We start from the raw sequence: 56,858 nt of genomic DNA, 5'->3' as shown, positions 1-56,858 counted from the left end.
ACCTGACCAACGCCCACGAGCTGCGTAAAAAGCTGTTTGAAGAGAAACGTCGCCACATTAACACCACCTCTGATTCTGAAATCCTGCTCAATATCTTTGCCAGCGAGCTGGATAACTTCCGCCACTACCCGCTGGAAGCCGATAACATCTTTGCCGCCGTTGCCGCGACGAACCGCCAAATCCGCGGCGCGTACGCCTGCGTGGCGATGATTATCGGTCACGGCATGGTGGCCTTCCGCGATCCAAACGGGATCCGCCCGCTGGTGCTCGGCAAGCGCGACCTTGGCGATGGCCGCTCTGAATACATGGTGGCCTCCGAAAGCGTGGCGCTGGACACCCTGGGCTTCGAATTCCTGCGTGACGTTGCGCCGGGCGAAGCGGTTTACATCACCGAGAAGGGCCAGCTGTTTACCCGCCAGTGCGCCGACAACCCGGTGAGCAACCCGTGCCTGTTCGAATACGTCTACTTCGCTCGTCCGGACTCGTTCATCGACAAGATTTCCGTTTATAGCGCGCGCGTCAACATGGGCACGAAGCTGGGCGAGAAGATTGCCCGCGAGTGGGACGATCTCGACATTGACGTGGTGATACCGATTCCGGAAACCTCCTGCGACATCGCGCTGGAGATCGCCCGCATTCTGGACAAGCCGTACCGTCAGGGCTTCGTGAAAAACCGCTACGTTGGCCGTACTTTCATCATGCCCGGCCAGCAGCTGCGCCGTAAGTCCGTACGTCGCAAGCTCAACGCTAACCGTGCCGAGTTCCGCGACAAGAACGTGCTGCTGGTGGATGACTCCATCGTGCGCGGTACGACGTCCGAGCAGATCATCGAGATGGCGCGCGAAGCTGGCGCGAAGAAAGTGTACCTCGCCTCTGCGGCACCGGAAATCCGCTTCCCGAACGTGTACGGTATTGATATGCCAACCGCCAACGAGCTGATTGCTCACGGTCGCGAAGTGGACGAAATCCGTCAGATCATCGGGGCCGACGGCCTGATTTTCCAGGATCTGAACGATCTGATCGACGCGGTGCGCGCCGAGAACCCGGACATCCAGCAGTTCGAATGCTCGGTGTTCAATGGCATCTACGTGACGAAAGACGTTGACCAGCAGTATCTCGACTACCTTGATTCGCTGCGTAACGACGATGCGAAAGCCGTCCAGCTGCAAAACGATCTCGAAAGCTTAGAGATGCACAACGAAGGTTGATGCCTGTGCAGGTGAGGGCGCTCGCCCTCACTTGCAACTCCCCGTAAAATCCTGCACAGTCTGCCCTGAAATCAGCAAGGGCAAAAATCATGAAACGACTCATTGTAGGGATCAGCGGCGCCAGCGGCGCGATTTACGGCGTCCGGCTGTTACAGGTGCTGCGTGACGTTGCAGGCGTAGAAACCCATCTGGTGATGAGCCAGGCGGCGCGCCAGACCCTCTCTCTTGAAACCGATCTCTCTCTGCGCGACGTTCAGGCCCTGGCTGACGTTGTGCACGATGCCCGCGATATCGCCGCCAGCATCTCTTCAGGCTCGTTTAAAACGGCCGGCATGGTTATTTTGCCCTGTTCCATTAAAACCCTTTCCGGCATTGTAAACAGCTATACCGACACGCTGGTGACGCGTGCGGCAGACGTGGTGCTGAAAGAGCGTCGCCCTCTGGTGCTGTGCGTGCGCGAAACCCCGCTGCACCTGGGACATCTGCGCCTGATGACGCAGGCAGCCGAACTGGGCGCCGTGATTATGCCCCCGGTTCCTGCGTTCTATCATCGCCCGCAGACGCTGGACGATGTCATCAATCAGACCGTTAACCGCGTACTGGATCAGTTCGATATTGACCTGCCTGAAGATCTCTTTGTCCGCTGGCAGGGAACGTGAAGCCGTGCACAACCAGGGTGCATGAAAAGCCAATTTGCCCTGTTTCAGGGCAAAACTGCAACCGCGATCATATCCTCGACATTTAATTCGCTTTTTCCCTTTTTCTCTTTCCGGTTCGTTCGGCAGACCTGCTATCTTTCACCATTAAGGCAGTATCGCAACGTTTTATTAACATATTTAACGTCGTAGTCTGAACCCGACGACAATGTGGCATAAGACCTGCAAGAGCAGCCTGCAACACAACACACAACATAAACCATAATAAAATCACGGTTCTTGAGGGTAAATGTATGAAGAAGACGGTTCTGGCTCTGTCTTTGCTCGTGGGCTTGAGTGCAGCAGCAGGCAGCTATGCAGCGCTTCCACAGACGGTTCGTATCGGTACAGATGCAACCTACGCGCCATTCTCATCCAAGGATGCGAAGGGCGATTTCGTGGGGTTTGATATCGATCTGGGAAATGAGATGTGCAAACGCATGGAAGTGAAATGCACATGGGTGGGCAGTGACTTTGACGCGCTGATCCCGTCGCTGAAAGCCAAGAAAATTGATGCCATTATCTCTTCTCTCTCCATCACGGAAAAACGTCAGCAGGAGATCGCCTTCTCTGAGAAGCTCTACGCTGCCGATTCACGTCTGATTGCCGCGAAAGGCTCCCCAATCCAGCCGACCATCGACTCGCTGAAAGGTAAGCATGTTGGCGTGCTTCAGGGCTCAACCCAGGAAGGCTACGCGAACGCCAACTGGCGCGAGAAGGGCGTCGATGTGGTCGCCTACCAGAACCAGGATCTGATCTACTCTGACCTGGCGGCGGGCCGTCTGGATGCCGCGTTCCAGGATGAAGTTGCCGCGAGCGAAGGCTTCCTGAAGCAGCCTGCGGGTAAAGAGTACGCCTTTGCTGGCCCGTCAGTTAAAGATAAAAAATACTTTGGCGACGGCACCGGTATTGGCCTGCGTAAGGATGATACCGAGCTGAAAGCCGCCTTCGACAAAGCGTTTAACGAGCTGCGTAAAGACGGTACCTACGACAAACTGGCGAAGAAATACTTCGATTTCAACGTCTACGGTGATTAATGCCTGAACGGGATGCACTGATGTGGTGCATCCCACGGGGCAATGTTCCAGTATGGTGCATCTATTGCACCGTATTGGAACGCTGTGTGCATAGTTAAGCATTTAAAATGCAAAAATTCCCGTTCAGAGGCATTAATCTTTGCCTGAATGAGGGGATTAATGGCACATTAACGGCACCCCGTGGTCGTAAAATCTCGTATTAAGACAGTTTGTTGAGGACAGATATGAAAAAACTGGTGTTGTCACTTTCTCTGGTACTGGCCTTTTCCAGCGCCACCGCGGCATTCGCAGCAATTCCGCAGAAAATTCGTATTGGAACTGATCCAACCTACGCACCTTTCGAATCGAAGAATGCGAAGGGGGAACTGGTCGGTTTTGACATCGATCTGGCTAACGAGCTGTGCAAACGCATTAAAGCGCAATGTACCTACGTTGAAAACCCGCTGGATGCGCTGATCCCGTCCCTGAAAGCCAAAAAAATCGACGTGATCATGTCCTCCCTTTCCATCACTGAAAAACGTCAGCAGGAGATTGCCTTCACGGACAAACTCTACGCGGCAGATTCACGTCTGGTAGTGGCGAAATCCTCAGATATTCAGCCAACCCTTGAGTCTCTGAAAGGCAAGCGCGTGGGCGTGTTGCAGGGGACCACGCAGGAAACCTACGGCAACGAGCACTGGGCGCCTAAGGGCATTGAAATTGTCTCTTACCAGGGGCAGGAAAATATCTACGCAGACCTGACCGCAGGCCGCATTGATGCCGCATTCCAGGATGAAGTGGCGGCAAGCGAAGGCTTCCTGAAGCAGCCTGTGGGTAAAGATTACAAGTTCGGCGGTCCGTCCATTAAGGATGAAAAACTCTTTGGCGTAGGCACCGGTATGGGCCTGCGTAAAGAAGACAACGAACTGCGTGAGGCTCTGAACAAAGCGTTCGCCGAGATGCGCGCGGACGGCACCTACGACAAGCTGGCGAAAAAGTACTTCGATTTTAACGTCTACGGCGGCTAATCGCCCCGTCTGATAACGTGCGGCCCCTCCCGTTGCGGGAGGGGAAAAGACACGGTTCCACCACTCACGAGACGACAGGGCACGCGGTATGCTGTACGGATTTTCTGGCGTTATTTTACAGGGCGCGCTTGTCACCCTTGAGCTGGCCATCAGCTCCGTGGTGCTGGCGGTGCTGATAGGCCTGGCAGGCGCGGGGGCAAAGTTATCCGCCAACAGACCGCTGGCGCTGATATTTGAAGGCTATACCACGCTGATTCGCGGCGTGCCAGACCTTGTGCTGATGCTGCTGATCTTTTATGGCCTGCAAATCGCACTTAACGGCGTGACGGACGCCATCGGCATGGATCAGATCGATATCGATCCGATGGTGGCCGGTATCATTACCCTTGGTTTTATCTACGGCGCCTACTTCACCGAGACCTTTCGCGGCGCGTACATGGCCGTGCCGAAGGGACATATTGAAGCGGCGACTGCCTACGGTTTTACCTCCTCACAAACGTTTCGCCGGATCATGTTCCCGGCCATGATGCGTTACGCGCTGCCGGGTATCGGCAACAACTGGCAGGTTATTCTCAAGGCGACGGCGCTGGTCTCCCTGCTGGGTCTGGAAGACGTGGTGAAGGCCACGCAGCTGGCGGGTAAGAGCACCTGGGAACCGTTCTACTTTGCGGTGGTCTGCGGCGTGATTTATCTGGTCTTTACGACCGTCTCCAATGGTGTGCTGCTTCTGCTCGAACGTCGCTACTCCGTGGGTGTGAAGAGGGCTGACCTGTGATTGAGATTATTCAGGAGTACTGGAAATCCCTGCTGTGGACGGACGGCTACCGCTTCACGGGCGTGGCGATCACGCTGTGGCTGCTGATTTCCTCGGTAGTAATGGGCGGCATTCTGGCGGTGTTTTTGGCCATTGGCCGCGTGTCGAACAATAAATTTATCCAGTTCCCGATCTGGCTGTTTACCTACGTGTTTCGCGGTACGCCGCTGTACGTACAGCTGCTGGTGTTCTATTCGGGGATGTACACGCTTGAGATCGTGAAAGGCACCGAGATGCTGAACGCGTTCTTCCGCAGCGGCCTGAACTGTACGGTGCTGGCGCTGACGCTTAACACCTGCGCCTATACCACCGAGATCTTCGCCGGTGCCATTCGTTCCGTGCCGCACGGAGAGATCGAGGCGGCGCGCGCGTACGGCTTCTCCTCCGTGAAGCTTTACCGCTGTATTATTCTGCCTTCAGCGCTGCGTATTGCGCTGCCGGCGTACAGCAACGAAGTGATTTTAATGCTGCATTCAACGGCACTGGCCTTTACCGCCACGGTACCGGATCTGTTAAAGATTGCGCGCGATATTAACTCTGCGACGTATCAGCCGTTTACGGCGTTTGGCATTGCGGCAGTACTCTATTTGATCATTTCTTACGTCCTGATCAGCCTGTTCCGTAAGGCTGAAAAACGCTGGTTGCAGCATATAAAACCGTCGACGCACTGAGAATTTATGATGGCTGAGAACAAATTAAACGTAATTGATTTGCACAAGCGCTACGGCGAACATGAAGTGCTGAAAGGGGTGTCGCTGGAGGCTAACGCGGGCGACGTGATCAGTATTATCGGTTCATCAGGTTCGGGTAAAAGTACCTTCCTGCGCTGCATCAACTTCCTCGAAAAGCCGAGCGAAGGTTCGATTGTGGTGAGCGGACAGAACATTAATATGGTCCGTGATAAAGACGGCCAGCTTAAAGTGGCGGATAAAAACCAGCTGCGCCTGCTGCGTACGCGCCTGACGATGGTGTTCCAGCACTTCAACCTCTGGAGCCACATGACGGTGCTGGAGAACGTGATGGAAGCGCCGGTTCAGGTGCTCGGCTTAAGCAAGCAGGAGGCCCGCGAGCGTGCGGTGAAATACCTTGCGAAAGTGGGTATCGACGAGCGTCAGCAGATCAAGTACCCGGTGCACCTGTCAGGTGGTCAGCAGCAGCGCGTCTCCATTGCCCGCGCGCTGGCGATGGAGCCGGAAGTTCTGCTGTTTGACGAACCGACCTCCGCGCTGGACCCGGAACTTGTTGGCGAGGTGCTGCGCATCATGCAGAAGCTGGCTGAAGAGGGCAAAACGATGGTGGTGGTGACGCATGAGATGGGCTTCGCCCGTAACGTTTCTAACCACGTTATCTTCCTGCATCAGGGCAAGATCGAGGAGCAGGGGCATCCTGATGAGGTGCTGGCGAACCCGCAAAGCCCGCGCTTGCAGCAGTTCCTGAAGGGATCTCTGAAATAAAGAGGGCATCATACGGCGGTGCAGCTTAATTGCCCGGTGGCGCTTCGCTTACCGGGCCTACAAAAACCGTAGGCCGCCACGCATTCAGAGCGCACCACGCTCCAGCCGGTACACCCAGTCGTCATACCGCACCCCGTTAATCTCGTATGCCTTCTCCAGCACCTGCGTACGCACAAAACCGGCTTTCTCCAGCACGCGTACCGAACCGCCGTTATCCGCCAGTACATACGCATTAATCGCCTTCACGCCGATCTGGTTAAAGGCGTAGTCACACACCGCGCGCAGTGCCTCGCTGGCAATACCTTTTCCCTGCGCGGCAGGCACCACGGTATAGCCAATATCCGCCTCTTCACGGTTCGCCGCGCTGATTTGCAGCCCGATATCCCCGAGCGGCGTATCGTCATTATGCAGACGGATCACGAAGACATGCTCCGCCATCAGGCGTGCGGCAAATACGCGGCGCGTCTCTTTTTCCGGCGTGATAGCAGCCATGTAGCGCATGATGGTGGGATCTTCACGCAGTGAGCGGAAGAACGCCCAGTCAGAGGGTTTGAAAGGAGAGAGGTGAAGCCGGGTTGTGGTGAGGGTTGCCATAGTTACGCCATATCATCCAGACATGGCGTATGACTGTAACATATTCACTGCACTACATCCCCCAGCGCCTCTTCTAAATCATACCAGCGGAACGTAAATCCGGCCGCTTCCAGCCGTTTTGGCAGCGCGCGCTGGCCGCCCAGCACCAGCACCGACGATTCACCCATCAGCAGCCGAATCGCCGTTGCAGGCACGCGCAGCACCGCCGGGCGATGCAGGGCATGGCCCAGGGCATGAGCAAACTGCTCATTACGTACCGGATACGGAGACACCATGTTAAACGGCCCGCGCAGGTCGTTATCCAGCAGCCAGAGAATGCCGTTGACCATATCGTCGATATGGATCCACGCCAGATACTGCCGTCCGTTACCGATAGGACCGCCAAGCCCCATTTTAAACGGCGGCAGCATTTTACCGAGGATACCGCCCTTCGGGGCAAGCACCACGCCGGTGCGCAGCAGACAGACGCGTGTCTTATCGCTCTGCGCCGCGCAGGCGATACGCTCCCACTGGGCACAGAGTTTATGGGTAAACTCGTTGTGCGGTGGCTCCTCTTCGGTCACCACCACTTCACCGAGATCGCCATAGTAGCCTGTAGCAGAACCGGAAATCAGCACCGAAGGCGGCGTCTCGCTGTTGCGAATCAGCTCAACCAGCTTTTCGGTCATGTTCCAGCGGCTGCTGCATAAACGCTGCTTTTGCTCTTCGGTCCAGCGTTTATCGGCAATAGGTTCACCCGCGAGGTTAATGACGGCGTCAAAGCCGTTCAGATCCTGCCGTTCCGCCAGGCCTTTCCAGATCTCAACGCCGGCACCCAGCACCTGACGGGCTTTCTCCGGGCTGCGCGTGACCACGGTGATGTCGTGATGCAACGCCTGCAAGCGTGGAATGAGATGGCGACCAATCAGGCCCGTACCGCCGGTGAGCAGAATCTTCATACTACCTCCAGGTTTACGCCTGGCGCTGCCAGCTTAACGTCATCGAGACGGAGTCGGCGTAGCGCAGGGCGTGAAGTTTATCGATCTCTACTTCAGCATAAGTGACCCAGTGGTGTTCGCGTGCGATATCGAGCACATCCTGAGTTAATTTTTCCAGTAGCGCAAAACGGTTGTTCTCAACGTACTGGATGATGCTTTTGGTGATCGTGCGATAGTTCAGCGCGTCGTTGATATCCTCGCTGGCGCGCGCCTTGTCTGCCGGGTAATGGATCACCACATTCACCACGATATCCTGGCGGTTAGCGATCTCCTCCTCTTTAATACCGATGAACGTGCGTAAGCGTAAGTTTTTTATACGAATAATAGCGTCATGCTGGGACATTGCAGGTCTTCTCCGTGTCAGTATTTCTGCCTCATCATACATGAGGAGAACACCTGTACCCAACGGGGCGCAGGCTCAAATCTGATGGATTTTTTGCATCGCGCGTTCGGTGGCCGGTCGGGTCCTGATGCGCTCAAACCAGTTGTTCACCGCCGGATAAGAGGCCAGGTCGATCCGGTGGCGTTCATGGGTGTTGATCCACGGCCAGCAGGCGATATCGGCGATGCTGTAATGCTCACCACCGAGCCACGGTGATTTTTCCAGCCGACGATTCAGAACACCGTACAGGCGCTGGGTTTCGACCTGGTATCGCTCAATGGCGTAAGGGATAGTCTGCGGCGCATACGCGGTAAAGTGGTGGTTCTGCCCCAGCATGGGCCCCAGGCCGCTTGACTGCCAGAACAGCCACTGAAGGGTCTGGTGACGCTCGCGCAGTTCACCGCTCAGGAGCTTGCCGGTTTTCTCCGCCAGATAGAGCAAAATCTCTCCGGACTCAAACAGGCTTAACGGTTTGCCGCCGTCAGAGGGCAGGTTATCAATAATGGCCGGAATTTTATTGTTGGGCGATATGGCCAAAAAAACGGGGCGGAACTGGTCCCCTTTACTGATATCCACGCGAACGATCCGGTACTCCACTTCGGCTTCTTCGAGAAAGAGGGTGATCTTATGGCCATTCGGGGTGGGGGCATAATAGAGATCGATCATTCTCAACTCCTGTCAGTGTGAAGAGTGTTGCCATGAAAAAACAGTATAGGTGCTGGCAGAAAATCGTGAGTTTTCATCAGGTGACAGCGAGGCAAAGAGATTATATGTTGAGTGAAAACCAATCAGTTAATGAGGATGTCATGAGCCAGCCTGTAATAACGTTGTGGTCCGATGCGAACTTCTTTTCTCCTTATGTTATGAGCGTTTACGTGGCGCTGGCTGAAAAGGGGCTCGCCGTGAATCTGAAAACTATTGACCTGGACAGCGGCGAACATCTGAAGCCCCAGTGGCAGGGCTACGCGCTTACCCGACGGGTTCCCGTGCTGGAGATTGACGGCTTTGAGCTGAGCGAATCCTCGGCGATTGACGAGTATCTGGAAGATCGCTTTGCTCCGCCAGAGTGGGAACGCATCTATCCTCACGATCTGCAAAAGCGCGCCCGCGCCCGTCAGATCCAGGCGTGGCTGCGCAGCGATCTGGTGCCGATTCGCGTCGAGCGCTCCACGGACGTGGTCTTCGCCGGCGTCAAAAAGCCGTCGCTTAGCACGGAGGGGGAAGCCAGCGCGCAAAAGCTGATTGAGACGGCCTCCTCGCTGCTGGCTCACGGCAGTCCGAACCTGTTTGGCGAGTGGTGTATTGCCGACGCCGATCTGGCGCTGATGCTCAATCGCCTGATCCTCAACGGAGATGCCGTCCCGCAGCTGCTGGTGGATTATGCCGGGTTCCAGTGGCAACGCGCGTCGGTGCAGCGCTATGTGGCACTCTCCGCTAAGCGCGCGGGCTGATCGGACGAGGCGCTTGAGGTATGATAGGGGCAGTCTGATTGTCGGAGGAGTAACTGATGAAACTGATGTTTGCGTCGGATATCCATGGATCGCTGCCCGCGACCGAACGCGTGCTTTCGCTGTTTGCCCAAAGCGGGGCGCAATGGCTGGTCATCCTGGGTGATGTATTAAACCATGGCCCGCGCAATGCGCTGCCGGAAGGCTATGCCCCGGCGCAGGTGGCGGAAAAATTGAATCAGCACGCTTCGCGCATCATTGCCGTGCGCGGCAACTGTGACAGTGAAGTTGACCAGATGCTGCTGCACTTTCCCATCACCGCTCCCTGGCAACAGGTGCTGATGGAAAACAGCCGTTTGTTCCTGACCCATGGGCACCTGTTCGGCCCGGATAACCTGCCGTCACTCGCTGCTGGCGATGTCCTGGTTTCTGGCCATACTCATATTCCGGTGGCGGAAAAACGTGAAGGCATTTATTACTTCAACCCCGGGTCCGTCAGCATTCCAAAAGGCGGTTACCCGGCAAGCTATGGCATGTACGAAGACGGTACATTAAGCGTTATAGCACTTAATGATCAGCAAGTTATTGCACAGATAGCGATTAATCCGTAAGTTACACCTCAACTGCAAACGCGCCGAAAGAGCGCTTAGACGAGAAGGTTTCCCGATGGTGGAGCAGAATCATTTGGCAAGTACTGAATGGGTTGACATTGTCAGCGAAGAGAATGAAGTGATCGCGCAGGCCAGCCGCGAACAAATGCGTGCGGAGCGTCTGCGTCACCGCGCGACGTACATCGTTGTTCATGACGGCATGGGCAAGATTCTGGTCCAGCGTCGCACCGACACCAAAGATTTTCTTCCTGGTATGCTGGATGCCACAGCGGGTGGCGTCGTGCAGGCCGATGAAGTGCTGCTGGATTCCGCGCGTCGTGAAGCGGAAGAAGAGTTAGGTATCGCTGGCGTGCCGTTTGCCGAGCACGGCCAGTTTTATTTTGAAGATGAGCATTGCCGCGTCTGGGGCGGGCTGTTTAGCTGCGTTTCCCATGGGCCTTTCGCCTTGCAGGAAGAGGAAGTGAGCGAAGTCAGCTGGATGACGCCGGAAGAGATCACCGCGCGTTGCGACGAGTTCACGCCGGATTCCTTAAAAGCACTGGCGCTGTGGATGACCCGCAACGCCAAAAACGAATCCGCTAAACCGGAAAATAGAGCGGAGAAAGAGGAAGAGGCTGAGTAAGCCTTAACAGCTTTCCCGCAGGCAAAGGCTGGACGCGATGGGCTTATGGTCGCGCCAGCCCCCGTCGTTCAGTCGTTCCAGTAACGCTTTCCCGGCTTCAATACCAATCTTGCGATGCGGCACCGCCATCGTCGTCAGCGGCGGCTGACAGACGCGGCTGACGTCGCTGTCGCCAAAGCCCACCACCGCTAAATCGTCCGGCACTTTGATGCGCCGACGCTGGCACTCATACAGCGCGCCGCAGGCGAGCTCATCGGACACGCACACCAGCGCGTCCAGCTCCGGCCACGCCAGCAGGAACTCGGGCAGCTGCGCCGCGCCGGTAGAGAAGTTCGGCGGCATGGCGGCATTAATCACCCTGTTCGGCGACATATGGTGGCGCAGCATCGCCTTGTACCAGCCCTGCAAATGCTGCTGAAAAATCCACTGCTCCTGGTTAGCACACAGCAGGCCGATATTCTGGTAGCCGCGCTGGATCACCATTTCTGTGAGTTCATACATGGCGGCGACATTATCAATCCCGATATTCATATCAATCGGATCGGCACGCATCGCACCCATTTCCATCACCGGGATAGAGGCGTTTTTAAGCCAGTGCCGCACGGTATCGGAGTGTTCAACGCTGAGCAATATCGCCGCGGCGATATTCGATGCCAGCAGCGTTTCGAGCAGCTTCTCTTCCTGTTCAAGCCGATGCTGAGATTCCGCCAGCATGATCTGGTAGCCCGCAGGCTGAAGCACCTGCTGTAGCCCGGCGAACATCTCGGAACATCCAGCTTCGGAAAGATTGGGAACAACCATCGCAATCGTCCATGACGACGCTGATGCCAGGGCGCTGGCGGCAAGATTGGGCATGTAACCCAGCTCCTGCACCGCAGCTTCAATTTTTTCACGCAGTTTATCGGAAACCTGTTCGGGCGTGCGGAGAGCACGGGAAACGGTCATCGTGCCTACGCCGGCAAGCTGCGCGACATCCGCGAGCGTTACTTTTCCGGTACTGCGGCGTTTTCGGGTTAAAGACATACATCTTCCTGCTGACAGGACGTGAGTCAGTTTCATCCTTATTTTACGTGACAGGCAGTATACGCCTTAAATCCCTTTTTTTGCTGTGATTTCACACCATGATAGCAATTTGATAGCGCTATCACAGTTCTGCATGTTAGTCATTGGTAGCGCTATCTTTGTGATCACGATCGCAGTCATTGATTGACGGGTTGAATAGAGTTTGCCCATGTCTGGGCTTTAGCGGGAGTGAAAAGTGCTCAAAAAGTGGATATATGATACAACCATAACGCTACAGGATAGCGTTGAAAACTGGCCGCAGGCGCTGGAGCTGTGCGCGAAACCGCTGCTGGATTTGCAGGTGGTTGCGCCGGAATACGTCACGGCGATCATCGAGCAGCACCACGCGCTAGGACCCTACTATGTACTGGCTCCCGGCCTGGCAATGCCGCATGCAAGGCCGGAAGAGGGGGCGAAAGGTCTCGGTCTGTCATTATTGAAACTGAAACAGGGCGTCTCTTTTGGTGCCGGTGAGTTTGACCCCGTCGATGTGATTGTAATGCTGGCGGCGCCGGACAAACATAGCCATATCGAAATGATTTCGGCGTTAGCGGAATTATTTTCCAGCGACGAAGATATGGCTGAATTACACCGGGCGAACACGCTGGAGGAGATAAAAACCATCATCGACCGCTTCTGATTTAATTCTTTAATCCGTTTCATCTCAACATTACGCTTCAGCGTGATGGGGCGTACTCTACTCAAAAAAGGGGATAACAATGAAAATTATGGCTATTTGCGGCTCCGGCCTGGGCAGCAGTTTTATGGTCGAAATGAATATTAAAAAGGTGCTCAAAAAACTGGAGATTGAGGCCGAGGTGGAACACTCCGACCTCTCCTCGGCCACGCCGGGCGCGGCGGACCTGTTTGTGATGGCGAAAGACATTGCGGCCAGCGCCAGCGTGCCGGAAAGCCAGCTGGTGGTCATCAACAATATTATCGATATCAACGAACTCGAAGCGCAGCTGCGCGCCTGGTTCGAAAGACAATAATCCTGATTAGGCGAGGTGGATATGTTTATCCTTGAAACGCTGAATTTCGTTGTTGATATTTTAAAAGTCCCTTCAGTCCTGGTAGGGTTAATTGCCTTAATTGGTCTTGTCGCGCAGAAAAAAGCCTTTTCTGATGTGGTAAAAGGCACGATTAAAACCATTCTTGGCTTTATTGTTCTGGGCGGTGGCGCCACCGTGCTGGTAGGCTCTTTAAATCCGTTAGGCGGTATGTTTGAGCACGCTTTTAATATTCAGGGCATTATTCCCAACAATGAAGCGATTGTATCCATTGCCCTGGAAAAATACGGTGCCTCGACTGCGCTAATTATGGCCTTCGGGATGGTGGCGAATATTATCGTCGCGCGCTTTACCCGCCTGAAGTATATCTTCCTGACGGGGCACCACACCTTCTACATGGCGTGTATGATCGGCGTGATCCTGACGGTCGCAGGCTTCGAGGGAGTAGGGCTGGTCTTTACCGGTTCGCTGATCCTCGGCCTGATTATGGCCTTCTTCCCGGCGATTGCGCAGCGCTATATGAAGCGTATCACCGGCAACGATGAGATCGCCTTCGGTCATTTCGGTACGCTGGGCTACGTGCTGTCCGGCTGGATTGGCAGCAGGGTCGGTAAAGGCTCGCGCTCCACAGAAGAGATGAACCTGCCGAAGAACCTCAGCTTCCTGCGTGACAGCTCGATCTCAATTTCGCTGACCATGATGATTATCTACCTGATCATGGCGGTGAGCGCCGGGCGCGAGTACGTGGAGTCCACCTTCAGCGGCGGGCAAAACTACCTGGTGTACGCCATTATCATGGCGATCACCTTCGCAGCAGGCGTCTTCATCATCCTGCAAGGCGTGCGCCTGATTCTGGCGGAAATCGTCCCGGCCTTTACCGGCTTCTCTGAAAAACTGGTGCCGAACGCGCGGCCTGCGCTGGACTGCCCGGTGGTCTACCCCTATGCGCCAAACGCGGTGCTGATTGGCTTCCTGTTCAGCTTCCTCGGCGGGATTGTGGGCTTGCTGATCTGCGGTCAGTTTAGCTGGGTGCTGATCCTCCCGGGCGTGGTGCCGCATTTCTTCACCGGTGCGACGGCGGGCGTGTTTGGGAACGCCACCGGCGGACGTCGCGGGGCGATGATTGGCGCATTTGCCAACGGCCTGCTGATCACCTTCCTGCCAGTCCTCCTGCTGCCTGTTCTGGGCGCGATTGGCTTTGCGAATACCACCTTCTCGGACGCTGATTTTGGTGCGGTCGGGATTGTGCTCGGCAATCTTGCGCGCTTCCTGTCGCCGCTTGCCATCACCGGACTGGTTGTTGTGTTGTTCGCGCTGCTGGTGGCTTACAACATCTTCGCTAAAAACAAACCTGCGGGCGGTAACGCGCAGGAAAACCCCGGAGCCAAATCATGAATGAGAATGAGATAACCGAACTGGCGCGTCAGATCCGTCTTGAGACCCTGAAATCCCTGACGCAGCTGGGCTTTGGCCACTACGGCGGCAGCATGTCAGTCGTTGAAACGCTGGCGGTGCTGTACGGCGCGGTGATGAAAATAGACCCGGCCGACCCGGACTGGCCAGAGCGCGATTACTTTGTGCTGTCGAAAGGCCATGCGGGCCCGGCGCTCTACAGTACGCTGGCGATTAAGGGCTACTTCCCGGTTGAAGAGCTGAGCACGCTGAACCAGAACGGAACGCGTCTGCCCAGCCACCCGGATCGCCTGAAAACCCGCGGCGTGGATGCCACCACCGGTTCGCTGGGGCAGGGGATCTCGATTGCGGGCGGCATGGCGCTGTCGCACAAGCTGGCAGGAAGGCCTAACCGCGTGTTCTGCATCGTCGGTGACGGGGAGCTAAACGAAGGCCAGTGCTGGGAAGCCTTCCAGTTTATCGCTCACCATCGACTGAACAACCTGACCGTGTTCGTGGACTGGAACAAACAGCAGCTCGACGGTGAACTGGACGAAATTATCTGTGCCTTCGACCTTGAGGGCAAATTCCGCGCCTTTGGCTTTGACGTGGTGACGGTCAAAGGGGACGACATTCCGGCACTGCTGAAGGTGACTTCACCGATCCCTGAGGCCGATGCGCGTCCGCGGGTGGTGATCCTCGACAGCATCAAAGGGCAGGGGGTGCCGTACCTGGAACAGCTCAGTAATTCGCATCACCTGCGATTAACCGAGGAGAGCAAAGCGGCGCTCAACGAGACGATTCGCCAACTGGAGGCTTCACATGATTAAGGTTGCACCGGCAGGACAGAAAGATTCGGTTGAGATGCGTAAGGTCTACGCGGGCTTTGTGGCCAGGCAGATTGAGGCCGGGAGCGAGATCGTTGCGCTCGAGGCGGACCTGATGAGTTCGATGGCGATGGACGGCGTAGCGCGGGATTATCCACAGCACGTCATCAACTGCGGCATTATGGAGGCCAACGTGATCGGAACGGCCGCCGGGCTGTCGCTCACCGGCCGTAAGCCCTTCGTCCATACCTTTACCGCCTTCGCCAGCCGTCGCTGCTTCGACCAGCTGTTTATGTCCCTGGACTACCAGCGCAATAACGTGAAGGTGATTGCCTCGGATGCGGGCGTGACGGCCTGCCACAACGGCGGGACGCATATGTCGTTCGAGGATATGGGCATCGTGCGCGGTCTGGCGCACTCTGTGGTGCTGGAAGTCACCGATGCGGTGATGTTCGACGACGTGCTGCGTCAGCTTATCGACCTGGAAGGCTTCTACTGGGTGCGTACCATCCGCAAGCAGGCGCCGAGCGTCTATGCGCCGGGCTCAACCTTCACCATCGGCAAGGGCAACGTGTTGCGCGAGGGAAGCGATATCACGCTAATTGCTAACGGCATTATGGTGGCGGAAGCGCTGGAGGCGGCGCGCCAGCTTGAACAGGAGGGGGTAAGCGCAGCGGTCATCGACATGTTTACCCTGAAGCCCATCGATCGGATGCTGGTGAAAAACTACGCCGAGAAAACCGGGCGTATTGTGACCTGCGAAAACCACAGCATTCACAACGGGCTGGGATCGGCGGTGGCGGAAGTGCTGGTGGAAACCTGTCCGGTGCCTATGCGTCGGGTAGGTGTGAAGGAACGTTATGGCCAGGTGGGCACGCAGGACTTCCTGCAAAAAGAGTATGGCCTGACGGCGCATGACATTGTGTCGGCGGCGCGGGAGCTGCTGTAATAAAAAAAGGCGACCGGTTAAGTGGTCGCCTTTCTTGCCGGATGGCGCTTCGCTTATCCGGCCTACAAAACCATAGGCCCGGTAAGCGCTAGCGCCACCGGGCTTTTTAACATTACTGCTGCTGCGAAGACTGGATCGCCGTCAGCGCGATGGTGTAGACGATATCGTCAACCAGCGCACCACGGGACAGGTCGTTCACAGGTTTGCGCATGCCTTGCAGCATTGGCCCGATGGAGATCAGGTCTGCTGAACGCTGTACCGCTTTATAGGTGGTGTTACCGGTGTTCAGATCCGGGAAGATGAACACGGTAGCGCGACCTGCAACCGGCGAGTTTGGCGCTTTAGATTTCGCCACGTCAGCCATGACGGCAGCATCGTACTGGAGCGGGCCGTCGATCATCAGATCGGGACGTTTTTCCTGCGCAATGCGGGTTGCTTCACGGACTTTCTCTACGTCGCTGCCTGCACCAGAGGTACCGGTGGAGTAGGAGAGCATCGCTACGCGCGGTTCAATACCGAAGGCAGTCGCGGAGTCAGCAGACTGGATAGCGATTTCTGCCAGCTGCTCTGCGGTTGGATCCGGGTTGATCGCGCAGTCGCCGTAAACGTAAACCTGTTCAGGCAGCAGCATGAAGAACACGGAGGAAACCAGAGAGCTGCCCGGTGCGGTTTTGATCAGCTGCAACGGTGGGCGGATGGTGTTCGCGGTGGTGTGAACCGCACCGGAAACCAGACCGTCAACTTCGTCCTGCTCCAGCATCAGCGTGCCCAGCACCACGTTGTCTTCCAGCTGCTCGCGCGCAACGGCTTCGGTCATGCCTTTGTTCTTACGCAGCTCAACCAGACGGGCAACATAGCTTTCGCGCACCACTTCTGGGTCAACGATTTCGATGCCAGCGCCCAGCTCAACGCCCTGAGACGCCGCAACGCGGTTGATCTCGTCCGGGTTACCCAGCAGCACACAGGTCGCGATACCGCGCTCAGCACAGATGGCCGCCGCTTTAACGGTACGTGGTTCGTCGCCTTCTGGCAGAACCACGCGTTTGCCCGCTTTACGCGCCAGCTCGGTCAGCTGGTAGCGGAAGGCTGGAGGAGACAGACGGCGGCTGCGCTCGGAGGTCGCGGTCAGGGATTCAATCCAGTCTGCGTCGATGTAGCCCGCAACGTATTCCTGAACCTTCTCGATACGCTCGTGGTCATCAACCGGCACTTCCAGGTTGAAGCTTTGCAGGCTCAGGGAGGTCTGCCAGGTGTTGGTGTTCACCATGAAGACCGGCAGGCCGGTCGCGAACGCACGTTCGCACAGCTTGCTGATACGCGCGTCCATTTCGTAGCCACCGGTCAGCAGAATTGCACCGATTTCCACGCCGTTCATCGCCGCCAGGCAGGCAGCAACCAGCACGTCCGGACGGTCTGCGGAGGTCACCAGCAGGGAACCTGCGCGGAAGTGCTCCAGCATGTGCGGAATGCTGCGCGCGCAGAAGGTCACGGACTTCACGCGGCGGGTGTTGATATCTCCTTCGTTGATCACGGTAGCGTTCAGGTGACGCGCCATATCGATTGCGCGGGTGGCAATCAGATCGAAGCTCCATGGCACCGCGCCCAGAACAGGCAGTGGGCTGGAATCTTGCAGCTTAGCCGGGTCAACCTTGATAACTTTCGCTTTGGATGAGTCGTCGAAGATTTCGGACAGGTCAGGACGCGTACGGCCCTGTTCATCAACCGGTGCGTTCAGTTTGTTAACGATCACGCCGGTGATGCTAGTATTTTTCGCACCGCCGAAGCTGCTGCGCGTCAGCTCGATACGCTCTTTCAGCTGCTCTGGGGTATCAGTACCCTGGGACATCACGAAAACGATCTCTGCGTTCAGGGTTTTCGCGATTTCAAAGTTCAGGGACTGGGCAAACTGGTGTTTACGGGTCGGGACCAGGCCTTCAACCAGCACCACTTCCGCGTCCTGCGCGTTAGCGTGGTAGTTGGCGATGATCTCTTCCATCAGCACGTCTTTCTGGTTGCTGGAGAGCAGAGACTCAACGTGGCTCATCTTCAGCGGTTCAGCCGCAGGAAGATTGGAATTCTTACGCACGATGGTGGTGGTCTGGTCTGGCGCATCGCCACCGGCACGAGGCTGGGCGATAGGCTTAAAGACGCTCAAACGAACGCCTTTGCGTTCCATAGCGCGGATCACGCCGAGGCTGACGCTGGTCAGGCCGACGCTGGTTCCGGTAGGGATCAGCATAATAGTACGGGACACGGTTTATCCTCTTTCGTTACCGCCGCGTTGGGCGGGCTACAAAACAGCACCGCCAGCATTGCTGGCGGTGTGGAATCAGGCAGTCAGGCGGCACGCGTCTTGCGCGATGACCAGCTCTTCGTTAGTTGGGATAACGATAGCCGGGCGGGTGCCTTCTTTGTTGATGAAGCCAGACTTGCCGAAACGGGCAGCCAGGTTACGCTCGTGATCGACTTCGAAGCCCAGTACGCCCAGTTTGCCCAGGGACAGCTCACGTACCATTGCCGCGTTCTCACCGATGCCGCCGGTGAAGATAACCGCATCCAGACGACCGTCCATCAGTGCGGTGTAAGAACCGATGTACTTCGCCAGACGGTGGCAGTAAACGTCCATTGCACGCTTAGCGTCTTCTTTGCTGTCGTAGTTGTCTTCAACGTAACGGCAGTCGCTGGTGACTTCGGTCAGACCCAGCAGGCCAGACTCTTTGGTCAGCATTTTGTTGATGTCGTCAACGCTCATGCCCAGGGTGTCGTGCAGGTGGAAGATGATCGCCGGGTCGATATCACCGGAACGGGTACCCATCACCAGACCTTCCAGCGGGGTCAGACCCATAGAGGTGTCAACACACTTGCCGTTGCGGATAGCAGAAACAGAACCACCGTTGCCAAGGTGGCAGGTGATGATGTTGACTTCTTCAACCGGCTTGTTCAGTACTTTTGCGGCTTCCTGAGTCACATAGAAGTGGCTGGTGCCGTGTGCGCCGTAGCGACGTACGCCGTGCTCTTTGTACAGGCTGTACGGCAGGGCATAGAGGTAAGACTCTTCCGGCATGGTCTGATGGAACGCGGTGTCAAACACGGCCACGTTTTTGTCTTTCAGATTCGGGAAGGATTTCAGTGCTTCAGCGATACCGATCAGGTGAGCCGGGTTATGCAGCGGTGCGAAAGACGCAGAGTCTTTGATGCCCTGGATCACAGAGTCGTCAATCACCACGGAACTGGTGTATTTTTCGCCGCCGTGGACGATACGGTGACCAATCGCAGTCAGCTGAGCAGACAGTTCTGGTTTTTGTGCCAGAATAGTGTTAACGATAAAGTTCAGCGCTTCACTGTGAGCGGCGCCTGCACCTAAAGCCGCTTCTTGTTTGCTGCCGTCCATCTTCCACTTGATACGTGCTTCAGGCAGATGGAAACATTCGGCCAAACCAGAGAGGTACTCGTCACCGTTGAGCGCATCGATGATGGCGAATTTCAGTGAAGAGCTACCGCAGTTCAGAACCAGTACTAACTTACTCGACATGGAAGTACCTATAATTGATACGTGGCTAAAAAAACGTCAATGAGCCTAAAAGCGTAACGCAAGCTGACCCAGACGTTTATGATTAACATCATGCCAAACGAACATTCTGGCAGGATGGAAGAAATACCTATGATTTTAAGCCATTTTGAACATTTTTCAGACAATGGCATAATATGCGATAATTTGACGAGTTAACGCTTCTCGTCTACGGCCCTATCAGGCTGGCACAGGATACCCGATACGGGGTAGCGATGACAAAATATTTTGAACGTTGTCATAGCCTGTTGTGGTTTTGCACGAAAATTTTAATTTTTATATGTGAAGTTGAGGTACAGCCATGTCGACACCCGAAATCCCGTCCGTAAATTTTTTTAGTCTGTTTCGTCGGGGACAGCATTACGCTAAGACGTGGCCGATGGAAAAGCGCCTGGCACCGATGTTTATTGAGAACCGTACCATCCGCGCCACGCGCTATGCGATCCGCTTTATGCCTCCTGTTGCCGTCTTTACCCTGTGCTGGCAGATAGCATTAGGTGGACAGCTTGGGCCTGCCGTCGCGACAGCGCTCTTTGCGTTAAGCCTGCCGATGCAGGGGCTGTGGTGGTTAGGTAAACGTTCCGTCACGCCACTTCCGCCTTCTATTTTACACTGGTTTTATGAAGTGCGTGGAAAACTGGAGGAGGCCGGTCAGGCGCTCGCCCCGGTTGAAGGCAAGCCGGACTATCAGGCGCTGGCGGACACGTTAAAGCGCGCGTTTAAACAGCTTGATAAAACATTCCTCGATGACTTGTGATTGATCATCGAAACGACGACCAAAAGAAGGCACAGTAACAGTCAGTTACCGTGTCTTTTTTTTACAGTGCAATGCGCTACAGGAGTCGAAAGATGGAAATGACCCATGCTCAACGTCTGATTTTGTCTAACCAGTACAAGATGATGACTATGCTTGATCCCGATAACGCTGCGCGCTACAGCCGCCTGCAAACCATTGTCGAACGTGGCTTTGGCTTGCAAATGCGCGAACTGGATCGCGAATTTGGCGAGCTGAAAGAAGAAACCTGCCGTATCGTTATCGACATCATGGAGATGTACCACGCGCTGCATGTGTCCTGGACCAACCTGAAAGATCGGCAGTCCATTGACGAGCGCCGCGTGACGTTCCTGGGCTTTGATGCCGCGACGGAAGCGCGCTATCTGAGCTATGTGCGCTTTATGGTGAATACTGAAGGGCGCTACACCCATTTTGATGCGGGTACGCACGGCTTCAACGCCCAAACCCCCATGTGGGATAAATATCAGCGTATGCTGAGCGCGTGGCACGCCTGTCCGCGTCAGTACCATTTAAGCAGCAACGAAATTCAACAAATCATTAATGCCTGACGGAGGTGCGTGTGCAGTGTAAAGGTTTTCTGTTTGATCTGGACGGTACGCTGGTGGATTCGCTGCCGGTGGTGGAACGCTCGTGGTGCCACTGGGCCGACCGGCACGGCATCGACCATCAGGACGTACTGAATTTTATCCATGGCAAACAGGCCATTACGTCATTGCGGCACTTCCTGGCGGGAGGTTCTGAGGAAGAAATCCAGGCGGAGTTCAGCTATCTGGAGCAGATAGAAGCCACCGACACCGACGGCATTACCGCGCTGCCCGGTGCGCGCGAACTGCTTGAGCACCTGAATGAAGCGCAGATCCCGTGGGCTATCGTCACCTCCGGCTCGATTCCCGTCGCGCATGCCCGTCATAAGGCGGCCGGTTTACCGACGCCGGACGTGTTCATTACCGCTGAGCGCGTGAAGCGCGGCAAGCCTGAACCGGATGCGTTTCTGCTCGGCGCTGAACTGCTGGGCCTTGCCCCTGCGGAGTGCGTGGTGGTGGAAGACGCGGCGGCAGGCGTTCTGGCCGGTCTGAACGCCGGGAGCCACGTCATTGCCGTTAACGTACCGGCGGGTTCCCCCCGGCTGGAGGAGGCGGATTTTGTGATTAACACCCTGACCGCCATCGACGTCTCGAAGACCTCTGACGGGATCGTAACCGTCTCGCTAAAAATGTAATCCCATGATTTAGCCCCGCATTACCGGGGCTTTTTTTATGGCAGAATGGCTTCTCCTCCACTGACAAGGACATGTTGTGAACGGTGAACTGATTTGGGTCCTGAGCCTGCTGTTAATCGCCATCATTCTGTTTGCCACGGGCAAGGTGCGCATGGATGCCGTCGCCCTGTTTGTGATTGTTGCGTTTGTTCTGAGCGGTACGCTTTCCCTGCCGGAAGCCTTTTCCGGGTTTAGCGACCCCAACGTCATTTTGATTGCCGCCCTGTTTATTATCGGCGACGGGCTGGTCCGCACCGGCGTGGCGACGATGATGGGAGCGTGGCTGGTTAAGGTGGCGGGCAGCAGCGAAACCAAAATGCTGATTTACCTGATGCTGACGGTTGCCGGGCTGGGCGCGTTTATGAGCTCAACGGGGGTCGTGGCCATCTTTATTCCGGTGGTGCTGAGCGTCTGCATGAGAATGCAGATCTCTCCGTCGAGGCTGATGATGCCGTTAAGCTTCGCCGGGCTCATCAGCGGCATGATGACGCTGGTCGCGACGCCCCCGAACCTCGTTGTGAACAGCGAGCTGATCCGTGAGGGGCTTGAAGGATTTAGCTTTTTCAGCGTCACGCCGATCGGCCTGGTGGTGCTGGTAATGGGCATTATCTATATGCTACTGACCCGTTTCGCGCTGAAAGGGGAGAAGCAGGACAAAGCCAAAGAGGGCTGGAAGCGGCGCTCTTTCCGCGATCTGATTAAAGAGTACCGTCTGACCGGGCGCGCCCGGCGTCTGGCCATCCGCCCGGGATCGCCGATGGTGGGGCAGCGGCTGGATGATCTTAAGCTACGCGAACGCTACGGCGCGAACGTCATCGGGGTTGAGCGCTGGCGTCGTTTTCGTCGGGTGATCGTTAACGTGAACGGGGTATCAGAGTTCCGCGCGCGTGACGTCCTGCTGATCGATATGTCCACGGCGGACGTGGATCTGCGAGAGTTCTGTAGCGAGCAGCTGCTGGAGCCGATGGTGCTGCGCGGCGAGTATTTCTCCGACCAGGCGCTGGATGTGGGGATGGCCGAGGTCTCCCTGATCCCCGAATCAGAATTATTGGGCAAAACCGTGCGCGAAATCGGCTTTCGTACCCGCTACGGGCTGAACGTGGTGGGCCTGAAGCGCGATGGCGTGGCCCTTGAAGGGGCGGTCGTGGACGAGCCGCTCCTGCTGGGGGATATTTTCCTCGTGGTCGGCAACTGGAAGCTGATTAGCCAGCTTGGGCAGAAAGGCCGCGACTTTGTGGTGCTGAATATGCCGATTGAAGAGAGCGATGCATCCCCGGCGCACAGCCAGGCGCCGCACGCGATTTTTTGTCTGGTGCTGATGGTCGCGCTAATGCTGACCGACGAGATCCCTAACCCGGTGGCGGCAATAATCGCCTGTCTGCTGATGGGCAAATTCCGCTGTATCGACGCCGAAAGCGCTTACAAGGCGATTCACTGGCCGAGCATTATTCTTATTGTCGGAATGATGCCGTTTGCCCTGGCGCTTCAGAAAACCGGCGGGGTAGACCTGATCGTTAAAGGCTTGATGGATGCGGGCGGGGGGTATGGCCCGTACCTGATGATGATTTGTCTGTTCGTCATGTGCGCCACCATTGGTTTGTTCATCTCCAATACCGCCACGGCGGTGCTGATGGCGCCCATTGCGCTGGCGATGGCGAAATCCATGGGCGTTTCGCCGTATCCGTTTGCGATGATGGTGGCGATGGCGGCGTCCGCAGCGTTTATGACGCCGGTCTCTTCTCCGGTCAATACCCTGGTGCTGGGGCCGGGGAACTATAAGTTCAGCGACTTCGTGAAGATTGGCGTGCCGTTCACCGTTCTGGTGATGTTGGTATGCGTGGTGCTGATTCCGGTGTTATTCCCGTTCTGAGAACATCGCCGGGTGGCGGCTACGCCTTACCCGGCCGTAGGTCCTGCAAGCGCAGCACCGCTGGGCGAAAAACTACAGCGGCGAATCCTGACTGATCTCATCCAGCGACAGATGGAAGCTTGGCACAAACACGCGCATAAAGTAGTCCATCTCCTCACTGCGGCGGGATGCCAGCGTTTTCTCCAGGCGCGATTTCGCCAGCAGGAATTCGTTATTCCCGGCGGACAGCTCTTCCAGACATTTCAGGTAGGCGCACAGCGCATCGGCCTGCTTGACCAGGGATTTTTCCTCATCCGTGTACTGATGCTCGTCGATCAGCGGCTCGAAGATATCGCGCAGCTCTTCGGGCACCATGTCGATCAGCTTCTGCTGGGCAATCTTCTCGATGGCCTTATATTCCTGCGCAATCTGCGAATTGAAGTATTTTACCGGCGTGGGCAGATCCCCGGTCAGCACTTCCGAGGCGTCATGGTACATCGCCAGCAGGGCGATACGCTCGGCATTCACCTGTCCGTTGAATTTGCGGTTTTTAATCGCGGCCAGCGCGTGCGCGACCATGGCAACCTGCAAACTGTGCTCTGACACGTTTTCAGTGCGTACGTTGCGCATAAGCGGCCAGCGGTTGATGAGTTTCAGGCGGGAGAGGTGGGCAAAAAAATGACTCTGACTCATAGGTTACCTTATGTCTTCACTGCGACAGACTTCATTGTGCGGGGAGGGGAGGGAAGATGCAAATTTGCGGATGGTGCAGGCCGGGCAGGCGCAGCGCCACCCGGCAGAAAGGCCAGTTACTGATGATACCCGGAGAGGAAGCGCCCGAAGCGGCTGATGGCCATCTCAAGATCGTCTTCGCGCGGCAGGGTCACGATACGCACATGATCCGGCCACGGCCAGTTAAACGCCGTACCCTGAACCAGCAGCACTTTTTCCTGCAACAGGAAGTCGAGCACCATTTTCTGGTCGTCGTGAATATTAAAGCGCTTCGCGTCGATTTTCGGGAACATATACAGCGCGCCGTTAGGCTTTACGCAGGAAACACCCGGGATGTCGTTAATCAATTCCCATGCGCGGTTGCGCTGTTCATACAGACGGCCGCCCGGGACGATGAACTCGCTGATGCTTTGATAGCCACCGAGCGCCGTCTGGATCGCATGCTGTGCCGGTACGTTGGCGCACAGACGCATGGATGCCAGCATCTCCAGCCCTTCAATGTAGCCTTTCGCATGTTTTTTCGGACCGTTCAGCACCATCCAGCCCTGACGGAAACCGGCCACGCGGTAGGTTTTAGACAGGCCGTTAAAGGTGACGGTCAGCAGGTCGGGCGCCAGCGCGGCGATAGAGTGGTGCTGCGCCGCGTCGTACAGGATCTTGTCGTAAATCTCGTCGGCAAAGATGATCAGGTTATGCTGGCGGGCGATCTCGACGATCTCCATCAGCAACGCTTTTGAATAGACCGCGCCCGTCGGGTTATTCGGGTTGATGATCACAATACCCCGGGTGCGTGGCGTGATTTTGGCGCGAATATCATCCAGATCCGGGAACCAGTCCGACGACTCATCGCACAGGTAGTGCACCGCTTTACCGCTGGACAGAGAGACCGCAGCCGTCCACAGCGGATAATCTGGCGCGGGAACCAGCATCTCATCACCGCTGTTCAGCAGCGCCTGCATCGCCTGAACGATCAGTTCCGAGACGCCGTTGCCAATGTAAATATCTTCAACGGTGACGTCGCGCATTCCGCGAGCCTGATAGTGCTGCATAATGGCTTTGCGGGCGGAGTAAAGGCCTTTTGAATCGCAATAACCTTGTGCCGTTGGCAGGTTACGGATCACATCCACCAGGATCTCATCCGGCGCTTCAAAACCAAATGGCGCGGGGTTGCCGATGTTGAGTTTCAGAACCTTATTGCCTTCCTCTTCAAGGCGTTTTGCCTCTTTGAGTACCGGGCCACGGATGTCGTAACAGACGTTGTCGAGCTTGCTGGATTTTTCGATAGGGGACATGAACCTTTAACCTTTTCGCTATTATTGCAACTTCCTGCCGTGGAAGCAGCACGGAACAATGTACTCCCACCGCGCCTCGTTTTGAAGGGCGTACAGAAGAAGATTTTGTCCAGTCGGGCAGCGCCGCTGTGATCGCTTAATCTAATGACGGAGTGATTTTGTGCCTGAAATCACCGTGATTACGCTTATTGTTGGGTTTTTTATGCTGAAAATATCATATAAGTATTAATATTATTCTGGGTTAAATAAAAAGACGATCCGGGCTGAGGCAGTAGTCCCTCTGAGTGACCATTCGTAAAACCTGAATGCTCAGATACAGATTGCCATATTAGCAAAGCCAGGTTAAAAGTTACTCATGTGAAATTAATGTTAAGGGTTATTAATGATTGGCCTGAATCTAAATTAAACTTTATTTATTATTAACGACGAAAATGCAACTTTCGTTAATTTTAATAAAAAGAGTGTAGTTGCTTATCATTGGCGTTAAATCCGTATTAGTGCAATAAGACTTATAAATATAGTGGATTTGGGTTAAGATGTGTTTCGGGAATGCAGCAGAGCGATAGGCCTGTTACGTATATCGGATTCTGCTTTCCTGTATTAATCGATTGTTATTGTTAAAGTTATCTCTGGCCGATTGGGTAAGTCACATCTTGCGACGTTGACAACGCTGCGATATAGATGGCAGAAAACATGTCTTACTCTTTATGGAATTTACATCTACCTGCACACAACGAAATAACCTGAACGCAAGAGAATAAAAATAACGTCATGAAACGTGATTTCTGACTGTTGATATACCACAGTACAATAACTATCTGTCAGGCAGTCTGCCGGGCCGGGATGCGAGGGAAACACTTCAGAAGGAATTGCTTAACCGTTACACACAGCTTCAACCCGGGCAGCTCCGCACGAGCAACCTGAAAGTGAAAAGATATGATAAATGCAAATCGTCCGATAATGAATCTCGACCTCGATCTGCTGAGAACGTTTGTTGCGGTCGCCGATCTCAACACTTTTGCAGCAGCTGCTGCCGCAGTATGCCGTACCCAGTCCGCCGTAAGTCAGCAAATGCAGCGACTGGAACAACTGGTTGGTAAAGAGCTTTTTGCGCGCCATGGACGTAATAAGCTTTTAACAGAACATGGTATTCAGCTTCTGGGTTATGCCAGGAAGATACTGCGCTTTAATGATGAAGCCTGTATGTCATTAATGTTTAGCAACCTTCAGGGAGTGTTAACATTAGGGGCGTCAGATGAATCAGCAGATACCATTTTACCTTTCCTTCTCAATCGAATTAGCTCGGTTTATCCGAAGCTTGCCCTGGACGTTAGCGTTAAACGCAATGCCTTCATGGTTGAGATGCTGAAAGAGAACGAGGTTGACCTGGTGGTCACCACGCATCGACCCGGCCAGTTTGACTGCCTGACGCTGCGTACTTCTCCTACGCACTGGTACTGTGCCGCGGAGTACGTATTGCAACAAGGTGAGCCAATACCCCTGGTTCTGCTGGACGATCCCAGTCCGTTCCGCGATATGGTGCTGGCTGCGCTCAACGAGGCCAGTATCCCCTGGCGTCTGGCGTACGTGGCGTCCACGTTGCCCGCAGTGCGAGCGGCGGTGAAGGCCGGGCTTGGCGTAACGGCCCGTCCGGTTGAGATGATGAGCCCCGACCTGCGCGTGCTGGGCAAATCAGAGGGGCTTCCCTCGCTGCCGGATACGGAGTACATGCTGTGCCATAACGCCGGCAGCAACAACGAGCTGGCAAAGGTGGTATTCGAAGCAATGCAAAACTACCACAATCCATGGCAGTACGCGCATGCTACTCCTGAAGGAGGGGATGACTCGCTGATCGTGGAAGGGGATTTTGAGTGATCGTTTCCTCAAAATTCTCGTAACAAAATGTAAGTGTAAAAAAGAGCCACTCGCATGATTTTTTCATGCGAGTGGTTTTTTTTGCTATTCATAACCGCAGGAGGCGTGTGGATAAGTGAAATAGCGCTTAATTATCAATAAGACAAATGCTTTTGATTAATATGTGAACAATAGCTGTTCTATCTTCCCTCATACCCTGCCGATGTTAAAAAAACAGGAAATATGTTGCTGTTTTTTTGATTGAATTAACAAAAGCGTGTCTCAGATCAAGAAAATACTCCTATTTAGGGGGAGGAATCGTTGGCAAATCCTGTCAAAATAGGAGGGTTATTTTTTTTACTTCCAAAACGGACACGATTCAACAAGATGCATTTGACGTAAAGTCACCTGGCCACCAGGGTTAAAGGGCACCAAATGTTAATGAGAATCGCTCGATGTAATTTAATGTGAAGAAACCTTTGTTAAAGTTGACAAAAGGTTATAGATAGGAGTAAAAAACCCCATCATTTTGCTGTCTATGTCTCATTTCTGACAGTTAGTGTAAGGTTATTTTGTTCCTCCCCATGAATCGATGTGATGCCCATCTGCCAGCAAGAGCAGTGTCGTCGGTATCACTTTTGATGAGTAAGCAATGAGTATGTCAACATCCACAGAAGTCATCGCTCATCACTGGGCATTCGCAATCTTTCTTATTGTAGCCATTGGCCTGTGCTGCCTGATGTTAGTCGGCGGCTGGTTCCTGGGCGGTCGCGCCCGCGCAAGGCACAAAAACACACCTTTCGAATCAGGTATTGATTCCGTAGGTACCGCTCGCTTACGCCTGTCTGCCAAGTTCTACCTGGTAGCCATGTTCTTCGTCATTTTTGACGTGGAAGCGCTTTACCTTTTCGCGTGGTCTACTTCCATTCGCGAAAGTGGTTGGGTGGGCTTTGTCGAGGCCGCAATTTTCATTTTAGTGTTACTGGCCGGTCTGGTTTATCTGGTGCGTATTGGCGCGCTGGACTGGACACCTGTGCGTTCACGCCGTGAACACATCAACCCGGAAAACAGTATCTCTAATCGTCAGCAGTAACAGCGAGGCAATAAGATGGATTATACGCTCACCCGCATAGATCCTAACGGTGAGAATGACCGTTACCCCCTGCAAAAACAGGAGATCGTAACTGACCCCCTGGAGCAAGAAGTCAACAAAAGCGTGTACATGGGCAAGCTCGAGCATGCTATGCACGATATGGTCAACTGGGGTCGTAAGAACTCCATCTGGCCCTACAACTTTGGCCTTTCTTGCTGCTACGTTGAAATGGTGACGTCATTCACTGCGGTGCATGACGTTGCGCGTTTTGGGGCCGAGGTACTGCGTGCTTCTCCACGTCAGGCTGACCTGATGGTGGTGGCCGGGACCTGCTTTACCAAAATGGCACCGGTTATTCAGCGTCTTTATGACCAGATGCTGGAGCCAAAATGGGTTATCTCCATGGGTGCATGTGCAAACTCCGGCGGTATGTACGACATTTATTCCGTTGTGCAGGGCGTTGATAAGTTCATTCCGGTGGACGTTTACATCCCGGGCTGCCCGCCGCGTCCAGAGGCCTACATGCAGGCGCTGATGCTGCTCCAGGAGTCAATCGGTAAAGAACGCCGCCCACTTTCATGGGTTGTTGGCGATCAGGGTGTCTATCGCGCGAACATGCAGTCCGAGCGCGAGCGTAAACGTGGTGAACGTATTGCCGTCACCAACCTGCGTACGCCTGACGAAATTTAATTTGCGCCTGTGGGCCTGGAGAACACCTTCGCATATCACTACTCAAATAGCGCGAAGCCAGGCTTAACAGTCACCACGGACCATTTGCAATGGTGAACAATATGACCGACTTAACCGCGCAAGAAGCTGCCTGGCAGACCCGGGATCATCTCGATGACCCCGTCATTGGCGAACTGCGCAACCGTTTTGGGCCGGATGCCTTTACTGTTCAGGCCACCCGCACCGGGGTACCCGTTGTTTGGGTGAAGCGTGAGCAATTACTGGAAGTTGTCGATTTCCTCAAGAAATTGCCAAAACCTTACGTCATGCTGTTTGACTTACACGGCATGGACGAACGTCTGAGAACGCACCGCCAGGGCCTCCCTGCTGCGGATTTTTCCGTTTTCTACCACCTGATATCAATAGACCGCAACACGGATATCATGCTCAAGGTGGCATTGTCTGAAAACGACATGCATCTGCCGACGATCACCAAACTTTTCCCTAACGCTAACTGGTACGAGCGTGAAACCTGGGAAATGTTCGGCATGACCTTCGACGGCCACCCGCACCTGACGCGCATCATGATGCCGCAGACCTGGACCGGCCACCCGCTGCGTAAAGACTATCCGGCACGTGCCACCGAATTCGACCCGTTTGAGCTGACCAAAGCCAAGCAGGATCTGGAGATGGAAGCGCTGACCTTCAAGCCGGAAGACTGGGGCATGAAGCGCGGTACCGAAAACGAGGACTTCATGTTCCTCAACCTCGGTCCGAACCACCCGTCTGCGCACGGTGCGTTCCGTATTATTCTTCAGCTTGACGGCGAAGAGATTGTCGACTGCGTCCCTGACATCGGCTACCACCACCGTGGTGCTGAGAAGATGGGCGAGCGTCAGTCCTGGCACAGCTACATTCCGTATACCGACCGTATCGAATACCTCGGCGGCTGCGTAAACGAAATGCCATACGTGCTGGCCGTTGAGAAACTGGCAGGCATTACCGTACCGGATCGCGTTAACGTGATTCGCGTGATGCTGTCTGAACTGTTCCGTATTAACAGCCACCTGCTGTACATCTCCACGTTCATTCAGGACGTCGGCGCGATGACGCCGGTCTTCTTCGCCTTTACCGATCGTCAGAAAATCTACGATCTGGTTGAAGCGATTACCGGCTTCCGTATGCACCCGGCCTGGTTCCGTATCGGCGGTGTGGCGCACGATCTGCCGCGCGGCTGGGACCGCCTGCTGCGTGAATTCCTCGACTGGATGCCGAAACGTCTGGCGTCTTACGAGAAAGCCGCGCTGCGTAACTCCATCCTGAAGGGCCGTTCCCAGGGCGTTGCGGCCTACGGCGCGAAAGAAGCGCTGGAGTGGGGGACCACAGGTGCAGGCCTGCGCGCGACCGGTATTGACTTCGACGTGCGTAAAGCCCGTCCTTACTCTGGCTACGAGAACTTCGACTTTGAAGTCCCGGTGGGCGGCGGCGTTTCCGACTGCTACACCCGCGTGATGCTGAAAGTGGAAGAGCTGCGCCAGAGCCTGCGCATTCTTGAGCAGTGCCTCAACAACATGCCGGAAGGCCCGTTCAAGGCGGATCACCCGCTGACGACGCCGCCACCGAAAGAGCGCACGCTGCAACATATCGAAACCCTGATCACCCACTTCCTGCAAGTTTCCTGGGGCCCGGTCATGCCGGCACAAGAATCCTTCCAGATGATTGAAGCGACCAAGGGTATCAACAGCTACTACCTCACCAGTGACGGCAGCACCATGAGCTACCGTACCCGCGTGCGTACGCCAAGCTTCGCGCACTTGCAGCAGATCCCGGCCGCCATTCGCGGCAGTCTGGTCTCCGACCTGATTGTGTATCTGGGTAGTATCGATTTTGTTATGTCAGATGTGGACCGCTAATTATGCACGAGAATCAACAACCACAAACCGAGGCTTTTGAGCTGAGTGAAGCAGAGCGTGCCGCCATTGAGCACGAGATGCACCACTACGAAGACCCGCGTGCGGCGTCCATTGAAGCGCTGAAAATCGTACAGAAACAGCGTGGTTGGGTGCCGGATGGGGCGATCTACGAGATCGCAAAAGTGCTGGGCATTCCGGCAAGTGACGTAGAGGGCGTAGCCACGTTCTACAGCCAGATCTTCCGTCAGCCGGTAGGCCGCCATGTGATCCGCTACTGTGACAGCGTCGTCTGCCACATTACCGGCTATCAGGGCATTCAGGCTGCGATTGAGAAAAAGCTCAATATCAAGCCGGGCCAGACCACGTTCGATGGACGCTTTACTCTGCTGCCAACCTGCTGCCTGGGTAACTGCGACAAGGGGCCGACCATGATGATTGATGAGGACACTCACAGCCATCTGACGCCGGAAGCGATTCCTGACCTGCTGGAGCAGTACAAATGAAAACTGTAATTCGTACTGCTGAGACGCATCCGCTGACCTGGCGTCTGCGCGATGATAAACAGCCGGTATGGCTCGATGAATATCAGAGCAAAAACGGCTACGCCGGCGCGCGTAAGGCCCTTGGCGGCATGGCGCCGGATGAGATCGTAAACGCAGTAAAAGACGCTGGCCTGAAAGGGCGCGGCGGTGCGGGCTTCTCCACCGGTCTGAAGTGGAGCCTGATGCCAAAAGATGAATCCATGAACATCCGTTATCTGCTGTGTAACGCCGATGAAATGGAGCCGGGCACCTATAAAGACCGTCTGCTGATGGAGCAACTGCCGCACCTGCTGGTGGAAGGCATGTTGATTTCCGCGTTCGCGCTGAAAGCGTACCGTGGCTACATCTTCCTGCGCGGTGAGTATATCGAAGCGGCTGAAAACCTGCGTCGCGCCATTGCCGAAGCCACCGAAGCCGGCCTTCTGGGTAAAAACATCCTGGGCACCGGGTTTGACTTCGAACTGTTCGTGCACACCGGTGCCGGGCGTTATATCTGCGGGGAAGAAACCGCGCTGATTAACTCCCTGGAAGGTCGCCGTGCGAACCCGCGTTCCAAGCCACCGTTCCCGGCAAGCTCCGGCGTATGGGGTAAACCGACCTGCGTCAACAACGTCGAAACCCTGTGTAACGTCCCGGCTATCCTCGCGAACGGCGTGGAGTGGTATCAGGGCATCTCCTCAAGCAAAGATGCGGGTACCAAGCTGATGGGCTTCTCCGGGCGCGTGAAGAACCCTGGCGTCTGGGAACTGCCGTTTGGCACCACCGCACGCGAAATTCTTGAAGACTACGCAGGCGGCATGCGCGATGGCCTGAAATTCAAAGCCTGGCAGCCGGGCGGGGCGGGGACGGACTTCCTGACCGAAGCCCACCTTGATCTGCCAATGGAGTTCGAAAGCATTGGCAAAGCGGGCAGCCGTCTGGGTACGGCGCTGGCGATGGCCGTCGACCACGAGATCGGCATGGTATCGCTGGTGCGTAACCTTGAAGAGTTCTTCGCCCGTGAGTCCTGCGGCTGGTGTACACCGTGCCGTGACGGTCTGCCGTGGAGCGTGAAGATCCTGCGTGCTATCGAGCGTGGCGAAGGTCAGCCGGGCGATATCGAGACACTTGAGCAACTGTGTCGATTCCTGGGGCCAGGTAAAACCTTCTGCGCCCACGCACCGGGTGCCGTCGAGCCACTGCAAAGCGCGATTAAATATTTCCGCGACGAATTCGAAGCAGGCATCAAGCAGCCGTTCAGCAATACCCATTCGATCAATGGTATTCAGCCGAACCTGCTGAAAGCGCGCTGGTAACGACAAGAATTTTGATTAACGCTCGGTTTCGACTGAGCCAACTGGAAGCATGCTAATGGCTACGATTCATGTAGACGGCAAAGAATACGAAGTCAACGGGGCGGACAACCTGCTGGAAGCTTGTCTGTCGCTTGGCCTCGATATTCCGTACTTTTGCTGGCATCCGGCGCTGGGCAGCGTCGGTGCTTGCCGCCAGTGTGCGGTGAAGCAATATCAAAACGCGGAAGACACGCGTGGTCGCCTGGTGATGTCCTGTATGACGCCAGCCGCCGAAGGCACCTTTATTTCGATTGATGACGAAGAAGCCAAACAGTTCCGTGAAAGCGTGGTGGAGTGGCTGATGACCAACCACCCGCACGACTGTCCGGTTTGTGAAGAGGGCGGTAACTGCCACCTTCAGGATATGACCGTCATGACCGGTCACAGCTTCCGTCGCTATCGCTTTACCAAGCGTACCCACCGTAACCAGGATTTGGGGCCGTTCATCTCGCACGAAATGAACCGCTGCATCGCCTGCTACCGCTGCGTGCGTTACTACAAAGACTACGCAGACGGTCAGGATCTGGGCGTGTATGGCGCGCACGACAACGTCTACTTCGGTCGTCCGGAAGACGGTACGCTCGAGAGCGAATTCTCCGGTAACCTGGTAGAAATCTGTCCGACCGGCGTATTCACGGATAAAACCCACTCCGAGCGCTACAACCGTAAATGGGACATGCAGTTTGCGCCAAGCATCTGCCAGCAGTGTTCCCTCGGCTGTAACACCAGCCCGGGCGAGCGTTACGGCGAACTGCGTCGTATCGAAAACCGTTACAACGGTACCGTTAACCACTACTTCCTCTGCGACCGCGGTCGTTTCGGCTATGGCTACGTGAACCTGAAAGACCGTCCGCGTCAGCCGGTTCAGCGCCGTGGCGACGACGTCATCACCCTCAACGCCGAGCAGGCGATGCAGGGCGCGGCAGATATTCTGCGCCAGTCGAAGAAAGTGATCGGCATCGGCTCCCCGCGCGCCAGCATCGAAAGCAACTTTGCGCTGCGCGAGCTGGTGGGTGCGGAAAACTTCTATACCGGGATCGCTCAGGGCGAGCAGGAACGTCTCCAGCTGGTGCTGAAGGTGCTGCGTGAAGGCGGCGTTCATACGCCTGCGCTTCGCGAAATCGAATCCTATGATGCGGTTCTGGTGCTGGGTGAAGACCTGACGCAGACCGGCGCCCGCGCGGCTCTGGCGGTTCGTCAGGCGGTGAAGGGTAAAGCACGTGAAATGGCAGCGGCGCAGAAAGTGGCTGACTGGCAGATTGCGGCGATCCTCAACATCGGCCAGCGCGCGAAACATCCTCTGTTTGTAACTAACGTTGACAACACCCGTCTGGACGATATCGCCGCGTGGACCTACTGCGCGCCGGTTGAAGACCAGGCGCGACTGGGCTTTGCCATTGCCCACGCGCTGGACAGCAACTCTCCGGCCGTTGAACTGGATCGCGACCTGCAAAACAAGGTCGACGTGATTGTTCAGGCCCTCGCAGGTGCGAAAAAACCGCTGATCATCTCCGGTACCAACGCCGGAAGCGCTGAAATCATTCAGGCCGCCGCGAACGTTGCCAAAGCCCTGAAAGGCCGCGGCGCTGACGTCGGTGTGACCATGATTGCCCGTGCGGTAAACAGCATCGGTCTGGGCATGATTGGCGGCGGCTCGCTGGAAGAAGCGTTAAGCGAACTGGAATCCGGTGCCGCTGACGCCGTTGTGGTGCTGGAAAATGACCTGCATCGCCACGCGTCTGCCGCACGCGTTGACGCAGCGCTCTCCAAAGCGCCGCTGGTGATGGTCATTGACCATCAGCGCACCGCGATCATGGACAAAGCGCACCTGGTACTCTCTGCGGCAAGCTTTGCAGAAAGTGACGGTACGGTTATCAATAACGAAGGCCGCGCACAGCGTTTCTTCCAGGTTTATGACCCGGCGTACTACGACAGCAACACCGTAATGCTGGAAAGCTGGCGCTGGCTGCACTCCCTGCACAGCACCGTGCAGAGCCGTGAAATGGACTGGACGCAGCTCGACCACGTTATCGACGCGGTTGTTGAGAAACTGCCTCAGCTGGCGGGTATTAAAGACGCCGCGCCTGACGCAAGCTTCCGCATTCGCGGTCAGAAACTGGCGCGTGAACCGCACCGCTACAGCGGTCGTACCGCGATGCGTGCCAACATCAGCGTGCACGAACCGCGCCAGCCGCAGGATAAAGACACCATGTTTGCCTTCTCGATGGAAGGGAACAACCAGCCGTCTGCGCCGCGTTCGCAAATCCCGTTTGCATGGGCACCGGGCTGGAACTCGCCGCAGGCATGGAACAAGTTCCAGGCTGAAGTGGGCGGTCACCTGCGCCACGGCGATCCGGGCGTACGTCTGATTGAAGCCTCCGAAACCGGTCTGGACTTCTTCACTACCGTTCCGGCGAGCTTCCAGGCTCAGGAAGGTCAGTGGCGTATTGCGCCGTACTACCACCTGTTCGGTAGCGATGAAATGTCTCAGCGTTCTCCGGTATTCCAGCAGCGTATGCCGCAGCCGTACATCAAGCTCAACCCAGCGGATGCCGCGAAGCTTGGCGTGAACGCGGGTGCGAACATTGCCTTTAGCTACGACGGCCAGACCATCAGCCTGCCGCTGATTATTTCTGAACGTCTGTCAGCAGGGCAGGTGGGTCTGCCGATGGGGATGCCTGGCATCGCGCCGGTTCTGGCGGGTGCGCATCTTGATAACCTTCAGGAGGCAAAAGCATGAGTTGGTTAACGCCGGATCTTATCGATATCCTGCTGAGCATTCTGAAAGCGGTTGTGATTCTGCTGGTGGTCGTCACCTGCGGCGCGTTCATGAGCTTTGGTGAACGTCGTCTTCTCGGTCTGTTCCAGAACCGTTACGGACCGAACCGCGTGGGCTGGGGTGGTTCACTCCAGCTGGTGGCGGACATGATCAAGATGTTCTTCAAAGAGGACTGGGTTCCGCGCTTCTCGGACCGCGTGATCTTTACGCTGGCACCGATGATCGCCTTCACCTCGCTGCTGCTGGCGTTTGCTATTGTTCCCGTCAGCCCGACCTGGGTTGTCGCTGACCTGAACATCGGCATTCTGTTCTTCCTGATGATGGCAGGCCTCGCGGTCTACGCGGTGCTGTTTGCAGGCTGGTCCAGTAACAACAAATACTCGCTGCTGGGCGCGATGCGTGCTTCCGCGCAGACGCTGAGCTACGAAGTGTTCCTGGGGCTCTCCCTGATGGGCGTGGTGGCGCAGGCCGGTTCATTCAACATGACCGACATCGTCAACAACCAGGCCGACATCTGGAACGTTATCCCGCAGTTCTTTGGTTTTGTGACCTTTGCTATCGCGGGTGTGGCGGTGTGTCACCGTCACCCGTTTGACCAGCCAGAAGCCGAACAGGAACTGGCCGACGGTTACCACATCGAATATTCCGGCATGAAGTTCGGTCTGTTCTTCGTGGGCGAGTACATCGGTATCGTCACCATTTCCGCGTTGATGGTAACGCTGTTCTTTGGTGGCTGGCATGGCCCGTTCTTACCGCCGTTCATCTGGTTCGCGCTGAAAACCGCGTTCTTCATGATGATGTTCATTTTGATTCGTGCGTCCTTACCGCGTCCGCGTTATGACCAGGTAATGTCCTTCGGCTGGAAAGTGTGCCTGCCGCTGACGCTCGTCAACTTGTTGGTAACGGCGGCTGTCATTCTCTGGCAGCAGCCATAAGGGGCTTTGAGATCATGACCTTAAAAGAATTATTGGTAGGTTTCGGCACCCAGGTACGCAGTATCTGGATGATCGGCCTGCACGCGTTTGCTAAACGCGAAACCCGGATGTACCCGGAAGAGCCGGTATATCTGCCGCCGCGCTACCGTGGCCGTATCGTGCTGACGCGCGACCCGGACGGTGCCGAGCGCTGCGTTGCCTGTAACCTGTGTGCGGTAGCGTGTCCGGTGGGCTGTATCTCTCTGCAAAAAGCGGAGACGGTTGACGGCCGCTGGTATCCGGAATTCTTCCGCATCAACTTCTCACGCTGCATTTTCTGCGGTCTGTGTGAAGAAGCGTGCCCAACCACGGCGATTCAGCTGACTCCGGACTTCGAGCTGGGTGAGTACAAGCGTCAGGATCTGGTGTACGAGAAAGAGGATCTGCTGATTTCCGGTCCGGGCAAATACCCGGAATATAACTTCTACCGGATGGCGGGTATGGCAATCGACGGCAAAGATAAAGGCGAAGCAGAGAACGAAGCTAAGCCTATCGACGTCAAGAGCCTGTTACCGTAAGGAGAGGGCAATGGAATTCGCTTTTTATATCTGTGGCCTTATCGCCATCCTGGCTACGCTGCGAGTGATCACGCACACCAATCCGGTGCATGCGCTGCTGTACTTGATCATTTCGCTGCTGGCCATTTCCGGGGTGTTCTTTGCGCTGGGCGCGCACTTCGCCGGTGCGCTGGAAATCATCGTCTACGCCGGGGCCATCATGGTGCTGTTCGTGTTCGTAGTGATGATGCTGAACCTGGGCGGCTCTGAAATTGAGCAGGAACGTCAGTGGTTGAAACCGCAGGTGTGGATCGGCCCGGCAATTTTGTCGGCCATTATGCTGGCGGTCATTGTTTACGCCATTCTGGGCGTCAACGACCAGGGGATCGACGGAACGCCAATCAGCGCGAAAGCCGTGGGTATCACCCTGTTTGGTCCGTACGTTCTGGCGGTTGAGCTGGCCTCAATGCTGCTGCTGGCGGGTCTGGTTGTGGCCTTCCACGTTGGCCGCGAAGAGCGTGCTGGCGAGGTGCTGAGCAACCGCACTGACGACCGCGCGAAAAGAAAAACGGAGGAACGCGCATGATCCCCTTAACACATGGACTGATCCTCGCTGCGATTTTATTCGTTCTGGGCTTAACCGGTCTGGTTATCCGCCGCAATCTGCTGTTTATGCTGATCGGTCTGGAAATCATGATCAACGCTTCCGCGCTGGCCTTCGTGGTCGCCGGCAGCTACTGGGGCCAGACCGATGGTCAGGTGATGTACATTCTCGCCATCAGCCTCGCGGCTGCTGAAGCGAGTATTGGCCTGGCGCTGTTGCTACAGCTCCATCGTCGCCGCCAGAACCTGAACATCGATTCAGTAAGTGAGTTGCGTGGATGAACATGCTTGCCTTAACCATTATTTTTCCGCTGATTGGCTTCGTGCTGCTGGCATTTTCTCGCGGCCGCTGGTCTGAGAATCTGTCCGCGACCGTGGGCATTGGCGCTATCGGCCTGTCGGCGCTGGTCACAGCGTATGCGGGTATCGACTTCTTTAACAACGGGCGTCAGGCCTACAGCGTACCGCTGTGGAACTGGATGTCGGTCGGTAACTTCAACATCGGTTTTAACCTGGTGCTGGATGGTCTGTCTCTGACCATGCTCTCTGTGGTCACCGGCGTGGGCTTCCTGATCCACATGTTCGCCTCCTGGTATATGCGCGGTGAAGAGGGATATTCCCGCTTCTTCGCCTACACCAACCTGTTTATCGCCAGCATGGTCGTTCTGGTGCTGGCCGATAACCTGCTGCTGATGTATCTGGGCTGGGAAGGCGTGGGCCTGTGCTCTTACCTGCTGATCGGTTTCTACTACACCGATCCGAAGAATGGCGCAGCGGCCATGAAAGCGTTCGTCGTGACCCGCGTGGGTGACGTGTTCCTCGCTTTCGCGCTGTTCATTCTCTACAACGAACTGGGCACGCTGAACTTCCGCGAAATGGTGGAACTGGCGCCGGCGCACTTCGAAGCAGGCAACAACATGCTGTGGTGGGCAACGCTGATGCTGCTTGGCGGCGCCGTGGGTAAATCCGCGCAGCTGCCGTTGCAGACATGGCTGGCCGACGCGATGGCGGGTCCAACCCCTGTCTCCGCGCTGATCCACGCCGCGACCATGGTTACCGCCGGTGTCTACCTGATTGCGCGTACCCATGGCCTGTTCCTGATGACCCCGGAAATTCTGCATCTGGTGGGTATCGTCGGTGCGGTTACACTGGTGCTGGCAGGCTTTGCCGCACTGGTGCAGACCGACATCAAGCGCGTTCTCGCCTACTCCACCATGAGCCAGATTGGTTACATGTTCCTGGCGCTGGGCGTTCAGGCGTGGGACGCAGCCATTTTCCACCTGATGACGCACGCGTTCTTTAAAGCGCTGCTGTTCCTCTCATCCGGTTCGGTGATCCTGGCCTGCCACCACGAGCAGAACATCTTCAAAATGGGCGGACTGCGTAAGTCCATCCCGCTGGTCTATGTCTGCTTCCTGGTGGGCGGCGCGGCGCTGGCGGCACTGCCGCTGGTTACCGCGGGCTTCTTCAGTAAGGACGAAATCCTTGCGGGGGCCATGGCGAATGGTCATATCAATCTGATGGTTGCGGGTCTGGTCGGTGCGTTCATGACCTCCCTGTATACCTTCCGTATGATTTTCATCGTATTCCACGGTAAAGAACAAATTCACGCTCACGCAGGGAAGGGGATCACCCATCACCTGCCGCTGATTGTGCTGCTGGTCCTCTCCACCTTCGTTGGCGCGATGATTGTGCCACCGTTGCAGGGCGTACTGCCGGCGACAACCGAGCTTGATCACGGTCGCGTTCTGACGCTTGAAATTACCTCTGGCGTGGTCGCAATTGCGGGCATTCTGATTGCCGCATGGCTGTGGCTGGGCAAACGCACGCTGGTGACCGCCGTTGCCAACAGCGCGCCGGGCCGTCTGCTGGGTACCTGGTGGTACAACGCGTGGGGCTTCGACTGGCTGTACGACATGATCTTCGTGAAGCCGTTCCTGGGCATTGCGTGGCTGCTGAAGCGCGATCCACTGAACAGCCTGATGAATATCCCGGCGATCCTCTCTCGCTTTGCAGGTAAAGGCCTGCTGTTCAGCGAGAACGGTTATCTGCGCTGGTATGTGGCGTCCATGAGCATCGGTGCGGTTGTTGTACTGGCGCTGCTGATGGTGTTGCGTTGATCGTTAAGTGAATTTTATTCGAATTCGTTGAAAATCAGGCCCCTGTTGGGGGCCTTAAAAAGGAATATAAATCGCCATGTTACTACCCTGGCTAATATTAATTCCCTTCATCGGCGGCTTCCTGTGCTGGCAGACTGAACGCTTTGGCGTGAAGATGCCGCGCTGGATCGCGCTGATCACCATGGGATTGACGCTCGCGCTTGGCCTGCAACTGTGGTTGCAGGGTGGCTACTCACTGACTCAGTCTGCGGGCCTTCCGCAGTGGCAGTCTGAGTTCATTCTGCCGTGGATCCCCCGTTTCGGTATCACGATCCACCTTGCGATTGACGGTTTGTCGCTGCTGATGGTGGTACTGACCGGTCTGCTCGGCGTTCTGGCGGTACTGTGTTCCTGGCGAGAAATCGAAAAATACCAGGGCTTCTTCCACCTGAACCTGATGTGGATCCTGGGTGGCGTAATCGGCGTGTTCCTGGCCATCGACATGTTCCTGTTCTTCTTCTTCTGGGAGATGATGCTGGTGCCGATGTACTTCCTGATCGCGCTGTGGGGCCACAAGGCCTCCGACGGTAAAACGCGTATCACGGCGGCCACCAAGTTCTTCATCTATACCCAGGCGAGCGGTCTGGTGATGCTGATTGCCATCCTGGCGCTGGTGTTTGTGCATTACAACGCCACCGGCGTCTGGACCTTCAACTATGAAGATCTGCTGAAGACCCCGATGTCCCACGGCGTGGAATACCTGCTGATGCTGGGCTTCTTCATCGCCTTCGCGGTGAAAATGCCGGTAGTACCGCTGCACGGCTGGCTGCCGGACGCGCACTCACAGGCGCCAACGGCGGGTTCCGTTGACCTGGCGGGTATCTTGCTGAAAACCGCGGCCTACGGTCTGCTGCGCTTCTCCCTGCCGCTGTTCCCGAACGCCTCCGCAGAGTTCGCGCCGATTGCCATGTGGCTGGGCGTTATCGGTATCTTCTACGGCGCGTGGATGGCCTTCACGCAGTACGACATCAAACGTCTGATTGCGTACACCTCCGTTTCCCACATGGGCTTCGTGCTGATTGCCATCTACACCGGCAGCCAGCTGGCGTACCAGGGCGCGGTGATCCAGATGATTGCGCACGGCCTGTCCGCTGCCGGTCTCTTTATCCTGTGCGGTCAGCTCTATGAGCGTCTGCACACCCGCGACATGCGCATGATGGGCGGCCTGTGGGGCAAAATGAAATGGCTGCCTGCGCTCTCCATGTTCTTCGCGGTGGCAACGCTGGGTATGCCGGGTACCGGTAACTTCGTCGGCGAGTTTATGATCCTGTTCGGCAGCTTCAAGGTGGTTCCGATGATTACCGTCATCTCTACCTTCGGTCTGGTGTTCGCGTCCGTGTACTCACTGGCGATGCTGCACCGCGCATACTTCGGTAAAGCGAAGAGCGAAATTGCTGCACAAGAACTGCCGGGGATGTCGCTGCGCGAGCTGTTCATCATCCTGCTGCTGGTCGTACTGCTGGTGCTGCTGGGCTTCTATCCGCAGCCGATTCTGGATACCTCGCACAGCGCGATGGGTAACATCCAGCAGTGGTTTGTTAATTCTGCTTCTACTACAAGGCCGTAATTCGCCATGACAATAACTCCACAACAACTGATCGCGCTGCTACCGCTGCTGATCGTCGGATTGACGGTGGTGGTTGTGATGCTCTCCATTGCGTGGCGACGCAATCACTTCCTGAATGCGACCCTGTCCGTTCTGGGTCTGAACGCTGCGTTAGTCTCCCTCTGGTTTGTTGGCCAGGCGGGCGCGATGGACGTCACGCCGCTGATGCGCGTTGACGGCTACGCCATGCTCTACACCGGTCTGGTGCTGCTGGCGAGCCTGGCAACCTGTACCTTTGCATACCCGTGGCTGGAAGGTTACAACGACAACAAAGAAGAGTTTTACCTGCTGGTACTGATTGCCGCGCTGGGCGGCATTCTGCTGGCGAACGCGAACCACATGGCCGCGCTGTTCCTCGGCATTGAGCTGATCTCACTGCCGCTGTTCGGCCTGATTGGTTACGCCTTCCGCCAGAAACGCTCGCTGGAAGCGGCAATCAAGTACACCATTCTGTCTGCTGCCGCGTCGTCGTTCCTGCTGTTCGGTATTGCGCTGCTGTACGCGCAGACGGGTAACCTCTCGTTCATGGCACTCGGCAAGAGCCTCGGCGACGGCATGATGCACGAGCCGCTGCTGCTGGCGGGTCTGGGCATGATGATTGTTGGCCTTGGCTTCAAGCTTTCTCTGGTGCCGTTCCACCTGTGGACGCCAGACGTATACCAGGGTGCGCCTGCACCGGTCTCTACCTTCCTGGCGACGGCGAGTAAAATCGCTATCTTCGGCGTGGTTATGCGTCTGTTCCTGTACGCGCCGGTGGGTGACAGCGAAGCGGTTCGCGTGGTGCTGGGCATTATCGCGTTCGTGTCCATCATCTTCGGTAACCTGATGGCGCTGAGCCAGACCAACATCAAGCGTCTGCTGGGCTACTCCTCAATCTCCCATCTGGGCTACCTGCTGGTGGCGCTGATTGCGCTGCAAAGCGGCGAGATGTCGATGGAAACCGTGGGTGTGTATCTGGCCGGTTACCTGTTCAGCAGCCTCGGCGCCTTCGGCGTGGTGAGCCTGATGTCCAGCCCGTACCGTGGTCCGGATGCAGATTCCCTGTTCTCCTACCGTGGTCTGTTCTGGCACCGTCCGATTCTGTCGGCGGTAATGACCGTGATGATGCTCTCGCTGGCGGGTATCCCGATGACGCTGGGCTTTATCGGTAAGTTCTACGTGCTGGCCGTCGGTGTGCAGGCGGGTCTGTGGTGGCTGACTGCCGGTGTCGTTATCGGCTCCGCGATTGGTCTCTATTACTACCTGCGCGTAGCGGTGAGCCTGTACCTGAGCGCACCTCAGCAGCTCAACCGCGATGCACCATCCAACTGGCAGTACAGCGCCGGCGGGATTGTGGTGCTCATCTCCGCGCTGCTGGTGCTGATCTTCGGTATCTATCCGCAGCCGCTGATTGAGATTGTTCAGCGCGCGATGCCGCTGATGTAAAAACAAAAAACCCGCCTCGGCGGGTTTTTTATTGCCCAGCGGCGCTACGCTTGCAGGGCCTGCGGATTTTGTAGGTCGGGTAAGCGTAGCGCTACCCGACTAAGCCAGCTGCTTCCGGCTAATCAACGGCCCCTCAATCTTCTTCATCGACCGCTCCAGCACTTCCTCAATCACCGACGACAGCTCGTTCAGCTCAAACTTCGCCACATAGCCGTCCGCCTTCACTTTGCGAATATGATCTTCGTTGGCGTTGCCGGAAAGGGACGAGTGGATCACCACCGGAATATCCTTCAGGATCGGGTCGGTTTTAATTTTGCGCGTCAGCGTAAAGCCATCCATCTCCGGCATTTCGAGGTCGGTTAATACCAGAGCGATCTTGTCGGTGACGGGGACGCCCTCAGCCTGCGCCTGCGCGGCCAGCTGGGTGATTTTCTCCCATGCGTCTTTGCCGGTGATATGCAGCTGAGCCGGGATCTCCATCGCCTGCAATCCTTTCTCCAGCATCGAACGCGCCACCTTCGAGTCTTCTGCAACAATCGCGACAGAGCCTGGCTTGATGTTGAATTTGGTGGTTTCCAGATGGGTGGCGTGCAGATCGTGATTCGCCGGGGTGATGTCATACAGGATCTGTTCCACGTCCAGCACCATCGCCAGATCGTTGGTGTCGGTCTTGTCATCCAGGCAGGCAATGCTGGTGATATAGCGACCGCTGACGGCGGTTTCGGCGGCGTGCACCTGCTTCCAGTCAAGACGCATAATGTTCTCCACCGATTCCACGGCGAAGGCCTGCACGCTGCGGGCATATTCGGTGATCAGCAGAATGTTCAGCCCGGTGGTTGGCTTGCAGCCAGCGACGGCGGCCAGATCGATCACCGGGATCACCTGGTCGCGAATGTTTACCATCCCCATCAGCGGCGACTTCATGCCCGCGGGTTTGGTGAAGGTCGGCATCGGCACAATTTCGCGCAATTTGAACACGTTGATACCGAACAGCTCGGATTTATTTTCGTTCAGAGAGGTGCCAAGACGGAACAGCAACAGTTCAAAACGGTTGGACAGGGTGAGATTCGCTCTGTCATCAATATCTTTCTGGAAATTATCCATTCTACCCTCAAGAGAAATGCTGGCCTTTTAATCGTTATCGGCATCCTGAGGGAAAAATAAAGGACTAAACGCTGACCTGAGCGAAATCTTCCGCCAGCTCGCAGGCGGGAAACACCTCCCGACACTCTGCCAGCAGGCTTTCACAGCCGCGGACGTCATAGCGTGAACTGACGTGCGTGACAATCAGTTTCCCAACGCCAGCCTCACGCGCCAGCCGCGCCGCCTGACGCGTTGAGCTGTGCCCCCGGCTGTTGGCTTTCTCTTCCATCGCCGCTTCCAGCGTCGCCTCGTGCACCATCACGTCCACGCCCCCGGCAAGCCGAAGTGCCGAAGGGCAGGGGGCGGTATCACCAAAAATAGCCAGTTTTTTGCCCGGCTGCGGCGGCGCGAGGTAATCCTGACCGTTAATGACGCGCCCGTCGTCCAGCGTGACGGTTTCACCAAGCTTAAGGCGCTGGAACAGCGGGCCGGGCATAACGCCATCGGCCCGCAACGCGGCGGCGTTCAGCGCGCCGGGCTTATCGTGCTCCTCAATGCGATAGCCGTAGCATTCCACCGGATGGTTAAGCGGGTAAGCGTGCACCCGATAATCACCGTCGTCGAACACCTGGCCTTCGGCTATCTCAATCACCTCCAGCGGATAGTCGGTCCACGAGCCGCTCAGGCGCAGCGTGGTTTCAACAAATTCCTGAATGCCCGCAGGGCCATAAATCGTCAGCGGGTTGGCGTTACCCGCCATTGAACGGCTGCACAGCAGGCCCGGCAGGCCGAAAAGATGATCGCCGTGCAGATGCGTAATAAATATTTTATCCACTTTCCCTGGGTGATATGAGGTGTGCAGCAGCTGGTGCTGCGTGCCCTCACCGCAGTCAAACAGCCACAGCCCACCCCGGGTAGGATGCTTAAGATCCAGCAGAATTGCCGTCACGTTTCGTGAGCGGGTTGGCACGCCGGCGGACGTACCCAGAAAAATCAGTTCCATAACGCAATCAGCCCTTTGCCCAATGGGAAGAGGTTTAGTATAACGTGATGAACCCCAGGAAGGAGAAACACATGATCCAGTGGCAAGATCTACACCACAGCGAACTGACCGTGCAGTCACTCTACGCCCTGCTCAAGCTGCGCTGCGAAGTCTTCGTGGTTGAACAAACCTGCCCGTATCAGGATATCGACGGCGATGACTTAATCGGCGAGAACCGGCACATCCTCGGCTGGCGGAATAACGAGCTGGTGGCGTATGCGAGGATTCTGAAAAGCGACGACGATTTTGACCCTGTCGTCATTGGTCGCGTCATCGTCAGCGGCAGCGCGCGCGGTGAAAAGCTGGGCTATCAGCTGATGGAAAAGACGCTGGAAGCATGCCAAAAACAGTGGCCAGACAAGGCGTTATACCTGGGCGCACAGGCGCATTTGCAATCTTTCTATGCCCATTTTGGCTTTAGCGCGGTCACCGGGGTTTATGACGAAGATGGCATCCCCCATGTTGGCATGGCGCGCGAAGCGAAACAGGCGCAATAGCGAGACGTTGTCTATAGTTATCGGACTGGTGTACTAACATGGAGAAAAATATGTCATTTCAATCCTGGGAAACCCGAGCAGACGACGACCTGACGCTGCTAAGCGAAACGCTGGAAGAAGTGCTGCGCTCTTCAGGCGATCCTGCCGATCAGAAGTACATTGAGCTTAAAGCCCGCGCCGAGCAGGCGCTGCATGACGTTAAAAACCGCGTCAGTAACGCGTCCGACAACTACTACTACCGCGCCAAACAGGCGGTGTATCGTGCCGACGATTATGTGCATGAAAAACCGTGGCAGGGTATTGGCGTCGGTGCAGCCGTAGGGCTGGTGCTGGGTCTACTGTTAGCCCGCCGTTAAGCCGATAAACCCCTCCCTACACGTGGGTACTGCTATTTATTGTCAGTACCCCGTATAATATAAGGTTTTAACAGGGAGAGGTTCGCGTGCACTCGATTTTCCTCGCGCTGCAAAGCCTGCGCACCCAGCTTGCGCAAGCGTTGCCTGATACACCCGGTTTCCGTCATTTCGACGTCTCTTTCCCGTTAAACGATGCCTTCGATCCCCTGGCCTGGCTGGGCGTGCAGCGAAGCTATCCCCAGTTTTACTGGCAACAGCGCAGCGGTGATGAAGAACTTGCCGCGCTGGGAAGCCTCGCTCATTTTGATTCTCTGGCCTCGGCTTCCCGGTTCCTGCACACCCATGCCGTGGCAAATGACACCCGTATCTGCGGCCTGAACGCCTTCAATCCGGTGCAGGGCACGCTGTTTTTACCGCGTCTTCTCTGGCGACGGTCTGCCGGTGTCGCCACGCTGCGCCTGCAACTGTGGAGCGAAACCTCGCTGCGCGAAGATGCCCGTGTGGCATTGAGTTTTGTCGATAACCTGCGCGACGCCGCGCCGATCCGCCCGCTGTCCGTTCAGATTGAGCAGGAAACCCATCATCCAGAAAAACCGGAATGGCTGGCACTGATCCGTCAGGCAACGGATACCATTGCTCGCGGCGACGTCGAGAAAGTGGTGCTCGCACGCGCCACCGATGTGCAGTGCCGGCAGCCCGTAGACGCCATTGCGCTGATGGCCGCCAGCCGCGCGCTGAACCTCAACTGCTATCATTTTTGCATGGTCTTCGATGCCGACAACGCGTTTCTTGGCTCGACCCCCGAGCGCCTGTGGCGGCGACGCGGCACGCTGCTGCGCACCGAAGCGCTGGCAGGCACCGTTGCCAGCCATTCTGACGATAAGCAGGCCCAGCGTCTGGGGGACTGGCTGATGAACGACGACAAAAATCAGCGGGAAAATATGCTGGTGGTGGAAGATATCTGTCAGCGTCTTCAGCACCAGACCCGGACGCTGGAGATCCTGCCTGCCCAGGTGCTGCGTCTGCGCAAGGTGCAGCATTTACGCCGCTGTATCTGGACCGAACTCAAACACGCTGACGACGAGCAGTGTTTGCATATTCTGCAACCGACGGCGGCGGTGGCCGGGCTGCCGCGTCAGGCGGCGCGAGAATTTATTGAGAAAGTGGAGCCGTTTGACCGGGAGTGGTACGCGGGTTCGGCGGGCTATTTGTCGGTCGATCAAAGTGAATTCTGCGTGGCATTACGCTCCGCCCGCGTTCACGACGCCGCGCTGCGTCTTTATGCAGGGGCGGGCATCGTCAGCGGCTCCGATCCGGAACAGGAGTGGCAGGAGATCGAAAACAAAGCCGCCGGGCTGCGTTCCCTTCTCCTGAAGGATTAATACTGATTCGTGCAATCCCGATTCATATCAAAATTCTGACTTTTTCTATTATTTATACTGTGTCGCATTCTTGATACTGGACAATCTCATGTCAGTAAGTTCTTTTAACCGACGCTGGGCGACGGTGATCCTTGAAGCCCTGACCCGGCATGGCGTCAGGCACGTGTGTATTGCCCCGGGCTCTCGCTCCACGCCGCTCACCCTTGCTGCGGCGGAAAACCGGGCTTTTATTCATCACACCCATTTTGACGAGCGTGGGCTCGGTCATCTGGCGCTCGGCCTGGCGAAAGTCAGCAAAGCGCCCGTGGCGGTGATAGTCACCTCCGGCACGGCGGTGGCGAACCTCTATCCGGCGCTGATTGAAGCGGGGTTAACCGGCGAAAAGCTGATTTTACTCACCGCCGATCGTCCCCCTGAACTTATTGACTGCGGCGCTAACCAGGCGATTCGTCAGCCCGGCATGTTTGCCTCGCATCCGTCACGGACGGTTTCGCTGCCGCGCCCCACGCAGGATATTCCTGCCAGCTGGCTGGTTTCTACCCTGGACCACGCCATGAACGCGCTGCGCAGCGGCGGGCTGCACATCAACTGTCCGTTTGCCGAGCCGCTGTACGGCGAAATGAACGATACCGGCCTCGCCTGGCAGCAGCAGCTCGGCGACTGGTGGGAAAGCGAAAAACCGTGGCTGCGCGAGCAGACGCATCTGGAAAGCGCGAAACAGCGCGACTGGTTCTTCTGGCGTCAGAAGCGCGGCGTGGTCATTGCCGGGCGGATGAGCGCGGCGGAAGGCAGGCTGGCGGCGGAGTGGGCCCACACGCTTGGCTGGCCGCTGATTGGCGACGTGCTTTCCCAGACGGGCCAGCCGCTGCCCTGCGCGGACCTCTGGCTGGGGAACGCGAAGGCGGTCACCGAGCTTGCGCAGGCGCAGATTGTCGTCCAGCTGGGATCGAGCCTGACGGGCAAGCGCCTGCTCCAGTGGCAGGCCACCTGCACGCCGGAAGAGTACTGGCTGGTGGATCCGCTCGAAGGACGCCTTGACCCGGCGCACCATCGCGGTCGCAGGCTGGTCAGCGACGTTGAGCGCTGGCTGGAGCTTCATCCGGCGGAAAAACGTAAGCCCTGGGCGGTTGAGATCCCCGAACTTTCGCGTCAGGCGTGGGAGCTCACCAAAGCGCAGTGCGAGGCGTTCAGTGAAGCCGGTCTGGCGCACCGTATCCGCAAATACCTTCCCGAGCAGGGGCAACTTTTTGTCGGCAACAGCCTGGTGGTGCGCCTGATTGACGCCTTCTCGAAGCTGCCCGCAGGTTACCCGGTGTACAGCAACCGGGGGGCGAGCGGTATTGACGGTCTGATCTCCACCGCGGCGGGCGTACAGCGGGCCAGCGCGAAATCCACGCTGGCGATAGTAGGCGATCTCTCAGCCCTCTACGATCTCAACGCGCTGGCGCTTCTGCGTCAGGCGTCGGCTCCTTTCGTGCTGATTGTCGTTAACAACAACGGCGGGCAGATTTTCTCCCTGCTGCCGACGCCGCAAAGCGAACGTGAGCGCTTCTATCTGATGCCGCAAAACGTGCAGTTCGAACACGCCGCCGCCATGTTCAGCCTTAAGTACCATCGCCCGGAAAGCTGGGACGCGCTGGAAACGGCGCTGAACGCCGCCTGGCGACAGCCCGGCGCAACGCTGATTGAGCTGGTGGTTAACGATTCGGACGGCGCGCAGAAGCTGCAACATCTGCTGGCGCAGGTGAGCCACCTGTGATCCTCGCAGGCGTCACTCAGCGCGGAAAACCAGGCTACCCCTGGCTGGTTTTCCTGCACGGCTTTTCCGGCGACTGTCACGAGTGGCAGACCGTTGGGGCGTCGCTGGATGACTATCCCCGGCTCTACCTTGACCTGCCCGGACACGGTGGTTCAGCGGAGACGGGCGTGGCGGGGTTTGCAGAGATGAGCGAGTTGCTCACGCACACTTTTATTAGTTACAACATACTAAACTACTGGCTGGTGGGGTACTCCCTCGGCGGCCGCATTGCGATGTTTCATGCCTGCCAGCACCTTGCGGGGTTAGACGGGGTGATTGTGGAGGGTGGACACCCGGGCCTGCAAGATACCGATGCGCGTCAGGCGCGGCTGATCTCTGACCGACGCTGGGCGTCACGTTTTCGCAGCGAGCCGCTGGAAGCTGTCTTTACAGACTGGTATCAACAGCCGGTCTTTGCCTCCCTTACGGAGGAACAGCGCAAGGCGTTGATCGCGCTGCGCAGCCGGAACAACGGCCCGAGGCTGGCTGATATGTTGGAAGCCACCTCGCTTGCCGTTCAGCCTGATTTACGTCCCGCGCTCACCGCGCGTGATTTTCCTTTTAACTTTCTCTATGGCGAACGTGATGAGAAGTTCAAAGCCCTTGCCGCTGAACTCAACGCCACGCGCCATGCTATCCCCCATGCCGGACACAACGCCCACCGGGAGAACCCGGATGCAGTTGCCGCGAGTCTGGCTCAGATACTGCGTCATCGAACAAAGGACACGCTATGATCTATCCTGATGAAAACATGCTCTACGCGCCGGTTGAATGGCAGGACTGCTCCGAAGGCTACACCGACATTCGTTACCACAAATCCGCCGACGGTATCGCCAAAATCACCATCAACCGTCCGCAGGTGCGCAACGCGTTTCGTCCACTGACCGTCAAAGAGATGATCCAGGCGCTGGCGGATGCCCGCTACGACGACAATATCGGCGTTATCGTTCTGACCGGTGAAGGCGAGAAAGCCTTCTGCTCCGGCGGCGATCAGAAAGTGCGTGGCGACTACGGCGGATACCAGGATGATGCGGGCACGCACCACCTGAACGTGCTGGATTTCCAGCGCCAGATCCGCACCTGTCCGAAACCGGTCGTGGCGATGGTAGCAGGGTACTCCATCGGTGGCGGTCACGTGCTGCACATGATGTGTGACCTGACTATCGCGGCGGAAAATGCCATCTTCGGCCAGACCGGCCCGAAAGTGGGCTCTTTTGACGGCGGCTGGGGCGCTTCCTACATGGCGCGCATCGTCGGGCAGAAAAAAGCCCGAGAAATCTGGTTCCTGTGCCGTCAGTACAACGCCCAGGAAGCGCTGGATATGGGGCTGGTTAACACCGTGGTGCCGATCGCCGATCTTGAAAAAGAGACCGTGCGCTGGTGTCGCGAAATGCTGCAAAACAGCCCAATGGCGCTGCGCTGCCTTAAGGCGGCCTTGAACGCGGACTGTGACGGTCAGGCGGGTCTTCAGGAGCTGGCGGGTAACGCCACCATGCTGTTCTACATGACCGAAGAGGGTCAGGAAGGGCGCAACGCGTTCAACGAAAAACGCCAGCCAGACTTCAGCAAATACAAACGGAACCCGTAATGCGTCGCGCGCAGGTTTACCGCTGGCAGATACCGATGGACGCGGGCGTGGTGCTGCGTGAACGGCGGTTAAAAACCCGTGACGGACTTTTTGTGCACCTCCGGCAGGGCGAGCGGGAAGGGTGGGGCGAAATCGCCCCGCTTCCGGGCTTTAGCCTGGAAACGCTGGACGAGGCGCAGGCGGCGCTGATGGCCTGGACGCACCAATGGCGCGAGGGGGTGGCTCCGGCACTGCCGGACGTTACTTCCGCCGCGTTCGGCATCAGCTGTGCGCTGGCCGAGCTGGACGGCAGTTTGCCGGACGCGGCGAACTATCGCGCCGCGCCGCTCTGTACCGGCGATCCGGATGAACTCTTCGCGCTGCTCTCCGCGATGCCGGGCGAGAAGGTGGCGAAAATTAAGGTTGGCCTGTACGAAGCGGTGCGCGACGGGATGGTCGTCAACCTGCTGCTGGAAGCCATTCCCGATCTACACCTGCGGCTGGACGCCAACCGCGCCTGGACGCCGCTGAAGGCGCAGCAGTTTGCGAAGTACGTCAACCCGGCGTACCGCAGCCGCATCGCGTTTCTCGAAGAGCCGTGCAAAACGCGCGACGAGTCCCGTGCCTTTGCCCGGGAAACCGGCATTGCTATCGCCTGGGATGAGAGCCTGCGCGAAGCCGATTTCACGTTTGCCGCCGAACCGGGCGTCAGCGCCGTGGTGATTAAGCCAACGCTGACCGGCAGCCTCGACAAGGTGCGCGAGCAGGTTGCAGCCGCCCATGCGCTGGGGATGACGGCGGTGATCAGCTCGTCCATAGAATCGAGCCTCGGGCTGACGCAGCTGGCGCGCATTGCCGCCTGGTTAACGCCAGAGACTGTACCCGGCCTTGATACGCTGAGCCTGATGCAGGCGCAGCTGCTTCGCCCGTGGCCGGACAGCACCTTACCGTGCCTTGACGTCGGGGCGCTGGAGCCGTTGCGATGAGCTTTAACGACTGGCCGTGGCGGCACTGGCGCGCCCGGAGTGGTGATAAACCCGCGCTGCGTTTAGACGATGTCACGCACAGCTGGTCTCAGCTGTGCAAGCGTATCGATCGTCTGGCCGCCGGTTTTCAGGCTCAGGGCGTCAGGGAGGGCGACGGCGTCATGCTCCTCGCCCACAACCATCCGCGCACGCTGCTGGCCTGGCTGGCCCTGCTTCAGTGCGGTGCCCGCATTTTGCCGGTAAACCCTCAGCTTCCCCGCCCGCTGCTGGACGTTCTCCTGCCGCAGATGACGCTGCGCTTTGCGCTGGTGCTTAACGGTGAGTATGACGGTCTGCCCGCGCTGGCGTTGAGAGAGGGCGAGGAGCTTGCCAGCGTGACGTGGCGGGCTGAACGTCTGGCCTCAATGACGCTCACCTCCGGCTCCACCGGCCTGCCAAAAGCAGCGGTGCATACCTGTGCTGCCCACCTTGCCAGCGCACGAGGCGTGCTGTCCCTGATGCCTTACGGCGGTGATGACGACTGGCTGTTGTCCCTGCCGCTTTTTCACGTCTCCGGTCAGGGGATTCTGTGGCGCTGGTTGCAGGGCGGAGGCCGCCTCACCGTGCGCGAAAAACAGCCCCTGGAGCAGGCGCTCCAGGGCTGCACCCACGCCTCGCTGGTGCCGACGCAGCTGTGGCGGCTGCTCAATTCACACCATCCCGTCGCGCTGAAGGCCGTGCTGCTCGGGGGGGCGGAAATCCCCGTTGAGCTGACCGAACAGGCGCGCGAGCAGGGCATTCGGACCTACTGCGGCTATGGCCTGACCGAGTTCGCCTCCACCGTCTGCGCCAAAGAGGCCGACGGTGCGCCGGACGTGGGCCGCGCGCTGCCGGGCAGAGAGGTGCAGGTGGTAAACGGTGAAATCTGGATCCGGGCACAAAGCATGGCGGCGGGCTACTGGCGGGACGGCGCGTTACTGCCGCTGGTCAACGAGCAGGGCTGGTTTGCCACCCGCGATCGCGGTGAGTGGCATAACGGCCGCCTGGCCGTTCTGGGCCGCATGGACAATCTCTTTTTCAGCGGCGGAGAAGGGATCCAGCCGGAAGCGCTGGAGCGCGTCATCGTTACGCATCCGCAGGTAAGCCAGGCGTTTGTCGTTCCGCTGGACAATGCCGAGTACGGGCAGCGACCGGTGGCGGTAGTGGAATGTGAGCCGGGCACGGATATCACGCTGTTGCCAGAGTGGGTTCAGGGCAGGCTGGCGCGCTTTGAGCAGCCGGTGCACTGGCTGGTGCTGCCGTCAGAACTGAAAAATGGCGGGATTAAAATCTCCCGCCAGGCGTTAAGGCAGTGGGTCAATGCCCTGCTGAAGGGCTAATCAGCCGATATCCGGCTGCGGTTTGTGCTGGCGACGACGGACCCAGCGCAGCACCGGCGGCACGACAATCACCATAATCGCCATTGCCAGCAGGATCTTCGTCACGCTGCTCTCCCACAGGATCGCCATGTTGCCGTTGCTGATGGAGAGCGCGCGGCGCAGGTTCTGCTCCAGCATTTCCCCCAACACAAACCCTAAAATCAGCGGCGACATCGGGAAGTGCATCTTGCGCAAGATGTAGCCCAGGATCCCCAGCAGCACCATCAATACCAGGTCGAAGGTGGTGCTGTGCACCGCGTACACCCCAACCGCAGAGACGGCGGCGATGGCAGGAACCAGGAACCACAGGGGAATGGTCAGCATGCGCGTAAACAGGCCGATCAGCGGGATGTTCATCACCAGCAGCATCACGTTGGCGATCAGCAGCGCCGCAATCAGGCCCCAGACGATATCCGGCTGCTCGGTGAACATCGCCGGCCCCGGGGTGATGTTATAGAGCGTCAGCGCGCCCATCATCACCGCCGTGGTGCCCGAACCCGGCACGCCGAGGGTCAGCATCGGGATGAACGAACCACAGGCCGAAGCGTTATTGGCCGCCTCCGGCGCCGCCACGCCGCGAATATCGCCTTTGCCGAAACCGTCGCTGTTACCGCTCAGCTTCTTCTCGGTCATGTAGGTGATGGCGCTGGCGATGGTTGCCCCGGCGCCTGGCAAAATGCCGACAAAGAAACCGATCACCGACGACCGCAGGGTGGCACCCACGCACTGCGCCCCCTCTTTGGCATTGAACAGCATACGTCCGGTTTTACGCACCAGCGTCTGCCCGCTGCTGGTATGCTCCAGCATCAGCAAGATTTCTGAGACGGAGAACAGACCAATCACCACGACGATAAACTGCACGCCGTCGGAGAGGTGAACGCTGTCGAAGGTAAAGCGGTAAACCCCGGTGTTGGCATCCACGCCGACGGTGGCTAACCCCAGGCCAATCAGCGCAGATAAAAATGACTTAAGCGGGTTCTGCGCCATCATGCTGCCGAGGCAGGCAATGGCGAATACCATCAGCGCGAAATACTCGGCAGGACCAAACGCCAGCGACCACTGGGCCAGCGCCGGCGCGAACAAAATGATGCCGCCAATGGCGATCAGGGAGCCAAAGAACGAGCTGACGGCGGAAATTGAGAGTGCCACGCCGCCGCGTCCCTGCTGCGCCATCGGGTAGCCGTCCAGCGCGGTCATAATGGCGGCGGCATCGCCGGGCACGTTAAGCAGTATCGACGAAATTCGCCCGCCGTACTCGCAGCCGATGTACACCGTCGCCAGCAGGATCAGCGCCGACTCCGCAGGCAGGTGCAGGGCAAAGGCCAGCGGCAGTAAAATCGCCACGCCGTTGATCGGGCCAAGGCCCGGCAGCAGGCCGACGATGGTCCCGACGAAGCAGCCGATCAGGGCGATCACCAGGTTTTCCGGGGTCATCGCTACCGCGAACCCCTGAGAGAGATAGATCCAGGTATCCATAGCGTGCTCCGTTAGTTAAACCATGCGCCGAGCGGCAACGTCACGTCCAGCAGGCGGTCGAAGGCGTACCAGAGCAAAATGCCCAGTACGACCCCGGAGATCCCCGCCGCGGGCAGCGAGGCGTTAAACAGCATGCCAATCACCATCGTCAGCAGGGCAGTGGCAATCGGGAAGCCGAGCCACTCAAAGCCCCACGCGTACATCAGCAGGACAATCACCATCACCAGCAGACGTTGCAGGGTGCGGCGTGGCGGCCACTCTACGGTGTCCGGATGGCGCAGCAGTAGCGCCACCGAGCAGAGCAGCATCAGGCCGACAATGCCGATGGGGAAGGGGCGTGGCCCTACGGGTTCATAGCTGTATTCGCTGTGGATCTGCCAGGCGACGAACAGCCCGCCAATGCAGAGCAGCAGCCATATCCCGGCAAAAATGCGATCGCTCATAGCGCCTCCGGTTATTTCGCCAGGCCAAAGGCTTTCGCCTGTTCGCGGTAGTCATTCACCTGTTTTTTCACGTACTCGTCCAGCTGCTTGCCGTTCAGGTTGAACTCAAACAGTCCGCGCAGATCGCGCTGTTTTTTGAACTCGTCGGTTTGCTGGAGTTTTGTGAAGGTATCCACCCACCACTGGTACTCGGCGTCGGTCACTTTTGGCCCGACAAAGAAGCCGCGGATGATCGGCCAGACCAGGTTATAACCCTGCTCTTTGGCGGTTGGGACGTCCGCCAGCTGGCCCGGCAGACGGTTTTCCGAGAAGACCGCCAGCACGCGGATCTTATCTCCGCTCAGGTAGGGCACCATTTCGCTGAGATCGCCCGATACCGCCTGCACGTGATTGCCCATCAGCGCCGTCACCGGCTCGCCGCCGCCTTCAAAGGCCACGTAGCGCATCTTGTGCGGATCCACTTTGGCCTGCTGCGCGAGCAGCGCGGCTTTCATCCAGTCCTGGCTACCGATAGACGCGCCCGCGCCAATTACCACGCTGTTCGGATCTTTTTCCATGGCGGTCAGCAGATCTTTCAGGGACTTCCAGGGAGAGTCGGCACGAACGGCGATCATCCCGTAATCGGTGCCCACGGTGGCGAGCCAGCGCACATCATCCACGTCATAACGACCAAATTTCCCCTGCGACAGGTTCAGCAGCGAGCCGCCGGAGAAGGCCACGACGGTACCGGGTTCGGCAGGGCGCTGCGCGACAATGGCGTTATAGGCTACCGCGCCTACGCCGCCGGGCATGTAGGTGACGCGCATCGGTTTTTCGATGGCCTTCGTCTCCAGCAGGCTGACCTGAATCAGCTTGCAGGTCAGGTCGAAGCCGCCGCCGGGTTTGGCCGGGGCGATACATTCGGTGCGGGACGGCGCCTCCTGCGCCTGGACGACAGAGGCACTCAACAGCAATACGCTTGCAGCAACAGCAGAAAGTAATTGTTTTTTCATCGTTTATCCTCACGCCGGAGAACCGGGAGTACGGGTACGGGTGTCTTTTTTCTGATTATGTGAACCACCTTGTAGCGGTTCCGTTGCGTGATTGTTAAAACAATAACCTTTCATTTCCCTTTCACTGCGACACCAACTTTACAGGATGTGATATGCGTCTCTTACTCGCGGAAGATAATCGTGAGCTGGCTCACTGGCTGGAGAAAGCGCTGGTACAGAACGGATTTGCCGTGGATTGCGTCAACGACGGGCGGGCGGCCGACCACCTTTTGCAGGGGGAAAACTATGCCGTCGCCATTCTTGATATCGGCATGCCCGGCTTCGACGGGCTGGAGGTGGTGCATCGCCTGAGAAAGCGCGGGCAGACGCTTCCCGTGCTGTTTCTTACCGCCCGCAGCAACGTGGCGGACAGGGTGAAAGGGCTGAATGCCGGGGCGGATGACTATCTGCCGAAGCCGTTCGAGCTGGAAGAACTCGATGCCCGCCTGCGCGCGCTGCTGCGCCGCAGTGAAGGGCGAACCCAGGAGCGGCAGCGGCTGGGGGAGCTGGAGTACGATGATGAAGGCTTTTTTCTGCTGCGCGATGAACCCCTTTCCCTCACGCCGCGCGAACTCTCTCTGCTGAAGGTGCTGATGCACCGCCGGACCCGTCCCGTTTCCCGACAGCAGCTCTTCGACCAGGTGTTCAGCCTGAACGACGACGTTAGCCCCGAGAGCATCGATCTCTATATTCACCGCCTGCGCAAGAAGCTGACCGGCAGCGGCGTGCGGATCACCACGCTCCGTGGGCTGGGCTACGTGCTGGAGT

The 56,858-nt window shown here is 57.1% G+C and carries 56 protein-coding genes (2 of these 56 cut by a window edge); 42 read left to right on the top strand and 14 right to left on the bottom strand.

The window, feature by feature from the left end; all coding sequences use genetic code 11:
- From purF to hisP, 7 genes are all read left to right on the top strand, one after another.
- Positions 1-1,208: the 3' portion of an amidophosphoribosyltransferase gene (gene purF / locus IM300_RS05110; protein ID WP_008502595.1), read on the top strand. Its footprint begins 310 nt before the window's first position; only the last 1,208 of its 1,518 coding nucleotides appear in the window; the start codon falls outside the window, past its left edge; it ends in the stop codon at positions 1,206-1,208.
- 89 nt (positions 1,209-1,297) lie between these two features.
- Positions 1,298-1,867 (top strand): UbiX family flavin prenyltransferase, encoded by a 570-nt coding sequence (locus IM300_RS05105; RefSeq protein ID WP_063450410.1) that lies wholly within the window; start codon positions 1,298-1,300, stop codon positions 1,865-1,867.
- Between the two features lie 290 nt (positions 1,868-2,157).
- On the top strand, positions 2,158-2,940 hold the full coding sequence (gene argT, locus IM300_RS05100) for a lysine/arginine/ornithine ABC transporter substrate-binding protein ArgT (protein WP_006811405.1): 783 nt from the start codon (positions 2,158-2,160) through the stop codon (positions 2,938-2,940).
- A 224-nt stretch (positions 2,941-3,164) separates the two neighbouring features.
- Entirely contained in the window at positions 3,165-3,947 is a 783-nt protein-coding gene (gene hisJ, locus IM300_RS05095; protein WP_003861421.1) for a histidine ABC transporter substrate-binding protein HisJ, read from the top strand.
- Between the two features lie 88 nt (positions 3,948-4,035).
- On the top strand, positions 4,036-4,722 hold the full coding sequence (locus tag IM300_RS05090; protein WP_006811404.1) for a histidine ABC transporter permease HisQ: 687 nt from the start codon (positions 4,036-4,038) through the stop codon (positions 4,720-4,722).
- Complete coding sequence (locus tag IM300_RS05085) at positions 4,719-5,432, top strand: ABC transporter permease (protein ID WP_003861424.1); 714 nt, start codon at positions 4,719-4,721, stop codon at positions 5,430-5,432. Before IM300_RS05090 ends, IM300_RS05085 begins: the two co-directional genes overlap by 4 nt.
- A 9-nt stretch (positions 5,433-5,441) precedes the next feature.
- Complete coding sequence (gene hisP / locus IM300_RS05080; protein ID WP_003861426.1) at positions 5,442-6,215, top strand: histidine ABC transporter ATP-binding protein HisP; 774 nt, start codon at positions 5,442-5,444, stop codon at positions 6,213-6,215.
- An 84-nt stretch (positions 6,216-6,299) separates the two neighbouring features.
- Here the strand turns inward: hisP and IM300_RS05075 are convergent, their stop codons facing one another.
- From IM300_RS05075 to yfcG, 4 genes are all read right to left on the bottom strand, one after another.
- Complete coding sequence (locus IM300_RS05075; RefSeq protein WP_193035567.1) at positions 6,300-6,809, bottom strand: GNAT family N-acetyltransferase; 510 nt, start codon at positions 6,807-6,809, stop codon at positions 6,300-6,302.
- 44 nt (positions 6,810-6,853) lie between these two features.
- The gene (locus IM300_RS05070; protein ID WP_193035565.1) at positions 6,854-7,747 is read right to left on the bottom strand and encodes a TIGR01777 family oxidoreductase; all 894 of its coding nucleotides are present in this window, start codon (positions 7,745-7,747) and stop codon (positions 6,854-6,856) included.
- Positions 7,748-7,760: 13 nt separating this feature from the next.
- Complete coding sequence (gene folX / locus IM300_RS05065; protein WP_003861432.1) at positions 7,761-8,129, bottom strand: dihydroneopterin triphosphate 2'-epimerase; 369 nt, start codon at positions 8,127-8,129, stop codon at positions 7,761-7,763.
- A 75-nt stretch (positions 8,130-8,204) separates the two neighbouring features.
- Positions 8,205-8,834, bottom strand: a complete 630-nt coding sequence (gene yfcG, locus IM300_RS05060) for a GSH-dependent disulfide bond oxidoreductase (RefSeq protein WP_063450405.1) — start codon at positions 8,832-8,834, stop codon at positions 8,205-8,207.
- A 140-nt stretch (positions 8,835-8,974) separates the two neighbouring features.
- Here yfcG and yfcF point away from each other — a divergent pair, with 140 nt between their 5' ends.
- The 3 genes from yfcF to yfcD are packed head-to-tail and all read left to right on the top strand — an operon-like array spanning position 8,975 to position 10,849.
- Entirely contained in the window at positions 8,975-9,619 is a 645-nt protein-coding gene (yfcF, locus tag IM300_RS05055; protein WP_193035563.1) for a glutathione transferase, read from the top strand.
- 56 nt (positions 9,620-9,675) lie between these two features.
- A complete protein-coding gene (gene yfcE / locus IM300_RS05050; protein WP_063868180.1) occupies positions 9,676-10,227 on the top strand; it encodes a phosphodiesterase in 552 nt (183 codons plus the stop codon).
- Between the two features lie 55 nt (positions 10,228-10,282).
- Positions 10,283-10,849 (top strand): NUDIX hydrolase YfcD, encoded by a 567-nt coding sequence (yfcD, locus tag IM300_RS05045; RefSeq protein WP_063450402.1) that lies wholly within the window; start codon positions 10,283-10,285, stop codon positions 10,847-10,849.
- A 3-nt stretch (positions 10,850-10,852) separates the two neighbouring features.
- Here yfcD and IM300_RS05040 read toward each other — a convergent pair whose 3' ends face one another.
- Entirely contained in the window at positions 10,853-11,872 is a 1,020-nt protein-coding gene (locus IM300_RS05040; protein WP_063450401.1) for a LacI family DNA-binding transcriptional regulator, read from the bottom strand.
- Positions 11,873-12,107: 235 nt separating this feature from the next.
- Between IM300_RS05040 and IM300_RS05035 the strand changes: the two genes are divergently transcribed.
- The 5 genes from IM300_RS05035 (at position 12,108) to IM300_RS05015 (ending at position 16,089) form a co-directional block, all read left to right on the top strand.
- Entirely contained in the window at positions 12,108-12,551 is a 444-nt protein-coding gene (locus IM300_RS05035; RefSeq protein WP_193035561.1) for a PTS sugar transporter subunit IIA, read from the top strand.
- 79 nt (positions 12,552-12,630) lie between these two features.
- Complete coding sequence (locus tag IM300_RS05030; RefSeq protein WP_003861447.1) at positions 12,631-12,903, top strand: PTS sugar transporter subunit IIB; 273 nt, start codon at positions 12,631-12,633, stop codon at positions 12,901-12,903.
- A 21-nt stretch (positions 12,904-12,924) separates the two neighbouring features.
- On the top strand, positions 12,925-14,316 hold the full coding sequence (locus tag IM300_RS05025) for a PTS ascorbate transporter subunit IIC (RefSeq protein ID WP_063450398.1): 1,392 nt from the start codon (positions 12,925-12,927) through the stop codon (positions 14,314-14,316).
- A complete protein-coding gene (locus IM300_RS05020; protein ID WP_193035560.1) occupies positions 14,313-15,143 on the top strand; it encodes a transketolase in 831 nt (276 codons plus the stop codon). Before IM300_RS05025 ends, IM300_RS05020 begins: the two co-directional genes overlap by 4 nt.
- Complete coding sequence (locus IM300_RS05015; RefSeq protein WP_063868189.1) at positions 15,136-16,089, top strand: transketolase family protein; 954 nt, start codon at positions 15,136-15,138, stop codon at positions 16,087-16,089. The genes IM300_RS05020 and IM300_RS05015 overlap by 8 nt, the downstream gene beginning before the upstream one ends.
- Before the next feature lie 112 nt (positions 16,090-16,201).
- Here the strand turns inward: IM300_RS05015 and pta are convergent, their stop codons facing one another.
- The gene (pta, locus tag IM300_RS05010; protein ID WP_063450395.1) at positions 16,202-18,343 is read right to left on the bottom strand and encodes a phosphate acetyltransferase; all 2,142 of its coding nucleotides are present in this window, start codon (positions 18,341-18,343) and stop codon (positions 16,202-16,204) included.
- A 75-nt stretch (positions 18,344-18,418) separates the two neighbouring features.
- Positions 18,419-19,621 (bottom strand): acetate kinase, encoded by a 1,203-nt coding sequence (ackA, locus tag IM300_RS05005; protein ID WP_041908924.1) that lies wholly within the window; start codon positions 19,619-19,621, stop codon positions 18,419-18,421.
- Between the two features lie 337 nt (positions 19,622-19,958).
- On the opposite strand from ackA, the gene yfbV reads away from it, so the two are divergent.
- From yfbV to IM300_RS04985, 4 genes are all read left to right on the top strand, one after another.
- On the top strand, positions 19,959-20,414 hold the full coding sequence (gene yfbV / locus IM300_RS05000; RefSeq protein WP_059312846.1) for a terminus macrodomain insulation protein YfbV: 456 nt from the start codon (positions 19,959-19,961) through the stop codon (positions 20,412-20,414).
- 92 nt (positions 20,415-20,506) lie between these two features.
- Positions 20,507-21,001, top strand: coding sequence for a YfbU family protein (locus tag IM300_RS04995; RefSeq protein WP_023617380.1), 495 nt, complete (start codon positions 20,507-20,509; stop codon positions 20,999-21,001).
- A gap of 11 nt (positions 21,002-21,012) precedes the next feature.
- A complete protein-coding gene (locus IM300_RS04990; RefSeq protein ID WP_193035558.1) occupies positions 21,013-21,672 on the top strand; it encodes a sugar phosphatase in 660 nt (219 codons plus the stop codon).
- 76 nt (positions 21,673-21,748) lie between these two features.
- The gene (locus IM300_RS04985; protein ID WP_193035556.1) at positions 21,749-23,581 is read left to right on the top strand and encodes an SLC13 family permease; all 1,833 of its coding nucleotides are present in this window, start codon (positions 21,749-21,751) and stop codon (positions 23,579-23,581) included.
- 72 nt (positions 23,582-23,653) lie between these two features.
- Here the strand turns inward: IM300_RS04985 and yfbR are convergent, their stop codons facing one another.
- Positions 23,654-24,253, bottom strand: a complete 600-nt coding sequence (yfbR, locus tag IM300_RS04980; protein WP_063868195.1) for a 5'-deoxynucleotidase — start codon at positions 24,251-24,253, stop codon at positions 23,654-23,656.
- 116 nt (positions 24,254-24,369) lie between these two features.
- A complete protein-coding gene (gene alaA, locus IM300_RS04975; RefSeq protein ID WP_013098109.1) occupies positions 24,370-25,584 on the bottom strand; it encodes an alanine transaminase AlaA in 1,215 nt (404 codons plus the stop codon).
- Between the two features lie 936 nt (positions 25,585-26,520).
- Between alaA and lrhA the strand changes: the two genes are divergently transcribed.
- The 14 genes from lrhA (at position 26,521) to nuoN (ending at position 43,032) form a co-directional block, all read left to right on the top strand.
- On the top strand, positions 26,521-27,459 hold the full coding sequence (gene lrhA / locus IM300_RS04970; RefSeq protein ID WP_102750747.1) for a transcriptional regulator LrhA: 939 nt from the start codon (positions 26,521-26,523) through the stop codon (positions 27,457-27,459).
- 631 nt (positions 27,460-28,090) lie between these two features.
- Positions 28,091-28,531, top strand: a complete 441-nt coding sequence (gene nuoA, locus IM300_RS04965; RefSeq protein WP_003861475.1) for an NADH-quinone oxidoreductase subunit NuoA — start codon at positions 28,091-28,093, stop codon at positions 28,529-28,531.
- A 15-nt stretch (positions 28,532-28,546) separates the two neighbouring features.
- On the top strand, positions 28,547-29,221 hold the full coding sequence (nuoB, locus tag IM300_RS04960; protein ID WP_003861482.1) for an NADH-quinone oxidoreductase subunit NuoB: 675 nt from the start codon (positions 28,547-28,549) through the stop codon (positions 29,219-29,221).
- Between the two features lie 89 nt (positions 29,222-29,310).
- Positions 29,311-31,113, top strand: coding sequence for an NADH-quinone oxidoreductase subunit C/D (nuoC, locus tag IM300_RS04955; RefSeq protein ID WP_003861484.1), 1,803 nt, complete (start codon positions 29,311-29,313; stop codon positions 31,111-31,113).
- A gap of 2 nt (positions 31,114-31,115) precedes the next feature.
- Positions 31,116-31,616 (top strand): NADH-quinone oxidoreductase subunit NuoE, encoded by a 501-nt coding sequence (nuoE, locus tag IM300_RS04950; protein ID WP_006176513.1) that lies wholly within the window; start codon positions 31,116-31,118, stop codon positions 31,614-31,616.
- Positions 31,613-32,950 (top strand): NADH-quinone oxidoreductase subunit NuoF, encoded by a 1,338-nt coding sequence (nuoF, locus tag IM300_RS04945; protein ID WP_063450389.1) that lies wholly within the window; start codon positions 31,613-31,615, stop codon positions 32,948-32,950. The genes nuoE and nuoF overlap by 4 nt, the downstream gene beginning before the upstream one ends.
- Before the next feature lie 55 nt (positions 32,951-33,005).
- Positions 33,006-35,729, top strand: coding sequence for an NADH-quinone oxidoreductase subunit NuoG (nuoG, locus tag IM300_RS04940; protein WP_193035553.1), 2,724 nt, complete (start codon positions 33,006-33,008; stop codon positions 35,727-35,729).
- Complete coding sequence (nuoH, locus tag IM300_RS04935) at positions 35,726-36,703, top strand: NADH-quinone oxidoreductase subunit NuoH (protein WP_022648828.1); 978 nt, start codon at positions 35,726-35,728, stop codon at positions 36,701-36,703. Before nuoG ends, nuoH begins: the two co-directional genes overlap by 4 nt.
- 14 nt (positions 36,704-36,717) lie before the next feature.
- A complete protein-coding gene (gene nuoI, locus IM300_RS04930; RefSeq protein WP_002913152.1) occupies positions 36,718-37,260 on the top strand; it encodes an NADH-quinone oxidoreductase subunit NuoI in 543 nt (180 codons plus the stop codon).
- A 10-nt stretch (positions 37,261-37,270) separates the two neighbouring features.
- Positions 37,271-37,825, top strand: a complete 555-nt coding sequence (gene nuoJ / locus IM300_RS04925; RefSeq protein ID WP_006811379.1) for an NADH-quinone oxidoreductase subunit J — start codon at positions 37,271-37,273, stop codon at positions 37,823-37,825.
- Positions 37,822-38,124, top strand: a complete 303-nt coding sequence (nuoK, locus tag IM300_RS04920; RefSeq protein WP_003861496.1) for an NADH-quinone oxidoreductase subunit NuoK — start codon at positions 37,822-37,824, stop codon at positions 38,122-38,124. The genes nuoJ and nuoK overlap by 4 nt, the downstream gene beginning before the upstream one ends.
- Entirely contained in the window at positions 38,121-39,962 is a 1,842-nt protein-coding gene (gene nuoL, locus IM300_RS04915) for an NADH-quinone oxidoreductase subunit L (protein WP_193035551.1), read from the top strand. Before nuoK ends, nuoL begins: the two co-directional genes overlap by 4 nt.
- A 76-nt stretch (positions 39,963-40,038) precedes the next feature.
- Positions 40,039-41,568, top strand: a complete 1,530-nt coding sequence (gene nuoM / locus IM300_RS04910) for an NADH-quinone oxidoreductase subunit M (protein ID WP_063450385.1) — start codon at positions 40,039-40,041, stop codon at positions 41,566-41,568.
- Between the two features lie 6 nt (positions 41,569-41,574).
- Positions 41,575-43,032 (top strand): NADH-quinone oxidoreductase subunit NuoN, encoded by a 1,458-nt coding sequence (nuoN, locus tag IM300_RS04905; RefSeq protein WP_063450384.1) that lies wholly within the window; start codon positions 41,575-41,577, stop codon positions 43,030-43,032.
- A gap of 99 nt (positions 43,033-43,131) precedes the next feature.
- Here nuoN and IM300_RS04900 read toward each other — a convergent pair whose 3' ends face one another.
- Positions 43,132-44,136: a chemotaxis protein gene (locus IM300_RS04900; protein ID WP_193035549.1), complete on the bottom strand. Its 1,005-nt coding sequence runs from the start codon at positions 44,134-44,136 to the stop codon at positions 43,132-43,134.
- Positions 44,137-44,200: 64 nt separating this feature from the next.
- A complete protein-coding gene (gene rbn, locus IM300_RS04895) occupies positions 44,201-45,118 on the bottom strand; it encodes a ribonuclease BN (RefSeq protein ID WP_131636545.1) in 918 nt (305 codons plus the stop codon).
- Positions 45,119-45,189: 71 nt separating this feature from the next.
- Here rbn and IM300_RS04890 point away from each other — a divergent pair, with 71 nt between their 5' ends.
- The 8 genes from IM300_RS04890 (at position 45,190) to menE (ending at position 53,101) form a co-directional block, all read left to right on the top strand.
- On the top strand, positions 45,190-45,654 hold the full coding sequence (locus IM300_RS04890; protein ID WP_131636546.1) for a GNAT family N-acetyltransferase: 465 nt from the start codon (positions 45,190-45,192) through the stop codon (positions 45,652-45,654).
- 50 nt (positions 45,655-45,704) lie between these two features.
- Positions 45,705-46,010 (top strand): stress response protein ElaB, encoded by a 306-nt coding sequence (gene elaB, locus IM300_RS04885; RefSeq protein WP_063450380.1) that lies wholly within the window; start codon positions 45,705-45,707, stop codon positions 46,008-46,010.
- An 86-nt stretch (positions 46,011-46,096) separates the two neighbouring features.
- On the top strand, positions 46,097-47,392 hold the full coding sequence (gene menF, locus IM300_RS04880) for an isochorismate synthase MenF (protein ID WP_193035547.1): 1,296 nt from the start codon (positions 46,097-46,099) through the stop codon (positions 47,390-47,392).
- 88 nt (positions 47,393-47,480) lie between these two features.
- Entirely contained in the window at positions 47,481-49,151 is a 1,671-nt protein-coding gene (gene menD, locus IM300_RS04875) for a 2-succinyl-5-enolpyruvyl-6-hydroxy-3-cyclohexene-1-carboxylic-acid synthase (RefSeq protein WP_063868211.1), read from the top strand.
- The gene (gene menH, locus IM300_RS04870) at positions 49,148-49,924 is read left to right on the top strand and encodes a 2-succinyl-6-hydroxy-2,4-cyclohexadiene-1-carboxylate synthase (RefSeq protein ID WP_193035545.1); all 777 of its coding nucleotides are present in this window, start codon (positions 49,148-49,150) and stop codon (positions 49,922-49,924) included. The genes menD and menH overlap by 4 nt, the downstream gene beginning before the upstream one ends.
- A complete protein-coding gene (gene menB, locus IM300_RS04865; RefSeq protein ID WP_013098093.1) occupies positions 49,921-50,778 on the top strand; it encodes a 1,4-dihydroxy-2-naphthoyl-CoA synthase in 858 nt (285 codons plus the stop codon). The genes menH and menB overlap by 4 nt, the downstream gene beginning before the upstream one ends.
- On the top strand, positions 50,778-51,743 hold the full coding sequence (gene menC / locus IM300_RS04860; RefSeq protein ID WP_193035543.1) for an o-succinylbenzoate synthase: 966 nt from the start codon (positions 50,778-50,780) through the stop codon (positions 51,741-51,743). Before menB ends, menC begins: the two co-directional genes overlap by 1 nt.
- Positions 51,740-53,101 carry an o-succinylbenzoate--CoA ligase gene (gene menE / locus IM300_RS04855; protein ID WP_193035541.1) on the top strand — a complete coding sequence of 454 codons (1,362 nt, stop codon included), beginning with the start codon at positions 51,740-51,742 and terminating at the stop codon, positions 53,099-53,101. The genes menC and menE overlap by 4 nt, the downstream gene beginning before the upstream one ends.
- Here menE and IM300_RS04850 read toward each other — a convergent pair whose 3' ends face one another.
- The 3 genes from IM300_RS04850 to IM300_RS04840 are packed head-to-tail and all read right to left on the bottom strand — an operon-like array spanning position 53,102 to position 56,051.
- A complete protein-coding gene (locus tag IM300_RS04850; RefSeq protein ID WP_063868219.1) occupies positions 53,102-54,616 on the bottom strand; it encodes a tripartite tricarboxylate transporter permease in 1,515 nt (504 codons plus the stop codon).
- Positions 54,617-54,627: 11 nt separating this feature from the next.
- Entirely contained in the window at positions 54,628-55,059 is a 432-nt protein-coding gene (locus IM300_RS04845) for a tripartite tricarboxylate transporter TctB family protein (protein WP_193035539.1), read from the bottom strand.
- A gap of 11 nt (positions 55,060-55,070) precedes the next feature.
- The gene (locus tag IM300_RS04840; protein WP_064910302.1) at positions 55,071-56,051 is read right to left on the bottom strand and encodes a tripartite tricarboxylate transporter substrate binding protein; all 981 of its coding nucleotides are present in this window, start codon (positions 56,049-56,051) and stop codon (positions 55,071-55,073) included.
- Between the two features lie 152 nt (positions 56,052-56,203).
- Here IM300_RS04840 and tctD point away from each other — a divergent pair, with 152 nt between their 5' ends.
- A protein-coding gene (tctD, locus tag IM300_RS04835) for a transcriptional regulator TctD (protein WP_017693014.1) crosses the window boundary here: on the top strand, positions 56,204-56,858 show its 5' portion. It continues 20 nt past the right edge of the window; 655 of the gene's 675 nt are visible here — the first part of the coding sequence; its start codon is at positions 56,204-56,206; its stop codon lies off the right edge, out of view.

The organism is Enterobacter cloacae complex sp. I2 (assembly GCF_014896205.1).
GTDB lineage: Bacteria > Pseudomonadota > Gammaproteobacteria > Enterobacterales > Enterobacteriaceae > Enterobacter > Enterobacter quasihormaechei.
Note: the sequence above shows the minus strand (reverse complement) of the source record. Positions and strands in the feature narration are given on the sequence as shown.

Coding starts and splice junctions, on each gene's coding strand:
- IM300_RS05105 (WP_063450410.1), top strand. CDS start 1,298: ATGAAACGACTCATTGTAGGGATCAGCGGCGCCAGCGGCGCGATTTAC.
- lrhA (WP_102750747.1), top strand. CDS start 26,521: ATGATAAATGCAAATCGTCCGATAATGAATCTCGACCTCGATCTGCTG.
- argT (WP_006811405.1), top strand. CDS start 2,158: ATGAAGAAGACGGTTCTGGCTCTGTCTTTGCTCGTGGGCTTGAGTGCA.
- hisP (WP_003861426.1), top strand. CDS start 5,442: ATGGCTGAGAACAAATTAAACGTAATTGATTTGCACAAGCGCTACGGC.
- menD (WP_063868211.1), top strand. CDS start 47,481: ATGTCAGTAAGTTCTTTTAACCGACGCTGGGCGACGGTGATCCTTGAA.
- nuoF (WP_063450389.1), top strand. CDS start 31,613: ATGAAAACTGTAATTCGTACTGCTGAGACGCATCCGCTGACCTGGCGT.
- IM300_RS04900 (WP_193035549.1), bottom strand. CDS start 44,136: ATGGATAATTTCCAGAAAGATATTGATGACAGAGCGAATCTCACCCTG.
- yfbR (WP_063868195.1), bottom strand. CDS start 24,253: ATGAGTCAGAGTCATTTTTTTGCCCACCTCTCCCGCCTGAAACTCATC.
- IM300_RS05070 (WP_193035565.1), bottom strand. CDS start 7,747: ATGAAGATTCTGCTCACCGGCGGTACGGGCCTGATTGGTCGCCATCTC.
- IM300_RS05030 (WP_003861447.1), top strand. CDS start 12,631: ATGAAAATTATGGCTATTTGCGGCTCCGGCCTGGGCAGCAGTTTTATG.
- nuoI (WP_002913152.1), top strand. CDS start 36,718: ATGACCTTAAAAGAATTATTGGTAGGTTTCGGCACCCAGGTACGCAGT.
- IM300_RS05075 (WP_193035567.1), bottom strand. CDS start 6,809: ATGGCAACCCTCACCACAACCCGGCTTCACCTCTCTCCTTTCAAACCC.
- IM300_RS04845 (WP_193035539.1), bottom strand. CDS start 55,059: ATGAGCGATCGCATTTTTGCCGGGATATGGCTGCTGCTCTGCATTGGC.
- yfcE (WP_063868180.1), top strand. CDS start 9,676: ATGAAACTGATGTTTGCGTCGGATATCCATGGATCGCTGCCCGCGACC.
- yfbV (WP_059312846.1), top strand. CDS start 19,959: ATGTCGACACCCGAAATCCCGTCCGTAAATTTTTTTAGTCTGTTTCGT.
- nuoB (WP_003861482.1), top strand. CDS start 28,547: ATGGATTATACGCTCACCCGCATAGATCCTAACGGTGAGAATGACCGT.
- yfcG (WP_063450405.1), bottom strand. CDS start 8,834: ATGATCGATCTCTATTATGCCCCCACCCCGAATGGCCATAAGATCACC.
- IM300_RS05015 (WP_063868189.1), top strand. CDS start 15,136: ATGATTAAGGTTGCACCGGCAGGACAGAAAGATTCGGTTGAGATGCGT.
- yfcF (WP_193035563.1), top strand. CDS start 8,975: ATGAGCCAGCCTGTAATAACGTTGTGGTCCGATGCGAACTTCTTTTCT.
- nuoC (WP_003861484.1), top strand. CDS start 29,311: ATGGTGAACAATATGACCGACTTAACCGCGCAAGAAGCTGCCTGGCAG.
- nuoH (WP_022648828.1), top strand. CDS start 35,726: ATGAGTTGGTTAACGCCGGATCTTATCGATATCCTGCTGAGCATTCTG.
- nuoN (WP_063450384.1), top strand. CDS start 41,575: ATGACAATAACTCCACAACAACTGATCGCGCTGCTACCGCTGCTGATC.
- IM300_RS04995 (WP_023617380.1), top strand. CDS start 20,507: ATGGAAATGACCCATGCTCAACGTCTGATTTTGTCTAACCAGTACAAG.
- alaA (WP_013098109.1), bottom strand. CDS start 25,584: ATGTCCCCTATCGAAAAATCCAGCAAGCTCGACAACGTCTGTTACGAC.
- menB (WP_013098093.1), top strand. CDS start 49,921: ATGATCTATCCTGATGAAAACATGCTCTACGCGCCGGTTGAATGGCAG.
- hisJ (WP_003861421.1), top strand. CDS start 3,165: ATGAAAAAACTGGTGTTGTCACTTTCTCTGGTACTGGCCTTTTCCAGC.
- rbn (WP_131636545.1), bottom strand. CDS start 45,118: ATGGAACTGATTTTTCTGGGTACGTCCGCCGGCGTGCCAACCCGCTCA.
- IM300_RS05020 (WP_193035560.1), top strand. CDS start 14,313: ATGAATGAGAATGAGATAACCGAACTGGCGCGTCAGATCCGTCTTGAG.
- nuoM (WP_063450385.1), top strand. CDS start 40,039: ATGTTACTACCCTGGCTAATATTAATTCCCTTCATCGGCGGCTTCCTG.
- nuoE (WP_006176513.1), top strand. CDS start 31,116: ATGCACGAGAATCAACAACCACAAACCGAGGCTTTTGAGCTGAGTGAA.
- menE (WP_193035541.1), top strand. CDS start 51,740: ATGAGCTTTAACGACTGGCCGTGGCGGCACTGGCGCGCCCGGAGTGGT.
- IM300_RS05090 (WP_006811404.1), top strand. CDS start 4,036: ATGCTGTACGGATTTTCTGGCGTTATTTTACAGGGCGCGCTTGTCACC.
- folX (WP_003861432.1), bottom strand. CDS start 8,129: ATGTCCCAGCATGACGCTATTATTCGTATAAAAAACTTACGCTTACGC.
- nuoA (WP_003861475.1), top strand. CDS start 28,091: ATGAGTATGTCAACATCCACAGAAGTCATCGCTCATCACTGGGCATTC.
- ackA (WP_041908924.1), bottom strand. CDS start 19,621: ATGTCGAGTAAGTTAGTACTGGTTCTGAACTGCGGTAGCTCTTCACTG.
- menC (WP_193035543.1), top strand. CDS start 50,778: ATGCGTCGCGCGCAGGTTTACCGCTGGCAGATACCGATGGACGCGGGC.
- IM300_RS04890 (WP_131636546.1), top strand. CDS start 45,190: ATGATCCAGTGGCAAGATCTACACCACAGCGAACTGACCGTGCAGTCA.
- IM300_RS05025 (WP_063450398.1), top strand. CDS start 12,925: ATGTTTATCCTTGAAACGCTGAATTTCGTTGTTGATATTTTAAAAGTC.
- nuoK (WP_003861496.1), top strand. CDS start 37,822: ATGATCCCCTTAACACATGGACTGATCCTCGCTGCGATTTTATTCGTT.
- IM300_RS04840 (WP_064910302.1), bottom strand. CDS start 56,051: ATGAAAAAACAATTACTTTCTGCTGTTGCTGCAAGCGTATTGCTGTTG.
- nuoG (WP_193035553.1), top strand. CDS start 33,006: ATGGCTACGATTCATGTAGACGGCAAAGAATACGAAGTCAACGGGGCG.
- nuoJ (WP_006811379.1), top strand. CDS start 37,271: ATGGAATTCGCTTTTTATATCTGTGGCCTTATCGCCATCCTGGCTACG.
- nuoL (WP_193035551.1), top strand. CDS start 38,121: ATGAACATGCTTGCCTTAACCATTATTTTTCCGCTGATTGGCTTCGTG.
- IM300_RS05040 (WP_063450401.1), bottom strand. CDS start 11,872: ATGTCTTTAACCCGAAAACGCCGCAGTACCGGAAAAGTAACGCTCGCG.
- yfcD (WP_063450402.1), top strand. CDS start 10,283: ATGGTGGAGCAGAATCATTTGGCAAGTACTGAATGGGTTGACATTGTC.
- IM300_RS04850 (WP_063868219.1), bottom strand. CDS start 54,616: ATGGATACCTGGATCTATCTCTCTCAGGGGTTCGCGGTAGCGATGACC.
- elaB (WP_063450380.1), top strand. CDS start 45,705: ATGTCATTTCAATCCTGGGAAACCCGAGCAGACGACGACCTGACGCTG.